The sequence below is a fragment of the Streptococcus sp. 2018WUSS126 genome, from assembly GCF_044427425.1.
GTDB lineage: Bacteria > Bacillota > Bacilli > Lactobacillales > Streptococcaceae > Streptococcus > Streptococcus hashimotonensis.
On record NZ_JAOTGB010000019.1, the window covers coordinates 1 to 47762 of the forward strand.

At 37.1% G+C, this 47762-nt stretch carries 41 protein-coding genes and 5 pseudogenes; 42 read left to right on the forward strand and 4 right to left on the reverse strand.

The window, feature by feature from the left end; all coding sequences use genetic code 11:
* Window positions 1-128 precede the first annotated feature (128 nt).
* Window positions 129-725 (forward strand): annotated as a pseudogene (locus ODU34_RS07895) (HEPN domain-containing protein); the annotation flags it as partial.
* A gap of 62 nt (window positions 726-787) precedes the next feature.
* Window positions 788-883: pseudogene (locus tag ODU34_RS07900) on the forward strand (CHAP domain-containing protein); the annotation flags it as partial.
* A gap of 58 nt (window positions 884-941) precedes the next feature.
* Here ODU34_RS07900 and ODU34_RS07905 read toward each other — a convergent pair.
* Window positions 942-1787 carry a nucleotidyl transferase AbiEii/AbiGii toxin family protein gene (locus ODU34_RS07905; RefSeq protein ID WP_105179533.1) on the reverse strand — a complete coding sequence of 282 codons (846 nt, stop codon included), beginning with the start codon at window positions 1785-1787 and terminating at the stop codon, window positions 942-944.
* Window positions 1784-2374 carry a type IV toxin-antitoxin system AbiEi family antitoxin domain-containing protein gene (locus ODU34_RS07910; protein WP_105179532.1) on the reverse strand — a complete coding sequence of 197 codons (591 nt, stop codon included), beginning with the start codon at window positions 2372-2374 and terminating at the stop codon, window positions 1784-1786. Before ODU34_RS07910 ends, ODU34_RS07905 begins: the two co-directional genes overlap by 4 nt.
* A 280-nt stretch (window positions 2375-2654) precedes the next feature.
* Here ODU34_RS07910 and ODU34_RS07915 point away from each other — a divergent pair.
* From ODU34_RS07915 to ODU34_RS07995, 17 genes and pseudogenes are all read left to right on the forward strand, one after another.
* Window positions 2655-6883 (forward strand): annotated as a pseudogene (locus tag ODU34_RS07915) (SspB-related isopeptide-forming adhesin).
* Window positions 6884-7075, forward strand: coding sequence for a thrombospondin type 3 repeat-containing protein (locus ODU34_RS07920; protein ID WP_136647260.1), 192 nt, complete (start codon window positions 6884-6886; stop codon window positions 7073-7075).
* Window positions 7059-7610 carry a hypothetical protein gene (locus ODU34_RS07925; protein ID WP_136647261.1) on the forward strand — a complete coding sequence of 184 codons (552 nt, stop codon included), beginning with the start codon at window positions 7059-7061 and terminating at the stop codon, window positions 7608-7610. Before ODU34_RS07920 ends, ODU34_RS07925 begins: the two co-directional genes overlap by 17 nt.
* Before the next feature lie 50 nt (window positions 7611-7660).
* Window positions 7661-12550, forward strand: a pseudogene (locus tag ODU34_RS07930) (SNF2-related protein).
* Window positions 12551-12620: 70 nt separating this feature from the next.
* Entirely contained in the window at window positions 12621-12920 is a 300-nt protein-coding gene (locus ODU34_RS07935; protein WP_105105324.1) for a DUF5962 family protein, read from the forward strand.
* A gap of 13 nt (window positions 12921-12933) precedes the next feature.
* Window positions 12934-13230: a DUF5966 family protein gene (locus ODU34_RS07940; RefSeq protein WP_105135482.1), complete on the forward strand. Its 297-nt coding sequence runs from the start codon at window positions 12934-12936 to the stop codon at window positions 13228-13230.
* A 345-nt stretch (window positions 13231-13575) separates the two neighbouring features.
* Window positions 13576-13707 carry a hypothetical protein gene (locus ODU34_RS07945; RefSeq protein ID WP_257115384.1) on the forward strand — a complete coding sequence of 44 codons (132 nt, stop codon included), beginning with the start codon at window positions 13576-13578 and terminating at the stop codon, window positions 13705-13707.
* Entirely contained in the window at window positions 13679-14593 is a 915-nt protein-coding gene (locus ODU34_RS07950; protein ID WP_105178616.1) for an ABC transporter ATP-binding protein, read from the forward strand. The genes ODU34_RS07945 and ODU34_RS07950 overlap by 29 nt, the downstream gene beginning before the upstream one ends.
* Window positions 14571-15290 (forward strand): ABC transporter permease, encoded by a 720-nt coding sequence (locus tag ODU34_RS07955; protein WP_398578442.1) that lies wholly within the window; start codon window positions 14571-14573, stop codon window positions 15288-15290. Before ODU34_RS07950 ends, ODU34_RS07955 begins: the two co-directional genes overlap by 23 nt.
* 9 nt (window positions 15291-15299) lie before the next feature.
* The gene (locus tag ODU34_RS07960; RefSeq protein ID WP_105178617.1) at window positions 15300-15989 is read left to right on the forward strand and encodes an ABC transporter permease; all 690 of its coding nucleotides are present in this window, start codon (window positions 15300-15302) and stop codon (window positions 15987-15989) included.
* Window positions 15990-16517: 528 nt separating this feature from the next.
* Entirely contained in the window at window positions 16518-17501 is a 984-nt protein-coding gene (locus tag ODU34_RS07965; protein ID WP_239514946.1) for a sensor histidine kinase, read from the forward strand.
* Window positions 17479-18078: a response regulator transcription factor gene (locus tag ODU34_RS07970; RefSeq protein ID WP_105105329.1), complete on the forward strand. Its 600-nt coding sequence runs from the start codon at window positions 17479-17481 to the stop codon at window positions 18076-18078. Before ODU34_RS07965 ends, ODU34_RS07970 begins: the two co-directional genes overlap by 23 nt.
* Before the next feature lie 1400 nt (window positions 18079-19478).
* Complete coding sequence (locus tag ODU34_RS07975) at window positions 19479-20117, forward strand: peptidylprolyl isomerase (protein ID WP_105178619.1); 639 nt, start codon at window positions 19479-19481, stop codon at window positions 20115-20117.
* Between the two features lie 39 nt (window positions 20118-20156).
* A complete protein-coding gene (locus ODU34_RS07980; protein ID WP_105178620.1) occupies window positions 20157-21233 on the forward strand; it encodes a toprim domain-containing protein in 1077 nt (358 codons plus the stop codon).
* 53 nt (window positions 21234-21286) lie between these two features.
* Window positions 21287-21514, forward strand: coding sequence for a DUF5965 family protein (locus ODU34_RS07985; protein ID WP_105178621.1), 228 nt, complete (start codon window positions 21287-21289; stop codon window positions 21512-21514).
* Window positions 21511-21900, forward strand: a complete 390-nt coding sequence (locus ODU34_RS07990; protein WP_105178622.1) for a DUF5945 family protein — start codon at window positions 21511-21513, stop codon at window positions 21898-21900. The genes ODU34_RS07985 and ODU34_RS07990 overlap by 4 nt, the downstream gene beginning before the upstream one ends.
* 97 nt (window positions 21901-21997) lie before the next feature.
* The gene (locus ODU34_RS07995; protein WP_238145871.1) at window positions 21998-22294 is read left to right on the forward strand and encodes a hypothetical protein; all 297 of its coding nucleotides are present in this window, start codon (window positions 21998-22000) and stop codon (window positions 22292-22294) included.
* Window positions 22295-22306: 12 nt separating this feature from the next.
* On the opposite strand, the gene ODU34_RS08000 is transcribed toward ODU34_RS07995, so the two are convergent.
* On the reverse strand, window positions 22307-24583 hold the full coding sequence (locus ODU34_RS08000) for a S8 family peptidase (RefSeq protein ID WP_105178623.1): 2277 nt from the start codon (window positions 24581-24583) through the stop codon (window positions 22307-22309).
* Window positions 24584-24585: 2 nt separating this feature from the next.
* Window positions 24586-25710, reverse strand: coding sequence for an AAA family ATPase (locus ODU34_RS08005; protein WP_050196749.1), 1125 nt, complete (start codon window positions 25708-25710; stop codon window positions 24586-24588).
* A gap of 503 nt (window positions 25711-26213) precedes the next feature.
* On the opposite strand from ODU34_RS08005, the gene ODU34_RS08010 reads away from it, so the two are divergent.
* The 23 genes and pseudogenes from ODU34_RS08010 to ODU34_RS08120 form a co-directional block, all read left to right on the forward strand.
* Complete coding sequence (locus ODU34_RS08010) at window positions 26214-26576, forward strand: SAG1252 family conjugative relaxosome accessory protein (protein ID WP_105178624.1); 363 nt, start codon at window positions 26214-26216, stop codon at window positions 26574-26576.
* 6 nt (window positions 26577-26582) lie between these two features.
* Window positions 26583-26948, forward strand: a complete 366-nt coding sequence (mobC, locus tag ODU34_RS08015) for a plasmid mobilization relaxosome protein MobC (protein ID WP_105178625.1) — start codon at window positions 26583-26585, stop codon at window positions 26946-26948.
* Window positions 26935-28842: an SAG1250 family conjugative relaxase gene (locus ODU34_RS08020; RefSeq protein WP_105178626.1), complete on the forward strand. Its 1908-nt coding sequence runs from the start codon at window positions 26935-26937 to the stop codon at window positions 28840-28842. The genes mobC and ODU34_RS08020 overlap by 14 nt, the downstream gene beginning before the upstream one ends.
* A 26-nt stretch (window positions 28843-28868) precedes the next feature.
* Window positions 28869-29636 carry a DeoR/GlpR family DNA-binding transcription regulator gene (locus tag ODU34_RS08025; protein WP_105178627.1) on the forward strand — a complete coding sequence of 256 codons (768 nt, stop codon included), beginning with the start codon at window positions 28869-28871 and terminating at the stop codon, window positions 29634-29636.
* A 204-nt stretch (window positions 29637-29840) separates the two neighbouring features.
* Complete coding sequence (gene lacA, locus ODU34_RS08030) at window positions 29841-30263, forward strand: galactose-6-phosphate isomerase subunit LacA (RefSeq protein WP_024384734.1); 423 nt, start codon at window positions 29841-29843, stop codon at window positions 30261-30263.
* A gap of 26 nt (window positions 30264-30289) precedes the next feature.
* Complete coding sequence (gene lacB / locus ODU34_RS08035) at window positions 30290-30805, forward strand: galactose-6-phosphate isomerase subunit LacB (RefSeq protein WP_018031055.1); 516 nt, start codon at window positions 30290-30292, stop codon at window positions 30803-30805.
* 9 nt (window positions 30806-30814) lie between these two features.
* Window positions 30815-31747, forward strand: a complete 933-nt coding sequence (locus ODU34_RS08040) for a tagatose-6-phosphate kinase (protein WP_105178628.1) — start codon at window positions 30815-30817, stop codon at window positions 31745-31747.
* A 1-nt stretch (window position 31748) separates the two neighbouring features.
* Window positions 31749-32726 carry a tagatose-bisphosphate aldolase gene (lacD, locus tag ODU34_RS08045; RefSeq protein WP_105178629.1) on the forward strand — a complete coding sequence of 326 codons (978 nt, stop codon included), beginning with the start codon at window positions 31749-31751 and terminating at the stop codon, window positions 32724-32726.
* Between the two features lie 188 nt (window positions 32727-32914).
* On the forward strand, window positions 32915-33748 hold the full coding sequence (locus ODU34_RS08050) for a PRD domain-containing protein (RefSeq protein WP_105178630.1): 834 nt from the start codon (window positions 32915-32917) through the stop codon (window positions 33746-33748).
* 31 nt (window positions 33749-33779) lie between these two features.
* Entirely contained in the window at window positions 33780-34097 is a 318-nt protein-coding gene (locus ODU34_RS08055; protein ID WP_003048451.1) for a PTS lactose/cellobiose transporter subunit IIA, read from the forward strand.
* Window positions 34097-35776, forward strand: a complete 1680-nt coding sequence (locus ODU34_RS08060; RefSeq protein ID WP_205015154.1) for a lactose-specific PTS transporter subunit EIIC — start codon at window positions 34097-34099, stop codon at window positions 35774-35776. The genes ODU34_RS08055 and ODU34_RS08060 overlap by 1 nt, the downstream gene beginning before the upstream one ends.
* A 235-nt stretch (window positions 35777-36011) precedes the next feature.
* Window positions 36012-37418 (forward strand): 6-phospho-beta-galactosidase, encoded by a 1407-nt coding sequence (gene lacG / locus ODU34_RS08065; RefSeq protein WP_105212242.1) that lies wholly within the window; start codon window positions 36012-36014, stop codon window positions 37416-37418.
* 64 nt (window positions 37419-37482) lie between these two features.
* A complete protein-coding gene (locus tag ODU34_RS08070; protein ID WP_205015153.1) occupies window positions 37483-38382 on the forward strand; it encodes an aldose 1-epimerase family protein in 900 nt (299 codons plus the stop codon).
* Window positions 38383-38581: 199 nt separating this feature from the next.
* The gene (locus ODU34_RS08075; protein ID WP_205015157.1) at window positions 38582-40315 is read left to right on the forward strand and encodes an IS1182 family transposase; all 1734 of its coding nucleotides are present in this window, start codon (window positions 38582-38584) and stop codon (window positions 40313-40315) included.
* 37 nt (window positions 40316-40352) lie between these two features.
* The gene (locus ODU34_RS08080; protein WP_398578443.1) at window positions 40353-41081 is read left to right on the forward strand and encodes an HAD family hydrolase; all 729 of its coding nucleotides are present in this window, start codon (window positions 40353-40355) and stop codon (window positions 41079-41081) included.
* Window positions 41082-41277: 196 nt separating this feature from the next.
* The gene (trmFO, locus tag ODU34_RS08085; RefSeq protein WP_105178718.1) at window positions 41278-42612 is read left to right on the forward strand and encodes a methylenetetrahydrofolate--tRNA-(uracil(54)-C(5))-methyltransferase (FADH(2)-oxidizing) TrmFO; all 1335 of its coding nucleotides are present in this window, start codon (window positions 41278-41280) and stop codon (window positions 42610-42612) included.
* A 19-nt stretch (window positions 42613-42631) separates the two neighbouring features.
* Complete coding sequence (locus tag ODU34_RS08090) at window positions 42632-43066, forward strand: hypothetical protein (protein ID WP_153059422.1); 435 nt, start codon at window positions 42632-42634, stop codon at window positions 43064-43066.
* A 66-nt stretch (window positions 43067-43132) separates the two neighbouring features.
* The gene (locus ODU34_RS08095) at window positions 43133-43525 is read left to right on the forward strand and encodes a hypothetical protein (RefSeq protein WP_105095048.1); all 393 of its coding nucleotides are present in this window, start codon (window positions 43133-43135) and stop codon (window positions 43523-43525) included.
* 68 nt (window positions 43526-43593) lie between these two features.
* On the forward strand, window positions 43594-44640 hold the full coding sequence (locus ODU34_RS08100; RefSeq protein WP_105178716.1) for a winged helix DNA-binding domain-containing protein: 1047 nt from the start codon (window positions 43594-43596) through the stop codon (window positions 44638-44640).
* A 71-nt stretch (window positions 44641-44711) separates the two neighbouring features.
* The gene (locus tag ODU34_RS08105; RefSeq protein ID WP_024385230.1) at window positions 44712-45539 is read left to right on the forward strand and encodes an alpha/beta hydrolase; all 828 of its coding nucleotides are present in this window, start codon (window positions 44712-44714) and stop codon (window positions 45537-45539) included.
* A 30-nt stretch (window positions 45540-45569) separates the two neighbouring features.
* Window positions 45570-46316 carry an esterase family protein gene (locus tag ODU34_RS08110; protein ID WP_024414865.1) on the forward strand — a complete coding sequence of 249 codons (747 nt, stop codon included), beginning with the start codon at window positions 45570-45572 and terminating at the stop codon, window positions 46314-46316.
* Between the two features lie 17 nt (window positions 46317-46333).
* Window positions 46334-47500: an acetyl-CoA carboxylase biotin carboxylase subunit family protein gene (locus ODU34_RS08115; protein ID WP_105178714.1), complete on the forward strand. Its 1167-nt coding sequence runs from the start codon at window positions 46334-46336 to the stop codon at window positions 47498-47500.
* A 178-nt stretch (window positions 47501-47678) separates the two neighbouring features.
* Window positions 47679-47762: pseudogene (locus ODU34_RS08120) on the forward strand (IS200/IS605 family transposase); the annotation flags it as partial.

The window sequence follows — 47762 nt, forward strand, 5'->3', positions numbered from 1 at the left end:
GGAGTAGAACAATTTCTAGTTTCTCAGAGACAGACTTTGGACTTCTTTTGGACATAATAAAACTCCCTTTATAGTTTCTAGTGAAAATTTTTGTTTTTTCACTGTCCACTATAAGGGGAGTATATCATTATGAGGGAAAGATATTAGATGACATAGCTGAAAACAATCTATATCTCAGGCATCTAGGTAAGAGTTATAGGGATAGTCGGATAATTGATGCTGCTAGTTTTGTATTAAGAACCGCTGCATTTGAATGGGAGTTTAGTAGACTATTTTCAGAAGATGAATGGAAAAGCGAGCAACGAAAAAAACTGGAAGAAGAAGCTAGTAAAGAATTAGAGCGTTTGATTGAAAACTCAACAGGTAAGCTGAAAAAAATTTACAAAGATTTGAAAAAATCAGTTGTATCATATTTATCTCTTTCTCAAAAGATTGGTCAAATATTTGAAGAATACGGTGCATCTTTATTGGATTTATTTGGACAATCCATATATAAATTAAACAATATTTCTTATAATCACTCTGAAATTGCAGAGCGAATAGGCAAACAAAGAAATAATTTTGCTCACGGAAATTTAGACAAGGAATTTATAAATGAGTCTTTGCTAGATGTGGTGTTCCTTGAACAAATTGTTTTAGCTATGCAACTTCAATATTTTGGAATAGATGAAGTAGAAATTAAAAAAATCATAAATGAAGTATTTCGTCATAATTTAATCGTATAGAGTTGTTAAAAAAGTATATTCCGAAAGTCTAAAAATACTAATTTTGTAGACTTGGGTCCACAATCTCCGAAACCAACTACAATGGCAATGCCAACTACACCTTCCGTAAATTATCTGGAGTGGATAGTAACTTGAGTTTTGCTTATACGACGAAATAAAAAGGATATGCTAACAAAATGTATAAATGTTAGCATATCCTTTTATTTTGGGTCACTATTAATCAAAATTTATAGAAATGAGAACTGTTATGAGACGAATCATCTCATCAAGAACATCTGCAAGGGAAATCCCCTTTGTATAGCTATATTTTTTCGAGTAATTTTGCCATTGTTTATTCTGAATAGGCTCAGATTTGAACCTCTCGAGTAGTTCAATAATCTTTTCAAAATCGAGCTCTGTTTCGCGATATGAAAATGTTCTCTGACAGGCATTTTTCAACTGAATGAAGTCAATGTCTTCTTTCTTCAGTTTTGAAAGAATATAAACATCGTAAAAATCTTTGCTTCTGCTGTTCAAGAAGTTACGTGAATAGATGGTTTGAAGTTTCTCAGCTAGGATTGTTTCAATTGTATAAGCAATGATTGGAAAATTATCTTCATCAAAAATAGCTTTATAGCCGTATGTAATCGGCTGAGGAGTTACAACATCGCCTGTCGCAATATCCAAATGGATAACTTGTTTAATATTCTCAAGTTGGCACAAAATGGTTGCTCGATAGCCACCATAGTCATCACTTTCTTTAATAGCTGTGATGGATTGAATCACAAAAGAAATCCCTTCTTCTGAATCTGCTAAAATTTCCTTGAGTTGCTGCTTCACAGTATCTTCTGAGAGTGTTATTTGATGGAACAAAAAATCAATATCAACCGTGCTACGAGATTCAACTCCAATAACATTTGACAGTAGGAATCCTCCTTTGAAGATATAGTGATTTGAATAGGTACTCTGACTTAATTTTTTCAAAATCACTTCTAGAAAGTAATAGGTCATCACGGAATTAAAGGTTAATCCAGTATTCTTTGATATTTTATGACAGAGTGCTGTTAGCTTAGCTTTATTCATACTAGGACCTCCAGAGTTTGTTTGACCTTGTCCAAGGTGTTCATTTTTGTCGCATATTCATAGAGTTTTGTAAGATTTTTTTTAGGATAGTTTCCATAATGTTGAAGTGTTTTGACAAAAAGCTCAGTATCTATTTTTTCTCGATGAATCACAAAATCACAGATAATACGTTCGAAATCATAGACTCTTACCTCGTTTCCCATAGGGGTATTTACAAGAGTAATTCCTAGTTCGCTATATTCCTTAGAAACGGAATGAATGTTCAGATTAGCTGGAGGACTATTAAAACGGTAGCCTCTAGAAATGGTTACGTCAAAATATTGAGGAATTTCATCTGTAAATTGTTGCAGGTAAAGCGCTGAGATATAAGAGAAAACAGCCTTGGGATATCGGTACTGAAAGAAGAAGTATTCGTCGTAGTCTCCATTCTGGGTTAGGAAAATTCCTTTTTCGACGCGGTATAGAATTCCTTCTTTTTCTAGTCTTGTCAAATATATTGTTGGAATATTTAGAGCTTTACAATCTTTATAGGTGATAATGCCATTGTGGTTTTCTATAAATTCAAGTAGAATCTCTTTCTTTGACATACTTACTCCTTTCTATGTTGCTTTTACACTACGATTTTACAACATTTGTAGTGTAAAAGCAACATTTTCTTTTACCTTCACTGATTGTGATACCAAAATCAAGCCTTCTTTTTTATGATGGTATTGAACTTGGGCTACGAGCTGTACAAAAAAGAGAGTTTCTCCTAGAACGGAAAGTTCTTCGTCAAAACTCCTATTTTTGTCGTGCTCGCTTAACGCCCTCGTATCTAATAAAGAGTGACAGTTTGTTGCTATAGAAAAAAGAAAAGAAGGACTATTTATGACCAAAACATGTAATCATCACTTTCTTGTCAATCAGGAAAAAGGCGAGAAACACGTCTTTCGCAAGAGTAAAAAATATCGAACGTTATGTTCGGTTGCCCTTGGAACAATGGTGACGACTGTTGTTGCTTTGGGAGGGACGGTTGCACATGCTGATGAAGTTACAACATCAGTTGACACCACCATTCAACGAACGGAAAATCCAGCCACGAATTTACCAGAAGCACAGCCAACCCCTGTTTCTGAACAAACTGAAAGTATAGCGTCAACTGGTCAATCTCTTGGAGCGATTGCTGTCACCGTACCACATGATACGGTAACACAAGCGGTTGAAGAGGCAAAGGCTGAAGGTGTTTCTACGATTGAAGATAGACCAATGGACTTAGGAAATACAACTTCTGCGACTGAAACCAACCAACAAATTTCAAAAGCTGAAGCAGATGCCCAAAACCAAGTTGAGGCTATCAATGAAGTTACTGAAACCTACAAAGCTGATAAAGCGACATACGAATCAAATAAAGCTCGCATTGAACAAGAAAATAAGGAGCTGACACAGGCCTACGAAGGGGCCAACCAAACTGGTAAAGAGACAAATGCTTTGGTTGATACCAAAGTCAATGACCTAAAATCCCAGTATGCAGATGCTGATGTGACAGTAAAAGAACAAGTAGTTTCATCAGGAAATGGGACATCTGAACTTGACTATACAAACTATGGCAAGGCTGTTGAAACCATTCAATCTACTAACGAACAAGCTGTAGTGGATTATCTAACAAAGAAAACTAAGGCAGATGAAATTGTTGCGAAAAATTAGGCCATTCAAAAAGAAAATGAAGCTGGACTTGCTAAGACAAAGGCAGATAACGAAGCCATTGAAAGGCGTAATCAGGCAGGTCAAGCTGCTGTAGATGCTGAAAACCGTGCAGGTCAAGCTGCGGTGGTTCAGGCTAATCAGGAGAAACAACAATTAGTTTCAGATCGAGCAGCTGAGATTGAAGCTATTACTAAACGCAATCAAGAAAAAGAAGCCACAACCAGAAAAGAAAATGAAGCAATTGATGCCTACAATGCCAAAGAAATGGAACGCTATCAACGTGACTTGGCCGAGATTTCGAAAGGTGAAGAAGGTTATATTTCTGAAGCCCTTGCTCAAACCCTCAATCTCAATAATGGTGAACCCCAAGCACAACATGGGGCCATTACCCGAAATCCTGATCAGATTATTTCAACTGGTGATGCCATGCTGGGTGGCTACTCAAGAATTTTGGAATCAACAGGATTCTTTGTCTATGATAGCTTCAAAACAGGTGAGACCCTTAGTTTTAACTATCAAAATCTTCAAAATGCACAATTTGATGGCAAAAAGATTAGCCGTGTGTCTTACGATATTACCAACCTTGTATCACCAGCTGGAACCGATGCCGTGAAATTGGTTGTGCCAAATGATCCAACTGAAGGTTTTATCGCCTACCGAAATGACGGAAACGGTGATTGGCGAACAGACAAGATGGAGTTTTGTGTAGTTGCTAAGTATTTTTTGGAAGACGGTTCACAAGTTACCTTCTCCAAAGAAAAACCAGGTGTCTTCACGCACTCTTCCCTCAATCATAATGACATTGGTCTAGAGTATGTCAAAGATTCCTCTGGAAAATTCGTGCCAATCAATGGTTCAACCGTCCAAGTGACTAATGAAGGTCTAGCCCGTTCTTTGGGGTCCAACCGTGCAAGCGATTTGAATTTACCTGAAGAATGGGATACCACATCAAGTCGTTATGCTTATAAAGGAGCTATTGTCTCAACGGTCACATCGGGCAATACCTATACAGTCACCTTTGGTCAGGGCGATATGCCACAGAATGTTGGATTGTCTTACTGGTTTGCCTTAAACACCCTACCAGTGGCACGTACAGTGCCCCCATACAGTCCCAAACCTCATGTAACGGTGGAACTTGAGCCTGTTCCTGAACCTATTACGGTAACACCAGATGTCTTTACTCCTAAAACATTTACACCTGAAAAGCCTGTGACCTTCACGCCAAAGCCTTTGGAAGAAGTGGTGCAGCCTAGTCTAACTTTGACCAAGGTAACCTTACCTGTTAAACCTATTCCAAAAGAACTTCCAACGCCACCACAAGTTCCGACTGTCCATTATCATGCGTACCGTTTGACGACAACTCCAGAGATTATGAAAGAAGTGGTCAATAGTGACCAAGCTAATCTTCATGAGAAAACTGTCGCTAAAGATTCAACGGTGATTTATCCCTTAACAGTTGATGCCTTATCGTCCAATCATGCCCAAACGACTAGTCTCATTTTTGAGGACTACTTACCTGCTGGTTACCTATTTGATAAGGAAACAACACAAAAAGAAAATGGAAACTATGTCCTTAGCTTTGATGAGACTAAGAATTTTGTGACCTTAACCGCAAAGGAAAACTTGTTGCAGGAGGTAAATAAAGATTTAACCAAGGTTTATCAACTGACCGCTCCAAAACTCTATGGTTCTGTTCAAAATGAGGGGAGACAACCACACTCATTACACCAGATAAAAACAATGAAAATGCGGATGGTGTCCTCATTAATGACACGGTCGTAGCCCTTGGCACAACCAACCACTACCGATTGACTTGGGATTTGGACCAGTATAAGGGAGATCGTTCTGCTAAAGAGACAATTGCACGAGGCTTCTTCTTTGTGGACGATTACCCAGAGGAAGTGCTTGATGTGGTGGAAAATGGCACGGCTATAACAACGCTTGATGGTCAGGAAGTATCAGGTATTACGGTTAAAACCTATGCTTCGTTAAATGAAGCCCCTAAAGACCTTCAAGATAAATTAGCTCGTGCTAAGATTACACCGACAGGTGCCTTTCAAGTCTTTATGCCCGATGACAACCAAGACTTTTATGACCAGTATGTCAAAACAGGTACATCTTTAGCTTTACTGACCAAAATGACGGTTAAAGATAGTCTCTATGGTCAGACAAAGACATATACAAACAAGGCCTACCAAGTGGATTTCGGTAATGGTTATGAAACCAAGGAAGTGACCAACACCCTTGTTTCTCCAGAACCTAAGAAACAAAACCTCAATAAAGACAAAGTGGACATCAATGGGAAGCCTATGCTAGTGGGAACTCAAAATTACTATACTCTCTCATGGGACTTGGACCAATACCGAGGGATTAAAGCAGACAAGTCTCAGATTGTACAAGGATTTTATTTTGTGGATGATTATCCAGAAGAAGCTTTATTGCCGGATGAAGCAGCTATTCAGTTTATCACAACTGATGGCAAAACAGTTTCAGGTATTATGGTGAAGTCCTATGCTCAATTATCAGAAGCTCCTAACTCCTTACAAGCAGCCCTTTCTAAACAAAAAATTCAGCCTAAAGGAGCTTTCCAAGTTTTCATGCCAGAAGACCCACAAGCCTTTTATGAATCGTATGTGACTAAGGGGGAGAATATTACCATCGTCACTCCGATGACTGTTTTGGAAACCATCTATCAAATTGATTTTGGCTTGGCTTATGTCACGGAAACGGTGGTCAATAATGTTCCCAAACTAGACCCACAAAAGGATGTGGTGATTGATTTGTCTCATAAAAATAACAGCCTTGATGGGAAAGAAGTGGCCTTGAATCAAATCTTTAACTATCGCTTGGTTGGAGCGATGATTCCAAGCAATCGTGCGACAGAGTTATTTGAATATGGTTTTGAAGATAACTATGTTGAAAAGCATGATGAGTATAATGGTGTTTATCGCAGCTATCTGATGACGGATGTTACCCTCAAAGACGGTTCTGTCTTAAAAGAAGGAACGGAAGTCACGAAACATACTTTGCAACAGGTGGATACAGAAAATGGCCTAGTGTCAATTTCATTTGATAAATCCTTCTTAGAGACTATCTCTAATGATTCAGCTTTTCAGGCAGATGTTTACCTGCAGATGAAACGGATTGCGACTGGTCAGGTGGAGAATACTTACCTACATACAGTGAATGGCTATGTCATCAGCTCAAATACAGTTGTAACACATACACCTGAACCTGAAGAACCAAGTTCAAATCAACCCACACCACCTCAACCACCGATTGAGGTACATGAACCACCTGTTCCAGCAAGCGTTTTGCCAAATACAGGGGAACAGGAATCCCTTTTGGGCTTGATTGGAGCTGGTATTCTACTTGGTACGGCTTATGGACTGAAGAAAAAGGAGGAGAAGTAGATGAATCCAAAAACCATTTATGAAAAGGATTCGGACCATGATGGTTTGACAGATGCTCAGGAACTGGCTTTAGGAACTAATCCATATGCGATTGACACAGATGGTGATGGTCAAGCTGATTTAGAGGAGCTACAATCTGGACATTCACCACAAGTTCCACAAAAGGAGTTGTACGATGACTTGGAACTTTGACACCATGAAAGAGGCTTTATCTGAAATGGAGAAGACCGATTACCAAGAGTTTATCAAAGCCTTTCTCTCTTTGGAATTAAGTATTTCTGATAGAACAATCCTCAATCAGGTTTATCAAGATTATATGGATGAGGATGACCTATCCTTGATTAGTGATGAGCTACGAGTTAAAGTTGATAGTTATCAGGATGAAGTGCAGGCAGATATGACTGACATTCTGGAAAAGTTGTACCGAACAGGTGAAGGCTCTAGTTTTATTATGGATTTAATATCCTCAAATAGTCTCTCAGACACCTTGGAACAGTATGAGGTTTTGGATAGTGACGATTATTCACCACTTAGCCTTGACACCTTACAGGACATGATTCAACAGGACTTGGCTATTTCCAGTCAGGATTATTTTGGAGATCTGGTTCACCTTGCCTTACAGAAAGATTTATTAGACCAGAAAAGTCATTTCTTACAACACTATGTGGCAACTGTAATGGAAAGTATTCCACAAGAAAGTGACCAACGAGCCTTGGTCCTAGATTAACACAAAGGGCTGAGAAACACTCTCAGCCCTTTTAAAGTTTGGAGGGAAAAATGAATCAAGAAGTCTTACTACAAATGATGAGAGCCATCATTCCTCGTGATAGAGCCCTGCTTGAAGCGTTTTTATATTACCAAGCAGAGCATTTTGATGAGGAGTGGGAAAGTCTTATTCGTCAGTTTTTAACCAATAGGAAAGAAATTAAGAAATCTGTTCAGGTACTTCACTTTGAGACAGATGTTTCAGCTTTTGTCCAGGCTAGTCCTTATGATACTGCTCATGATCTATTGACCTATACACAAGTTTTCGGCCAAAGTGGTCTTCAAAAACTAGATAAACTATCGCCGTCTGAAAAAAACTTGGTGATAGAAGTGGCCTTATTCAATCTGGCCACTCGTTTTCAATTATTGGATTCCAATGGACACTACCAAACAATATCGCCGGATTCACTCTTACAAAAGAGTAGGGGAGCTAATTTGGTCAATGTTTACCGTGTGGCTAATAATTTAGCAGATCGGATTAGTCGAGATATTGAGCAGTTTCTCTTGACCTACGAACCTGAGCTTGAAACAAGAGCTTATGAAACTGTTCTAGAAAATGAAGAAACTGGTAATGAGCACGAAGCAAGTAGTAATCAAGCAATATCTTTTCGAGAAGAGGGCTCTCTGGTTATTGCTAGTTTGGATGTAGATTTGTCTCAACTAGATGTTCAAACAGGAAAAACCAGTCATCTGCCAGCTTATGAAGAGTTGTCATTACGACGTAAATTTGAGATACTAACCTATTTTGACCATATTCGAAATGAACGTTCAAAAGTTGCAAGTTTTAGACGAGGTGATTTTGATACTGAGATGGAAATGACACCAGTCTTTGAGGGAGAAGAGTTACTAACCTATCTAGAGGCTAATGGCAGTCCCTATGAGCTGAAACGAACGCTGACTACAGTCGAAGAAAAGGAATTAGAAAAAATTGGACAAGCCATTAGGACAGAAAATCAAGAAAAATTGACTCAGGTAGGGATTGATTTATCGCAGTTTGACCCTGACCAAATCGGTATTTTATTGGATGCGGCAGGTCGTTTTCATTTGAAAAATTCGGACCTTGCTTTATTAGGTGGTTATCTAAAAGCTACGGTAACTCAACTAGCCCTTGCGACCGAACTACTCCAAATGGGATTGAGTCATGATAAAGTAGAATTTTTCTTTGGCAGTCAACTTTCTTTAGAAGAGTTGCGACAGGTTGCTTATGCCTTTTTACATGAAGAATTAAGCAGAGAAGATGCAGAAACATTTGAAAAAGCTAAAAGTAGTCAATCGGACTTGAACCTACGTGATTGGAAGAGTAAGCTAGAGAAAGCTGAGACGAAAGTAGTGGTTGATGAAGAATTTGCGGGAAATCCACTTGTTCAGACGGTCTTGGACACTTATCCTCTGGGGTCATTGGTTTCCTATAAGGGACAGGACTTTGAGGCCGTATCGGTCAGCGATGCTCGATTGAACGGTTTGATTCGGATTGAGTTAGTCAATGACTTTTCGGATATCATTGAACAAAATCCAGTTCTTTATGTGAGAACTTGGGAAGAAGTCAGTCAGGCACTTCATCAGCCAAAGGTAGAACCACAAATAGAGTTAGAAGGGGCGGACCAAGAACTAAATCTTTTTTCATTTTTGGAAGAGGAGCCAGGTCAGAGTATTGGATTATTGGATCCAGATGGTTCAGAAAAAGGTCATAACGATACTGATCTTGAAGATACAGATAATCAAATTCCTGAAGAGGAGGTAGTCGAAATAATTCCAGATAGTCCAGTAACAGACTTCCATTTTCCAGAAGATTTGACGGACTTCTATCCTAAGACTGCTAGAGATAAGGTTGAGACAAACATTGCGGCTATTCGGTTGGTAAAAAATCTAGAAGTAGAGCACCGTATTGCTTCACCAAGTGAACAAGAACTCCTTGCCAAGTATGTAGGCTGGGGTGGACTTGCCAATGATTTCTTTGATGACTATAATCCAAAATTTGCCCAAGAAACCTTTATGGGGAAAGCCTATGAACTGTCAGACCAAGAAGTAGCAACAGTCCTTGAAGTCAGTCCCATTGACGGGGTTATCACTTACCAATCTAAGTTTGCCTACACCTATTCCAACGCAACGGATAGGAGTTTAGGTGTCCCTGCTTCACGCTATGATAGTGGTCGAAAAATCTTTGAAAATCTCCTGAATTCCAATCAACCAACAATCACAAAACAAGTTGTCGAAGGAGATAAGAAAAAGAATGTGACGGATGTAGAGAAAACAACGGTCCTACGTGTCAAGGAAACACACCTGCAAGAACTCTTTCAAGGTTTTGTAGCAAAATATCCAGAAGTCCAACAGATGATTGAAGATACCTATAATAGGCTTTACAATCGTACAGTATCAAAGTCTTATGACGGTAGCCATTTAACCATTGATGGACTTGCCCAGAATATTTCCTTACGTCCTCACCAAAAGAATGCCATTCAACGGATTGTGGAGGAGAAACGTGCTCTACTAGCTCATGAAGTCGGGTCTGGAAAAACCTTGACCATGCTTGGAGCTGGTTTCAAATTGAAAGAACTCGGAATGGTACATAAACCACTTTATGTGGTGCCGTCTAGTCTGACTGCCCAGTTTGGTCAAGAAATCATGAAATTTTTCCCTACCAAGAAAGTCTATGTGACTACTAAGAAAGACTTTGCTAAAGCCAAACGCAAGTAGTTTGTGTCTAGGATTATTACAGGGGATTATGATGCCATTGTCATTGGGGATTCACAATTTGAAAAAATTCCAATGAGTCGTGAGAAACAGGTCACTTATATCAATGACAAACTCGAACAACTCAGAGAAATCAAGCTAGGAAGTGATTCTGATTATACGGTCAAAGAAGCAGAGCGTTCAATCAAGGGACTAGAGCACCAGTTGGAAGAACTCCAAAAATTGGAGCGAGATACTTTTATTGAATTTGAAAACCTTGGCATTGATTTTCTCTTTGTGGATGAGGCTCATCATTTCAAGAATATCCGTCCAATCACTGGACTTGGGAATGTCGCGGGAATCACCAATACCACTTCAAAAAAGAACGTAGACATGGAGATGAAGGTGAGACAGGTTCAGGCAGAGCATGGCGATAGAAATGTCGTTTTTGCGACAGGAACACCAGTTTCTAACTCCATCAGTGAACTTTTCACCATGATGAATTACATTCAGCCCGATGTTTTGGAACGATATCAGGTATCCAATTTTGACTCATGGGTTGGGGCTTTTGGGAATATCGAAAACTCTATGGAACTAGCCCCGACAGGTGATAAATACCAACCTAAGAAACGGTTCAAGAAATTTGTCAATTTGCCTGAACTCATGCGAATCTACAAGGAAACTGCCGATATTCAGACATCAGACATGCTTGATTTACCTGTTCCTGAAGCTAAGATTATTGCGGTGGAAAGCGAGTTAACGCAAGCTCAGAAATACTATTTAGAAGAACTGGTAGAGCGTTCAGACGCTATCAAGTCAGGTAGTGTTGACCCAAGTAGAGATAATATGTTAAAGATAACCGGGGAAGCTAGAAAACTAGCTATTGATATGCGGTTGATTGACCCTGTTTATACCTTATCAGATAATCAGAAAATCCTTCAAGTGGTTGATAATGTCGAGCGAATCTACCTTGAAGGAGCAGGAGAAAAGGCTACTCAGATGATTTTCTCTGATATTGGAACACCTAAAAGTAAGGAAGAAGGTTTTGATGTTTATAATGAACTTAAGGACTTGCTGGTTGATCGAGGTATTCCAAAAGAAGAAATTGCCTTTGTGCATGATGCCAATACTGATGAAAAGAAAAACTCATTGTCTAGAAAGGTCAACAGCGGAGAAGTACGGATTCTTATGGCTTCTACAGAAAAAGGTGGAATGGGTCTAAACGTGCAATCACGCATGAAAGCTGTCCACCACTTAGATGTTCCCTGGAGGCCTTCTGATATTGTACAGCGAAATGGACGACTGATTCGACAAGGGAATATGCACCAAGAGGTGGATATTTATCACTACATTACCAAAGGGAGTTTTGATAATTACCTCTGGCAGACACAGGAGAATAAGCTCAAATATATCACTCAGATTATGACCTCAAAAGACCCTGTGCGGTCGGCAGAAGACATTGATGAACAAACCATGACCGCTTCTGACTTCAAAGCTCTAGCGACAGGTAACCCCTATCTCAAACTGAAAATGGAATTGGAAAATGAACTGACGGTGTTAGAAAATCAAAAACGAGCTTTTAATCGCTCAAAAGATGAATACCGCCACACAATTTCCTATTGCGAGAAGCACCTCCCTATTATGGAAAAACGGTTGAGTCAATATGATAAAGATATTGCCCAATCTTTGGCAACGAAGTCGCAAGATTTTGTCATGAGATTTGATAATCAGAAAATGGATAATCGTGCAGAAGCAGGGGACTATCTGCGAAAACTCATTACCTATAACCGCTCAGAGACCAAGGAAGTCAGAACACTTGCAAGCTTTAGAGGATTTGACTTAAAAATGACTACACGAGGTCCTAGTGAGCCCTTACCAGAGACCGTCTCTTTAACGATTGTAGGTGATAACCAATATACAGTCGCTCTTGATTTGAAATCAGACGTGGGAACCATTCAACGGATTAGTAATGCCATTGACCATATAATAGATGACCAAGAAAAGACAGAAGGGCTGGTAAAGGATTTAAAAGATAAGCTTCAAGTAGCCAAAGTAGAAGTTGAAAAAGTCTTTCCCAAGGAAGAAGATTATCAGCTTGTAAAGGCTAAGTATGATGTTTTGGCTCCCTTGGTTGAAAAAGAAGCAGAAATTGAGGAAATAGATGCGGCTTTGGCCAAGTTTAGTGAAGATACAACACCCCAAATGAAGCAACAAATAGCACTCGAGATATAAGAAAAAAGGCTGACAAATATTTTTGAACGCGGTAAAATGAAAGCAAGAAATCACAAAAGGAGAATAGATCATGGCCCAAACACTAGAAGAAATGCGTTATCAACTAGAAGAATGGTTGGCACAAGGCTTTACGAGTTCAGAAGATAGGGCAAACTATCAAGCTTTAAAGGAACAGTATGAAGATGAAACGCTTGATTATAGCTTCTCAAAGCGTGAAATCACTGGACAGCTGGAACTCATCATCACGAGTCGTGAGAATGATTTTCCAAGCTTAGATGAGGTGACGAAGGCGGAATACTTTGACTTGGTTGCCCAACTTGATGATTTAGACAAGGAACAGGCTAGCTATTACCGTAAGCAGTTATCCTAGAAAGAGGTGTAAGATGTTGGAACAAATTCTACAAAGCCTTTTGATTATCGCAGCAATAGGACTGATGTTACTTGTCTTTTATCAGATTGTGAAAGTTTCAAGTACTTTATTCCTTATCGGACTCATCAGTGGAATAATCTTTATTGAAATCTATGGAATTTACCTCTTCTTTACTGAGAGCTACCTTTATACAGAAGATTTAGCAACTAATGGTATTTGGAGTTTTACTGGTTTTTATATTATCTTTAATAACTTTCTCTTGTTTATAATTACTATAAAAATCTTAAAAATAGAGCAACCTAAATCTTAGGATTATCAGGAATATGTAAATTGGTATTCCTAGTGATTGGTTTAAGATATTATTTGGCTTTTTTCAATACACATAGAAGAAAGCCAATGTGAACTGATATTTCAAGCTATAGTACAGTTCAGAATAGATGAACTTGAGAAGCAAAAAGCAAAATTTAATAAGAGGAATAAAGAGAACCAATTATTTAGTTTGCAGGTTTATTTTCTCGTTTCGTTATTTTTAGGATTTGTACCATAGAGTTTTGCCTTTTTTACTCATGTTTTACATCACTAATCGATTTATAATAATCTTATTATTTTAGATGAGCCAACAAGTAATATGGATTCTGAAAACGCAAAAGCTATCATGGCAGCTATTAATGCTCTTGAATCAACCAAAATTATTATTACACATGATAATGAATTAATTCAACCTGGATCAAAACAATTAGAATTAGGAGTGGGAGAAAATGGATATACATTTAAATCATATAAGTAAGAAATATGGTAATCGAATCATTTTAAACGATGTCACTATTAGGATTCCTTCAGGGAAAATTTATGGGTTTATTGGTGCTAATGGAGCTGGTAAAACTACAACGATGAAAATCCTTACTGGATTATTACCTGCTACAAAAGGTAACATATACTTTGACGGTGTAAGTCTTAACGACTTAAAAAATCAGGAGTCAATAATAGGAGCTTTTATTAGTACACCAAGTTACTATAAAAACTTAACAGCTTATGAAAACTTAGCTATTATACAAGAAGTTCTCAAAAAACCGCAAGAAGAAATTGAGCGAGTTTTGAATCTGGTGGGCCTAAGTGAAGTTCGCAATAAAGTTGTGTCTTCATTCTCATTTGGTATGAAACAACGTCTTGGTTTAGCATTTGCTTTTTTAAATAATCCAGATATATTGGTATTAGATGAACCTACGAATGGATTAGATCCGAAAGGAATTGTTGAAATCAGAGAACTCTTATACAGACTAGCTAAAGAAGAAGGAAAAACGATTTTTATATCAAGTCACCATATTAGTGAAATAGAAACGATTGCAGATCTGGTCGGTATAATACATGACGGTGAGCTTATTTTTGAGGGAACACTCTCTGAACTTTATAATAAAAGGGACAGCTCTTATCTTTTTGAAGTCGCAAATCCAGATGTTTTTGAACATATTTTGAAAGTTCGAGATATCTCATTTATTCGAAAAGAATCACATTTTGAAATAAATTCTTACAAAAAAGATATACCAAATTTAATAAAATTCATTGTACAAGAAGGAATCGATATTTTGGAGGTTTCACCAAATAAAAACCTAGAAAGAATCTTCTTAGACTTAACGAAAGGAGATAAAGTGTATGGTCACATTGATAAAAAATGAAATAAAGAGGTTTGTAGGAACCCCAACACCCTTGTTATTGCTTGGCATTACTTTTTGTTTGCAAATGCTAGGAACGTTTTTTATCATTAAATCATTAGATGTGCAAGTTGGGGACATAGCACAAACACCTTTTCAGAAGTCTATGCTAATTTTTTTAGGTTTTTCTGGATTGGTGAGTTTAGTGGTAAATGGTATTACTAACTTTTTTGTTACTTCAAGTGAGCACAATAACCATACTTGGGAATTGTTGCTTTTGGGGATAGGGAAGAAAAATAAAATTATCTTTTCAAAGTATTTTACAGTCATTCTATCTTTTATTTTTTATCAATTACTGTCAACTATTTTCTTTGTTATAGTTACACAGACATATTTATCGTTAACGATTGATTGGTCTACGGTATTCTTAGTGTTATCATCAGCAATATTTTTCAGCTTACTCACGATCACACTTCAGTTTTGTACTCACCTGCTAGAAAAAAATAGTTTATCTGCTCTAAGCAGTGTTATTATTCTTATTCTGTTGCAAACACTTTTTGCCTCTAATACTATATTTATTTATGTGTTCCCGATAAATGGTATTTCTTATCTGATAACTTCTAGTATTCTCAATCCAATTATAATTTTAGTAATCACTTTAGAGAATATTATATGGAGTGGTGCTGTTCTTTTAGTAGTTTCTAAAAAGTTTCATCTTTAGGAGGGAATTATGTGGAAATTAGAATTATTAAAGTATAAGAGAACCTATTTAGCTCCCGTATTCATAGGGATAGGTATGTTTTTAGTCATTTTTCAAAGCTACGCAGGATATACGATTAAAGAAATTCCAGCGAAGGTTTTATTTGTGACAGGTCTAGATTTATATAGTAATTTTTTACTACCAGTGATGATTCCTGTATTTCTTATCATTTCATTGCAACGTGAAGTTGAGAATACTGCTTTTCAAAACTTAACAATAAAAGGAATATCTAGTCAACAGATAAAGTGGTCTATAGTGAAATTTTATTGGATAGTAATGCCAATTTTATTTCTTTGTCACTTTTTGATTCCACTGATTTTTATTTCCTTGAGAGGAGAAAGTGCCCTTAATGTGATTATTGATAATAGCTTATTTTTACTGTTATCAATTTTAAGTATCATTACACTCATCAATATTAGTCTAATGATACATCAGTCAAGCGGGAATTATGTATTACCTATTTTAACAGCTATTGTAGGAGTCGTTGTTGGACGTTTCCCTCTGGGAGAAATCACATGGATTGTTAACCCCTACTCCTATTTAAGTTATTTAGCAAATTTTAAATCATTTACTGTAACCCACTATTTAGTGTTTTTTCTAGTCTTTTCTTTGTCTTTTATTGGTATAATATTATGTAAGAAAAAAAATAGATTTGAGTAAGACATGAGAAGAAATTTGTTAAGTACAGCGTATTATGCTTTGTTTATTACAGGACTAATCTATTTGTCCGCTAAATGCTTTCTAAATAACATCGAAAATATCTTGTTTTTGCTTGCTTTAAATGTATTATTGTTATTGGATTTTATTTTGCATAGAGCAATATCTACTAGGTCTAAGATTAGCAAATTTATTATTTGGTTAATCAGATTTTGTCAGTGTCACTCAATTTTATTTGTCATTGGAGATTCCGCATTTCCTCCATGGATACAGTATATGATTGGCATTATAATCTATTCTTCGTTAATATCTATATCGCTCAGCTTGTTTTTTCAAAAGTTACAGACTTCTTTTTATCTATTTGTGATGATAGTAGGGCTTCTATCGAGTGTAAGCTTACTTTTTCCAAGATTGACTAGTATTGCCTTTTCACTTTATTTGGTAGTTACGTTCGCGATGGCTCTCTTAATTGTTCTTCTAAGGAACAAGCAAACGTTTTATAGAAATGATTCCAATAGATTTTATTGGCTAATGTTATTAATCTTTTACCTCATGATTTGTTTCAGTTCTATTGGTTTCATTTTTTTTTATTCATCAGCTTTATTTTCTGGGTTCTGGTTATTTTATTTTTTAGCTCTAATTACAGGATTAATACTCATCTTGTTTTATCATAATGGTGCAGTATTTAAACAAAAAGAACAATTATTAACACTTATTTTTCTGATTTTATTATATATTGTTCTGTTTATTCTAATTTTAAAGAGAACGAGTCTAGTTGTTCTTGAAACGATAACAATTATTTTATATTTTCAGTACTTTTTCCAGTTAGTTGGAGAAAGTTATAGACTAATAACTGGAAGTACGCAATCTGAACATGTAGGGATTAATTCAATTTTGAAAGAAGAAGCTTTAAAACAAGAGTTTGCGAATTTCCTGCATGATAATATTCTTCAAGATATCAATGCTTTAATTCAACTATCTCGTTTAGACAATCCAAGCGTTTCAGTTAAAATTATTGAAGAAAGACTAGAGTATCTCAATACTTTTGTTCGTGAGCGAATGAATCAGTATAGTCCTCAATTGCTAAAAGGCTTATCTTTGTATGATAACTATCGTATGATGCTAAAAGCATTTGAAAAACGTTACCCTAAAACGGATATTTCTCTGCACTTTTATTCAGCAAAAAACATAGTTATCTATCCTCCTTATGATTTTTTAATATATAGATGGTTAAGCGAGCTCGTTAATAACGCTTATAAGTATTCCAATGCACAAACGGTTACTGTAAAATTGGCTAGAGATGGGCGGGAACTCTCTTTATCAGTTATGGATAATGGCTATTATCAAAAGTTAAAACCATTTAAACATGGACACGGATTATTAGTCTTGGAAGAACAAGTAAAGTCAGTAGGGGGGACTATTACTTTTGAGCAATCGGACTCTAACGGATTAAGAGTCGATATCAAATTGATGATGGAAGGAGAGAAGGCAATTGAAAATTTTATTAATAGATGATCATAGCCTGTTTGCAGAGAGTTTAGCCTTAACTATACATCAGTATCAACCAGATATTCACATTGATATAATGAATGATGAAGATGAATTTAAAAGCATTTTTTCAAAAGTAATTGAGTACCAAGTGATACTATTAGACATTAACTTAGACAAAAAATTTAGTACGGATGGCTTTGGAATAGCTCAAGATATTTTAGAGGAATATCCTGATTCCAAGATAGCATTATTGACGGGATTTGATTTACCTGTATATGAATATCAAGCTCAGAAGTTAGGAGTAAAGGCATTTGTTCCTAAAAATATAAGTTCCAAAAGATTAATTCAGATTCTTAAAGATATTTCCTATGGGAAAAATTATTTTCCAAATCAGAATTATTTTATAGATGAATTGACAGAACGCGAAAAAGAAATACTTATACATTTAGGAAATGGCGAAAAACGAAAAGACATTGCTAAATCCCTTTACATTTCTGATAGAACGCTAACGAATCATATTCAAAATATATTGGAAAAACTCGAAGTTGATTCAACGTTAAAAGCTGTTATAAAAGCTCAGAAGTTAGGATATATTAAGTAATTACCCTTTTTACTCATGATTTTGTATTGTAACTTAGATATACTGGTGTAAAGGAGGTTCAAATTCATGAAAAAAGTAATACCGTATGCGTTATTAACTCTATCAATGTTTTTTCTATTCAATGCCATCCGAATATATCTTGAGAGTAGGTCTCTGTATGTTGTCGATGTTTTGTTATTCATAGTCTTTCTAGTATGTAGTTTCAAATTTAGAAAGCAATAATGTAGAATAAATACAAAGATATACTATCTTCTACATTTGATAAGTTATAAATTATTCAGATGGTCATAATTTGGTTGTTAAAAAGCCCCATTGCAGCTGTAGTAGGAGACTTATAATCTATAGGAGAGAGGAACAGATTGATTCTATCTTTTTGATGTTAAGTTAGTTTGGAAATTTGTTTCTGAAGTTTGTAACTTGTCGAAAACTGAGTGACTGACGTTTGATATCCTTGATGAGCTTATCGATTGCTTTAAATTAGTGTTAGAATAGGGAAATTCCGTCAGATAGCAGTTCTAACTGCCGTTGTACGACAGAGGTTGAGAAAGGAAGTCTTTAGGTAGTGGAAGTGTCGGTGAGTTTTTCGGTGTAGTATTGAGTGATCTTTATGCAGATGGGTTGTGAGATTTAGTGTTTTTTGATGAGAGACACTTCAGTGACTGTCATCTGTTTACAGGATTTACTCTGAAGAAGACATCTTTGGTTTTTAACATAGTTGGCATCCCTTTGATATTCAGAATAGATACTGTAGATTTATGTTGGTAATAACATCTGACTAAGGCAGTTTGGAGCTGGGTAATCAAGCTCACGCTGAATAGTGATATGCGTGTTGACTTGAAAAAATGGTCTCGATTTGATGTTCTTATTTTCTAATTCGAAGAGTACTGTGGTATTCTAAAATTGTTCCATAAGCACTTCCTAATGATGATTAGGGAGGTCTTATGGAACTTTTTTATATACTCAAAAAACTATAGCCTCTGTATAGATTGTTCCTACTACAGAAATTATAGGATATGTCTTTTATTGTAGTATATCTTAAAAATATTTAGTTTAAATTATTCTACAAAGTAGTTAATCCGGAAAATAAAGTTATTTGGCTCAGTTTTAAAGTAATTGGAGTGAAAATTTTTAATGTTCTTAAAGAGTCATTATAGCTATATTTTCTTGAAAAGATGTTTGAGCACCAATTTTTGAAAACTAGTTCAGTAGAATTTGGAATAGATCTGGCTACTTCAAAACTTAACGAACTATAATTCAACATCTTTATCTATTGAATAGGTTCTGGTTTGCTATTTTTGATTTTTACAGAGTATAATTTGTAGTTATTCATATTTTTTGTGTGATAAATTTTCCAAGTTAATCTTGATAAGATGTGGCTATCACTAACAAAGGAGTAAGCCATGTTAAATAAAGTGAAAGCTCGATTTCTAATTGGAGTTGGAGGTTTAATCGCAGTCAGTTTTATGGTCATGATTGGCTACACGATTGGCTCACAATCCGTTTCAAAACAAACAGAGAACCAAATACGAGCAGAAGCTAATAAACTTGTGATAAAGGAAAAACAAGAAGAAAAAGCAACGGTCTTATCAGATGAGCTTGTCAAAGAATTTCTCACTCAATATTTCACCAAGGTTCAGCTGGGTGAAAATAACGCTCGTATCAAGCCCCACATGACGGATTCGGCATTTTCAGAAGAGGAAGCAAATCAGAATAAAGCGATCAATCAAGTTTATAAAGATTATATGCTGGACTACCGATTTGAATCAGCCAGTATCTACGTCAATACAGAAAGCAATGTTGCACTTGCGGAAGTTACCTATCAAGTGACCTATGTTTCTGATTTGAGTGAGCAACAACAGCGAACCACTCAGACAGAGACCAAGACAGTTATCTTATCCTACTCCAAAGTTTCCGACAAGCTCCTGGTTAATCAGTTGACCATTTGGAATGGGAAACTGGAGGACATGAAAGAAGTCACAGATGGTGCTAATTCCAGCATACCAACGATCCAAGGAACTACAACAAGTGAGAACAACTAGCAGGAGACAGTCTTCTGCTTTTTTTGATAGGGAGACAAGATGACACGAATTAAAGCAGTAAAACAAAAGGCCGTTTTAGATGTGGCTGAAAGTCTAGGTTATTCCTTTAGACGTTTATCAGGACACATTTATGAACACCCATACCATGATTCTTTTCGGATTTTTGCGGATACCAATACTTTCAAATGGTTTTCAAGAGATATACAAGGAGATGTGATTGACTTTGTTCAATTAGTGGCAGGTGTTTCTTTCAAAGAGGCTGTGTCTTATCTTGAAACGGGAGATTTTGAACAAGCTAAGTTGATAGAAGAAACGTATCAACCGTTTCAATATTATTTGCATGAAGAACCCTTTCAGCAAGCACGTACTTACTTGAATGAAGTTCGTGGCCTAAGTAATCAGACTATCAATACCTTTGGTAGACAAGGATTGCTTGCTCAAGCTACTTATCAAGTGGAGTCGGTTTTAGTGTTTAAAAGCTATGACCATAATGGGATCTTACAGGCCGCAAGCCTTCAAGGTCTCGTCAAAAATGAAGAAAGACACAAACGTGGTTATTTGAAGAAAATCATGAAAGGCTCTCATGGCCATGTTGGTATTAGTTTTGATATTGGTAAACCCAAGCGACTCATTTTTTGTGAATCAGTTATCGATATGATGAGTTATTATCAGCTTCACCAAAAGCAATTATCCGATGTTCGCCTGGTGTCAATGGAAGGCTTAAAACTTTCTGTGATTGTTTATCAGACCTTGCGTCTAGCGGCAGAAGAACAAGGGAAATTGGCATTTCTAGATACAGTAAAACCAAGCAGACTTAGCCATTATCTTCAGGCAATACAAGAGACGACAACCTTTTTTCAAACTCATTCAAACGGGTTAACTTTGGCTATTGATAACGATGAAGCAGGAAGAGAATTTTGTCAGAAACTGTCAGATAAAGGACTTCCGATTTTTCAAGATTTACCACCATTGCAAGGACTTGAAACAAAGTCAGATTGGAATGATATTGTGAAACAACAGAAGGAAATATCCTTAAGTGATTTTATCCAAACAGCCCAAGAACAAGTCAATAAAAATCATCCTCCACCTAAATGGAAACATGCATTGGAATTGTGATAACAAAATCAAGTCCGCTATCATAATCTAGAATGTGACAAGGAGGACACCCTATGAGTATGATTGAACGTCTAGCTGAAAAAGTAGCTAGGCAAGAAGAAAAGGTCTCACGTGAGACGGAGAAATTGGAAAACTATCGTGACCAACTACAAACAGCTATGTACAGTACATTTATCAAACGGCAACAATCTAGTCAGTTGTCATTTCATGAAGCACTAGAGCAAGCCTTTGGTAAAGAAAACACACTACACCCCAATTACAGAAATGAGGATACAGAATGAGTAAAACATGGAATTTTGATCAACCACTAGATGATGTGAAACCAACATCGTCCCATGAAGAACGAGCTAAAATCGCAGCACTTTTCCATAAACAGGATAAAAAACCAATTGAAGAAATAGATTATGTGGCTGCTTTTGAACAGCAACAAAAGGAGTCAGAATCTAAAGATGTACAGACACCAGGATTAATAGTTAAACAAAATAAGCCGAAGAAAGTAAATATCACAAGTGACTATAAACAACACTTAGCAGATACCATTGCACAAAACAACAAGGATATTTCTGCCTGTCAGAAGCAAATTGAAGAACTTCATCAATTGATTGATGAAAAGAAAATCCAAAATAAAAAGTTACAGGCTATTTCAGTAGCCATTGATGATTTATAAGTCAGGTAGTCCTATGCGGGCTACTTTTTTACAATTTTAGGAGAAGATAATGAAATTTTTTCAAAAGAAAACACAGAATCAAGACCAATTTAAATGACTGATTCATCGACTATCAGAGATGTCAGATACTGAAATAACCAAAGTAGAGAAACTCCTAGATGTGGTTTTTGATACAAGTTTCAACCCTGATAGGAGCGTTGAAATATCTCAAACCGTTATAACCGATGAGGAACAAAGTCTTGATATGTCGATTCAGGAAGCGAGAAATAAACTGAATACTGAGCAGTTAGAGAAGCGAATAGAGCAGTTTAAACAGGAAAAAAACCAAGAAATGGGTAAAAAAAGATTAGGCATTGTCGAATGTCTAATCTTTTTGTCTGATATTTATTGTTAAATACATTTCCTTCTATTGTTTTTGACGAATTTGATATTTTGTCTCGATATTGTTAGTGATATAACCTTTCTCTCTTAAAGCGTTAGTTATTTCTGTATAAATATCATTACCGTTTGGATCTTTAATAGTAATAATTAAAACGAATTCTTGAGATGGTACGTACAATCCATCTCGTGGAGTTAAATCTACTCGTAGTTTCCATCCATCCTCTAAGTTAATTCCTTTACTTAGTTTTCTGTAGTAAGATTTTATAGGACTCCATTTAAATCCATGCTTAACTTGTGCTGCTTCAAATTTTTCATCCCATTTTGATTCAAGTGGAACCTGACCTTTATATTTAATTTTTCCTTCAGCTGTGTATGAATATGTCCCAAAACTGACATCAATATTAGTTCTACAATATTCACGACCATATTTAGGGTCTAAAGGTGGTAAATAGGCTAGGGTCATTCCTATTTCACCAATATATTTGTTATTTTTGATAAGAGATTTTGGATATGGGAAATCATACATTTCTAAATGTGTTCCCTGAGATACTTTTTGTTTGAAAATAAGAGTTACGCAATCTTTACTGCATTGCAAAATATCTTGTGTATCAGCTGAAGAAATACCAAATCCGTAATATTTAATATTGTCTGGATGTTCGTCTAATAACTCACGAGAGTTCATCCTAGCTGAATGTATTAACATTGCTTTAGCGAGGAGTAAATCAGGCTCCACCATTTCTTCATATATAGAAGCGTACTTTTGCAATGATCGAGGAGTTGAATAACTTGTTCCATTTCCTTCAATTATTTTCCCACTTGGATCCAAACCTTTGACTCCTAATCCATCAATTTTATATGAAGTAGAAAAATTACCACCATAATCAACGATATCAGGCTTAATAATATAGTTAGCACCAGGTCCTCTTCGACTAAAAGGAGAAGGTTCATTAAATTTTACAATTGAATCTATAGAATCAAATAATGCAACAGAACCTACAGTTATAGCTCGAATAGAATCAGCTGGTGATATAAGTCGGTCATGCTCTCCAATATCTTTTTGAGGTGGCCAATTCCGAAGAGGAAGACTATTTATGTTTCCGCTAGAAACAAAGATTTGCACATGGTATGTGTCCTGAATGTAATCTAAAAACACACCTAAATCAGACATTGAATCATCACAAGGCTTTTTTTCAATTCCTAGGGACAGATTCCATATTTTAGTAGTAGACGAATATTTCTCCATTACTTCTTCAATAATTACCATTAAATCATCTTCTGTAATAGAATCAGTTAATCCAAATTTTATATCACTATTTGGAATTGCAACGATATCTACAAATTTAAATCGATAAGCAGTAGAAGCAGGAATGCCATTTAAAACATTTCCATATTGTATAGTAGATGCTATAAATGTGGCATGTTGTGGATTTTGATAAATTTTATCTACATATTCTTCTCGTGCAACAATATGAGGTGATAAAAATGGATTTTTGTCACTTATTCCACCATCAATAATTCCTATAGTAACATCGCTATCCCTGTATTCGGAATCTAGTAAGATTTGTAATTCAGTAGATGAAAAATTATTCTGAGGAAGGGAGTACTCTTGAAAAAAATCAACAGTTTTTACTCCATTAATAGAAGATAATTTGATAATGTCGTTATAAGAAGTGACTTCTATTTTTAAAAATTTAATTTTATCACCATATGAAATAATTTCATATTTATCTTCAAAATTGAGTAAATGTAATTTTTGTATCACATATTCCCAAATTTGTTCATTATCAAAGTCATCATCAAAATCAAAGATCTTAAGTTTAATAAGCTTATTTATAGAGTTAAAGTCTTCCGATGTAATAGACTGAAGTGTCGGTGAAATTTTTTCTTCCGGTTTGATAGGTTGAATATCAACTATTGCAGTCATGTTGGCTTGAAATTTTTGTGATGGCGGATTTTCAACCATCTCTATTGTTTTGTGAATGTTTTTTCTATCTACTTTAATATATATTTCGTCTAAATCCTCGCTGCCAATAATTCTACAATTTCTACATAAATCAGAGGGTTTATGTGATTTTGCAATAGCTTCAGGTTTTACTGTTATTTTTCCCACAGCAGGGATAGCTTCGTTTTCATCAAAAACATCTGAATAAAAAGATAACAACTCTTCGAACTTATCGGTTATTCCTTTTTTTAACTCCGGAGTTACTTTTCCAAAAAATTTCAAATCTCCGCCCCCAATATTTGGGACAATATCAGTTGTTTTGGGAAGAACTAATTTTATTGGTAGATTGTTCCCGCTCATAATTAAACCTCTTTCACCATTTTTTGAATAGTTGTTTTTGAACTACCTAAAATATCTGCAATTGTTTGTAAACTAAATATTTTTGAATCTTTCTCTCGTAAATACTTTGCTTTAATTTTTAATTGTTCTCGAGAATCTTCACAGTTTTGAGGGATGATATTTTGGGCAATAAACATTTCTTCATAAATGCTAGATAAATTAAAAGAAGAATTGTGTATAACTGAGTTCCTTATTGCTTTGGTCATAATATCTTCTATATCAGAACCGCTTTGTCCATCAAATAAAGTTGAAATTTCCAAAATTTCTTTTTGGTTAAATTTATATATATCATTGGAAAATAGTGTAATCAATTCTGCAATCGCAGTTTTATCAGGCAGTTCTATTTCTAATTTATAGTCAAATCTTCTCCATATTGCTAAATCAAGTAGCTGCTGATGATTAGTAGCTGCTAAAATTAAGCTGTCGTTGCTCATCGTATCGATATTTTGTAAAAGGCTATTAACTACTCTTTTCAACTCACCAAGCTCGTTATTATCGTCTCTAGCCTTGGCAATAGCATCAAATTCATCTAAAAATAATACACAAGGCATTTTTTGCGCAAATTCAAATAGACTACGAATGTTTTTAGCAGTAGTACCTAGATATGAAGAAATTAGACTATCTAATCTAGCGACAATGAGTGGCAAATTTAATTTTTTAGCAATTAAGTAGGCACTCTTGGTTTTTCCACATCCAGGTGGTCCATATAGCAGTAGTGAATTAGATACATTTATTCCAATAGAATTAAGTTTATCGGCGTTTTGATAACTTAAAATAAAGGAATTTAATTTTTCTTCATTTCGTTTTGAAAGAATTACTTCAGTATCATTTTGATGTGGGTAAATAATGTCAGCCAGATTCATTCTTGATTCAGTATCAACAGGAATATCAATAGAATTAGTGCTATTCATTGGAGTCAGAGTAGACTCGGCTTGAGCGGATAATAACCGCTGAAATTTAATTGCTGAGCGAGAATCACCATCCTTTTCTAGTTTTGATACCAATTGTTTTGTATAGTTAAAAACTTTGGTTTGATCATGCTTTAAAGCACCTTCTATGATCTTACCTATCTCAATAGAGTATTTCATTATTACACCTCCTACTATATTTTAACGGAACGAATCGAAAATGTAAAGAACGAATGTCTGAATAAACGGAACTTTTATCAAAAATCACGGGAGTATAGAGTGTATTTTAGGCACATTTGAGTTTTTACAGAGGCGTATTCTTGAATAAGTTATGGTTTACAATGTAGGTTTGAATAATGAAGGGTACGAGATTATAGATAAATAATTGCAGATATTGTCACAATATTTGTGATATTTTTTCCAAATCATCTCTATTATCCTAATACCATTCCTAAGAAAATCAATCCTTGATTTTTCACTGGGGGTTTGGGGGCGAAGCCACCAAGTTATCTTATCGTTAGCTGTCAAAACTGGAAGGTTTTAGTCAGCTGGCGATATGATTTTTGGGATATTGTGGACACAATATCTGAGCTCGCAAAGACCTGAAAGGAAGATATTTTGCAGTGCCGTGTCTAATACGAGGGCGGGGATATACCGATAATAAAGAATTAGGAGGATACAGGATGAGAAATCTAGTTAGAGAGATACGTAAGGAAGTCAATTTCTCAATAGAAGAGTATCAACAGATACAAAATTTGATGGAACAGGAGGGATATGAACAATTCTCCCCTTTTGCTAGAGGTAAATTATTGAAAATAAACCACCAATCATCCCAGTATCTTGAAGAATGGATAAAATATTTACAGCACCAAAAAGTAGAACAGATTTACCGAGATGTACATGAAATACTTGTCCTGGCAAAGTTGTCTCAATCTGTTACAACGGAACATCTTGAAATTATTTTGACTTGTGTTAAAGACTTGATGAAGGAAATTGAGATAACTATCCCATTAAGCCATTCATTCAAAGACAAGTACATGGGGTAAGCTATTATGGAAAATCGTTATCGGACCAATTTGAAAAAGGTATATTTGAGTGATCAAGAATTAATTATCCTCAACAAAAATCTTGCTCATAGCCAGTGTCAAAGCTTTTCTCATTATGCAAGAAAAACCTTACTCGATCCTAGTATGAATTTTATCACAATCGATACAAGAGGATTTCAAGACCTGATTTTTGAAATTCGTAGGATTGGAAATAATATAAACCAGATTGCACGTACAGTAAATCAAAGCCACCTATTAAGTTTTCAACAAGTAAAAGAATTGCAGCTCGGTATAGCTGAGTTAGAAAAACAGTTGCAACAAGATTTTGACATAAAGTGTCAACGATTGAGAGAATTTTATGGTCATCACTAAGCATTATGCTGTTCATGGGAAAAAATACCGCCGTCAATTGATCAAGTATATTCTTGAACCTAAGAAAACAAGGAATTTATCGTTGATTTCAGATTTTGGGATGAGTAATTATCTTGATTTTCCAGACTATATGGAACTGGTAAAGATGTATCAAAATAATTTCCTTTCAAATGACCAACTCTACGATTCACGGTTTGATAGACAAGAGAAAAAGCAACAGAAAATACATGCTCATCACGTCATTCAGCCTTTCTCACCTGATGATAAATTGAGCCCAGAAGAAATCAACCGCATAGGCTATGAAACGATAAATGAGTTGACAGGTGGTCAATATAAATTCATTGTTGCCACTCATGTTGATCAGGATCATTATCATAATCACATTATTATCAACTCAATCGACTGCCAATCTCAAAAAAAGTTAAAGTGGGACTACGCTCTTGAAAGAAATTTACAAATGATTTCGGATAGAATCTCTAAAGTAGCTGGTGCTAAAATTATTCCACCTAAACGATATTCTCATAGAGATTATGAGGTCTATCGCCGTTCTAATCACAAATACGAATTGAAGCAGCGGTTATTTTTTCTCATGGAACATTCTATTGATTTCAATGATTTTATGCAAAAAACTGAGCAACTAAATGTCAAAATGGATTTCTCAAGGAAACATAGTCGATTTTTTATGACAGATAGAGATATGAAGCAAGTTATCCGAGGAGATAGGCTGAATAAGAGGGAACCCTATTCAAAACAATTTTTTCAACATTACTTTTCCAAGAAAAAGATTGAAGAGATTTTAGAATTTTTGTTGCCAAGATCGAAGTCATATGATGATTTAGTTGAGAAAGCTGGGTTACTGGGATTAGAATTGAAGAGCAAAATCAAAACGATAGATTTTGTTCTTTCTGATGGACAAAGCTGCATCTCCATACCAAATAAGTCATTAAGTAAGAAAAATCTTTATGACACTACGTATTTTGAGAGCTACTTCAAAGAACATGATGTGGTTGAAGTACTTCATAATAGTGATGTAAAAACGGAATTTGAAAAATTTGAGACACAACAGCAATCAGACATATTGACCATAGAAGAAATAACCGAAGCGTATGAAACGTACAAGACTAAGAGAGATGCAGTACATGAGTTTGAAGTTGAGATTACTGAGGAGCAAGTTGAAAAGTTGGTTTCAGATGGGCTTTTCATTAAAGTTTGGATGGGGATTGGACAAGAAGGACTATTCTTCATTCCAAATCATCAACTAAATATCGTAGAACAAGAAAATAAGAAACAGTATCAGTTGTTTATTCGAGAAACCTCTTCTTATTTCATTTATCATAAAGAGGACTCAGAAAAAAATCATTTTATGAAAGGAAGAGACTTGATTCGCCAACTGACATATGATAATAGGTCTCTCCCATATAAGAAACGAATAAGTCTGGTCGGACTTCAACAAAAAATTGAAGAAATCAATTTGTTAATGACACTAAACACTCAAAATAAATCCTTTCTTGAGTTTAAAGATGAATTGGTTGGAGAAATCGCACAGCTAGATATAGATTTGACAAATCTACAAGAAAAAACTGCCACCTTAAACAAAATGGCAGAAGTAGTTGTTAACCTACAAAGTGAGAATCCAGATGCTAAGCGATTAGCTAAGTATGAATGTTCCAAGATGAATTTATCGAAGGATGTAACGATTGGACAGATTGAATATGAGATTGAAATGATACAGAATCAGCTAGACAATAAAATCGAAAAATACGAAAATGCGGTGAGGAAGTTAGAGGAGTACGTAAAAGTTTTAAATAGGGATAAATACAAGACAGATGATTTTTCCATTCATATCGAACAAATGTTCAAAATTCCAATATCTTCTTGTTTATTTTTGATATAATGTAAAAAAACAACAAAGGATTAAACATGAATAAACGAGAACGACTAGAAGAAATTACACGATTGGTAAACAAAAAAGGTACAGTTAGAATCTCTGAGATTGTTGAATTGCTAAATGTTACTGATATGACTGTTCGACGTGATTTCATTGAATTGGAAGAGCAAGGAGTTTTAACCAAAATCCATGGCGGTGCTAGAAGTAATAAGGCTTTTCAATACCGGGAATTTTCCCATTCTGAGAAACACATTCAAAATAAGGAAGCCAAGCAAGAGATAGCAGAAAGGGCTGCACAGCTGATAGAAGATGGAGACACGGTATTTTTAGGTCCAGGAACAACAGTTGCTTTTCTGGCTGAAGCCATTAAAAACCCTCGCCTCACTGTCATCACCAACTGTATGCCTGTTTTTACCATCTTATCTCAAAAGAAGACAGAGGATTTTCAAGTCTTTCTCCTTGGAGGGGAATATCGCCAAGTGACAGAATCGTTTGTAGGAGAAATTACCAATACAAGTTTAGAAAAAATGCGATTCAGCAAGATTTTCTTTTCAGGTAACGGACTTAAGGGAACTGATGTCATGACCTCTACCCTAGCCGAAGCCTATACGCAAAACATTGCCATTAAACATTCTTTAGAAAAATATCTACTGCTAGATGCCTCGAAAATTGGAAAAGATGATTTTACTTCCTTTTGTGATTTGAATGATGTAACTGCACTAGTGACAGATATGAATGCAAAGGATGAAAATTACCAATTATTAAGTAACCACATTGAAATTATTTCTACAAAATCATAAAATAATCAAAACCAACAGTAAAATGTTGGTTTTTTGTTTATATATGAAAAAAATAAACAAAAATAAAACAAAATATGTTGACTTTATGTTTGTTTAGTTGTATAATTTAAACACAAAAAGCGAAAACGCTTTTCTAAGTTTTGCAAAACAAAGATTTTCTGCCACATATGGCTACAACTTTCTATTTTTGTTAGGAGATAGGTTATGACAATCATTATCGGTGCTGATCCAGCGGGCTCAAAACTAAAAGACGTTATTAAAGATTATTTACAAGAAAAATCATATGACTTTAAAGATGTCAGTGATGGAAGTGATTTTGTTGATACAACTTTGGCAGTAGTTGCAGCAGTCAATCAAGAGGAAGGAAATCTTGGTATTGTGATTGATGCTTATGGTGTTGGTCCATTTATGACCGCAACTAAAGTCAAAGGCATGATCGCTGCAGAAGTTTCAGACGAACGTTCTGCCTATATGACAAGAGGACACAACAATTCGCGTATTATTACAATCGGTAGTGAGATTGTAGGAGAAGGAATTGCTAAAAATATCGTTAAAGGATTTGTTGAGGGTGAGTATGATGGCGGCCGTCACCAAATTCGTGTCGATATGCTAAATAAAATGTGCTAATTGTTGTAAATAAAGGAGAATAAGAGATGAAAATTGCAATCGGTTGTGACCACATTGTAACCTATGAAAAAATCGCTGTGGTAGATTATTTGAAAAATCAAGGATATGAAGTTTTGGACTTTGGTACTTATGACAATGTTCGCACTCATTACCCAATCTTTGGTAAAAAAGTTGGTGAAGCTGTTGCAAGCGGACAAGCAGATTTGGGAATTTGTATTTGTGGAACAGGTGTTGGAATCAACAATGCTGTAAACAAGGTTCCTGGTGTTCGATCAGCCTTGGTTCGTGATATGACATCAGCACTTTACGCGAAGGAAGAGTTAAATGCCAACGTCATTGGTTTTGGAGGAAAGATTACGGGTGAACTGCTCATGTGCGACATCATTGAAGCCTTCATTAAAGCAGAATACAAACCAACTGAAGAAAATAAACGTTTGATTGAAAAGATTGCTGCAGTTGAAACGCTCAATCAAGAGCAAGCTAATCCAGAGTTCTTTACGGAATTTCTTGAAAAGTGGGATCGTGGAGAATACCACGACTAGGAGGCTCACATGATTTTGACGATCACTTTAAATCCGTCGGTTGATATTGCCTATCAATTGGATACCTTTCATTTGGATACGGTCAATCGAGTAGAAAAAGTTCAAAAAACAGCTGGAGGCAAGGGGCTCAATGTCACACGAGTTTTGAAACAAATCGGTGAAGATGTTGTGGCAACTGGCTTTATCGGTGGTGAACTTGGAAATTATGTAAAGAAACAACTCACTCGAAATGATATTAAAAATTCCTTTGTGGAAATTGGGAACGAAACACGTAATTGCATTGCGATCCTTCACGATGGCCAACAGACAGAGATTTTAGAACAAGGACCAACTATTCAAGAACATGAAGCCTTGAATTTTATCGAACACCTTGAAATTATTCTGAACAATGTAGATGTTGTTGTTATTTCAGGAAGTTTGCCTAAGGGACTTGCTAGCAATTATTATGTAGAGATTGTAGAACTTTGTAAAAAATGCGGTGTAGCTGTTGTTCTGGATTGTTCTGGTGAGCCCCTGAAAAACGTTTTAGAAAGCCAGCAGAAGCCAACCGTTATCAAACCGAACACAGAAGAGTTATCACAGTTAATTGGAAAAGATGTCACGGATGATATTCAAGAATTGAAAGAAGTTCTGTCTGATCAATTATTCCAAGGAATTGAATGGATAGTCGTATCCTTGGGGGCAAAGGGGGCTTTTGCCAAGCACAATGACAAGTTCTATCGTGTTAAAATTCCAAAAATAAAAGTCGTCAATCCAGTAGGTTCGGGTGATTCAACCGTTGCAGGTATTGCAGCTAGTTTGGCACATGCATTACCTGATGAAGAACTACTAAAAAATGCAAATGTTTTGGGCATGTTAAATGCTCAGGAAGAACAGACAGGTTATGTCAACTTAGAACATTCAGAAGTATTGTATTCTCAAATTGAAGTCGAGGAGGTTTAAGATGGTATTAACAGCAGAAAAAAGAAAGTATATGGAAAAAGTAAGCAATGAAGCAGGAGTCATTTCAGCTCTTGCCTTCGACCAACGTGGAGCCTTGAAAAAAATGATGGCAAAACATCAGGCAGAAGAACCTACTGTGGAGCAGATGGAAGAGCTAAAAACTCTAGTTTCTGAAGAATTAACACAGTTTTCTTCCTCTATTCTTTTAGATCCGGAATTTGGCTTACCAGCTTCACGCGCCCGTGATGAACAATGTGGCTTACTTTTGGCTTATGAAAAAACAGGCTATGACACACGCTCTACCAGTCGTTTGCCAGATTGCCTAGTAGAATGGTCTGTAAAACGACTAAAAGAAGAGGGAGCAGATGCCATTAAGTTTCTGCTTTACTATGATGTTGATGGTGATCCATATGTCAATCTTCAAAAACAGGTCTATATTGAACGTTTAGGTTCAGAATGTCAGGCAGAAGGTTTGCCATTCTTCTTGGAGATTTTGAGCTATGATGAAACGATTGAAGACAATGCTAGTGTTGAGTTTGCTAAAGTTAAACCTAGAAAAGTAAATGAAGCCATGAAAGTATTTTCTGACGAACGCTTTGGAGTAGATGTTCTCAAGGTAGAAGTACCTGTGAACATGAATTTTGTAGAAGGCTTTGGAACAGGGGAAGTCGTTTATACAAAAGAAGAAGCAGCCGAATATTTCCGTCAACAAGAAGCATCAACTCATTTGCCATACATTTATCTAAGTGCAGGTGTTTCTGCAAAACTCTTCCAAGATACTCTAGTATTTGCACATGAAGCAGGTGCTAAATTTAACGGAGTTCTTTGTGGTCGTGCAACATGGGCAGGTGTTGTGCCAGTCTATATTGAACAAGGAGAAAAAGCTGCACGTGAATGGTTACGAACTGTTGGTCGTGAAAATATTGAAGGACTTGATGCGGTCTTGTCTCAAACTGCTACTTCTTGGCTAGAAAAATAATATAAAGAATAACCATTTTCCAAAAAGAAAGGGTTTACATTTTCTGAGAATATGCTATAATAGTCTTATCAGCAAGAATAGAGTGGATTGTAACTAATTCGATTAGGCAAGACTACAAATGGATTTGAGAGTAGGATATTCTCGGTTTGTTTGTAGTCTTTTTTTGCTTAAAAATATAGGAGGGATTTATGTTTAGGATTATACAGTCACTAAATAATAACGCTGCTCTGGTGAAAAATGAACATGGGGAACAGGCAGTCGTGATGGGATTAGGTATAACCTTTCAAAAGAAAAAGGGAGATCTAATTGTTCAGGATAAGATAGAGAATATCTTTTCGCTAAAAAATGATGAAGCCAAAGAAAATTTTCTAACCTTATTAAAAGATATTCCCTTAGATTTTATTTCTGCAACCTACACGGTTATCAATCATCTTGTAGCAACCTATCATTACCCTGTACAAGAATATCTCTATGTGACACTGACAGATCATATCTATTGTGCCTATCAGGCGGTTTTAAAGAATACTTATCAAGAAAGTAAGTTACCCAATATTTTAGCCGAATATCCATTGGAATATAAAATGGCGCGTGAAGCCTTAGCTATGTTTCGTGAAAAGTTGCTAAAAGAGCTTCCGAATGATGAGATTGGTAGAATTGCACTTCACTTAATTAATGCAAAGGGTGAAACCATTCATCCCACAAGTGAAGAACAGGACATCAGCAAAAAAATTATAACAGATGTTGAACAAATTCTAACGGAGAATGGGATTAAACGCTCAAAAGAAAATAGCAATTTTTATGATCGCTTTATGATCCATCTGTCCTATTTTCTGAATTACTTAGATCGATCCCATCAGTCAAATGAATCGATTGCTAGTTTGGAACAGCATATCAAGCTCCAGAATCCAAGAGCTTACCTGATTGGAAGCCAGATTTTTGAGATGATCACATCATTGGTTGATGAACCTGTAAATGACAGTGAAAGGTTCTATATTGTACTACATATTCAACGGTTATTGTAAATCAATTCAATTTTAAAAGGAGGTTCATATTATGAACAGAGAAGAAATTACGTTATTAGGTTTTGAGATTGTTGCGTTCGCTGGAGATGCACGTTCTCGATTGATGGAGGCCCTGGCTGCTGCTCAAAAAGGTGATTATGCAAAAGCAGAAGAACTAGTTGAAGCTGCCAATGCTTGTATTGTTGAAGCCCACCATGCTCAGACAAGTTTGTTACAAAAAGAAGCGGCTGGTGAGGATTTAGCCTTTAGTGTGACGCTCATGCATGGTCAAGACCATCTCATGACAACATTATTATTGAAAGATATGATGAGTCATATGATTGAACTGTACAAACGAGGTGATAAGTAATGAATAAATTGATTGAATTCATTGAGAAAGGGAAGCCTTTCTTTGAAAAGATTTCGAGAAACCCTTATTTAAGGGCTATCCGTGATGGTTTTATCGCAGCTATGCCAGTTATTTTGTTCTCAACTATCTTCCTATTGGTAGCTTTCGTGCCGAATATCTTTGGATTTACTTGGTCTGATGAAGCGGTTGCAGCCATCATGAAACCTTACGGTTACACAATGGGGATTGTAGCTGTCCTAGTTGCAGGAACGACTGCAAAATCTTTGACAGATGCTTTTAACCGTCAATTGCCAAAAACCAATCAAATCAACTTCATTTCAACCATGATTGCCTCAATTTCAGGTTTCCTATTACTGGCTTCTGATGGTATTGAAGGTGGGTTTGCCAATGGTTACATGGGAACTAAGGGACTTTTGACAGCCTTTCTAGCAGCCTTCATTACAGTTAATATCTATAAGGTCTGTGTGAAAAACAATGTCACTATTCGTATGCCAGACGAAGTTCCACCGAACGTATCTCAGGCATTTAAAGATGTGATCCCATATGCATTGTCTATCTTTGTCTTGTATGGAATTGATCTTGTAACACGTCAATTCCTTGGAACAAACGTTGCTGAGGCTATTTTAAAATTATTTGAGCCACTATTTACAGCAGCAGATGGTTATGTTGGTATTACAATTATCTTTGGTGCCTATGCTTTGTTCTGGTTTGTAGGAATCCATGGTCCATCTATTGTTGAGCCAGCAATTGCAGCCATTACCTATGCCAATATTGAAACCAACTTCCAGCTTTTACAGGCGGGTCAACACGCGGATAAAATCCTGACTTCAGGTACTCAAATGTTTATCGTTACCATGGGCGGTACAGGCGCTACCTTGGTTGTGCCATTCATGTTTATGTGGTTGACTAAGTCTAAACGAAACAAAGCAATTGGACGTGCTTCAGTTGTTCCAACTTTCTTTGGTGTAAACGAACCAATCTTGTTTGGTGCACCACTCGTGCTCAACCCAGTATTCTTTGTTCCATTTATTTTAGCTCCAATTGCTAACGTATGGATTTTCAAATTCTTTGTTGATACGCTAAAAATGAACAGTTTCAGCGTCAACTTACCATGGACAACTCCAGGACCATTGGGCATTGTAATGGGAACAAACTTTGCTCCACTTGCCTTTGCACTAGCTGTCTTGTTGGTTGTTGTCGATGTACTTATCTATTATCCATTCTTGAAAGTTTACGATGAGCAAATTCTTGCTGAGGAACAATCAGGGAAAGTTGAAAATAGCTTGAAAGAGAAAGTGGCAGCTAACTTCAATACTGCCAAAGCAGATGCTATTCTTGAAAAAGCTGCAGTTGATACCGAAATTTCTGAACAAACAAACGTTCTGGTACTTTGTGCAGGAGGCGGTACAAGTGGATTGCTTGCTAATGCTTTAACTAAAGCTGCCAAAGAATACGGTGTTCCAGTAACAGCGACAGCAGGAAGCTATGGTGCTCACCGTGAGATTTTACCAGAATATCAATTAGTTATCCTTGCACCTCAAGTAGCATCGAACTACGAGGACATTAAACAAGAAACCGATGCATTGGGCATTAAACTCGCCAAAACTGAAGGGGCTCAATACATTAAACTCACACGTGATGGTCAAGGTGCTCTTGACTTTGTCAAACAACAGTTCTAGAACCTGTATTCACAGTTCAGCACTTCCATCTAAGGCTAGTTTTTCAGCTACTCATCGTTAGTTTTTTTCAAAATACAGTCAGTATTCCCTCAAAAAACAGCCTTGATTAGCGAAAAACTATCTCTTATATACAAGCACTTCACTTGTGAATACAAGTTCTTAATCAAAAGGGGAGGGAGTAATAAATCTCCAACTCCTCCCCCTTTATTTATTTTTGATAGAAGAAGGTAGGCATATGGTTAAAACATTACCAAAAGATTTTATATTTGGTGGAGCAACTGCTGCATATCAAGCAGAGGGGGCCACAAAGACAGATGGAAAAGGTCGTGTTGCATGGGATAAGTATCTAGAAGATAATTACTGGTACACTGCGGAACCAGCTTCTGATTTTTATAATCGTTATCCAGTTGATTTAGAACTAAGTGAACAATTTGGGGTAAATGGCATTCGTATTTCAATTGCTTGGTCTCGTATCTTTCCAACAGGTTTTGGAGAAGTGAATCCAAAGGGAGTAGAGTTTTACCATAAATTATTTGCGGAATGCCATAAGCGTCACGTAGAACCATTTGTAACGCTTCACCATTTTGATACACCAGAAACGCTTCATTCTAATGGTGACTTTCTGAATCGAGATAACATTGAACACTTTGTCAATTACGCAGCGTTTTGCTTCAAAGAATTCCCTGAAGTTAATTACTGGACTACCTTTAATGAAATCGGCCCAATTGGTGACGGTCAGTATCTTGTTGGGAAGTTCCCGCCAGGTATTCAGTATGACTTAGCTAAAGTATTCCAATCTCATCACAATATGATGGTTTCACATGCCAAGGCAGTTAAGCTCTACAAGGATGCTGGTTATAGTGGAGAAATTGGTGTTGTACATGCATTGCCAACGAAATATCCTTATGATCCAACCAATCCAGACGATGTCCGTGCAGCGGAACTTGAAGATATTATTCACAATAAATTTATCCTGGATGCAACATACTTGGGTTACTATTCAGAAAAGACCCTTGAAGGTGTTCGCCATATTCTGAAAGTAAATGGTGGGGAATTAGACCTTCGAGATGAAGACTTCGCGGCCTTAGATGCTGCAAAAGATTTGAATGACTTCTTGGGCATCAATTACTATATGAGTGATTGGATGAGAGCTCATGATGGAGAAACGGAAATTATCCATAATGGTAAGGGTGAAAAGGGAAGTTCTAAGTATCAAATCAAAGGAGTTGGTCGTAGAGAGTCCCCAGTTGATATTCCAAAAACGGACTGGGATTGGATTATCTATCCGCAAGGTCTTTATGACCAAATTATGCGTGTGAAAAATGACTATCCAAACTATAAGAAAATCTACATCACTGAAAATGGTCTAGGTTATAAAGATGAATTTGTAGATGGTACAGTCTATGACGATGGTCGAATTGATTATGTGAAAAAGCATTTAGAAGTGATTTCAGATGCTATCTCAGATGGTGCCAATGTTAAAGGGTATTTCATCTGGTCCTTGATGGATGTATTTTCTTGGTCAAATGGATACGAGAAACGATATGGATTGTTCTATGTTGACTTTGAGACCCAAGAACGCTATCCAAAGAAAAGTGCTTATTGGTATAAAAAAGTAGCAGAAACACAGGTTATTGAATAAAAATAATACAAGGATGCCTAGCTCAAGTTAGCATCCTTGTTTTCATATAAGGGAGGCAGTTTTTATGTTCGAATTAAAGAATGAGAACTTAACAGTACAATTTTCTGAATTAGGTGGGCAAATTACTTCGATAAAAGACAATGATGGTATCGAATATCTTTGGCAAGGAGATCCGACCTATTGGAGCGGTCAAGCACCAGTTCTATTTCCGATTTGCGGAAGTTTACGAAATGATTGGGCTATCTATGAACCTGCAGAAAGACCGACATTTACAGGCACAATTCCAAGGCATGGACTTGTACGAAAAATGATGTTCAAAAATGTAAGAAGAACTGAAAATTCTTTGGAATTTTCTATTTCATCAAATGAGGAAACCGTAAAAAATTACCCATTTGAATTTGAACTTTCCATTAACTACTCACTACTTGGCAATACAATCCGAACTGAATATCGGGTTAAAAATCTTGAAGGACATAGAAAACTACCTTACTTTATTGGGGGGCATCCAGGTTTTAATTGTCCTTTGTTGGATGGTGAGAGTTATGAAGACTATTATTTAGAATTTGAAAAAGTAGAATCTTGTACAGTACCTAGAAGTTTTCCAGAAACTGGCTTACTTGATCTGCGAGATCGTCGTCCATTCTTGGAAAATCAAAAGATCTTGGACTTGTCCTATCAACTGTTTGAGCACGATGCCATAACATTGGATCAATTAGTATCACGAAAGGTAACTTTGAAATCTAAAAATCATCAGAAGACTCTTTCGATTGCATTTGATGATTTTCCAAATTTAGTGATTTGGTCAACTACAAATCAGAGTCCCTTTATTGCATTAGAACCATGGAGCGGACTCTCTACATCACTGGAAGAATCTGACATATTTAATGCCAAACGAAATATTAGTTACATGGCTCCAAAAGAAGTTGATAAAAAACATTTTGATATTATTATCGACATAGATTAAACTTAAAATTCTTATAATGAAGCTACTCTCAATCCGTCTAATTTGTAAAGAAATAAACGGTTTGGGAGTTTTATTTCGAGGCTGGGCAAAAACTAGCTTCTCACATATAAAAAACGAGCAATTCCAATTAGGAGTTGCTCGTTTTCCATTTCATGCTTTATAATTATAATAACCACAAAACAACTAGAAAGGCATGAAAATGTATAAACAGTATAACACAAATCAGCTTAGTTTGGAATTAAATCTTTCTTGGGACTTACCTGCTACTCATGAGGCACGTCTGATTAGTCAGTTTGTGGATACTATTCCTTCATCCGTTCTATTGGAAGAAACTTCTCACACAGGTCGTCCAGCCTTTCATCCCGCTATGTTACTTAAAATGACCCTGTTCGCCTACGCTCGCCAAGTATTCTCTGGTCGAAAAATCGTTCAAATGAATGAAGAAGTTATTCCTATGAAATGGCTGAGTCAGGATACCTATGTCTGTTATCGGACCATAAACAGTTTTCGGGCTAGCACACACGCCAATCAGCTCATCAAAACTGCCTTCATCTACTTCACTCTCCTCCTCAGAGAGAATGGATTGATTGAAGATGAGGCTCTCTTCATTGACGGGACTAAGGTAGAAGCTGATGCCAACAAATATTCTTTCACATGGAAAAAGGCCGTTGAACGCTATGAAGATGCTTTGAATGGAAATATTTCAGCCCTTTATGACAAGCTAGTTCAAGAAGGGGTGAATACTGCCTTGTCCAAGGAAGAATGCCTCACTAGCGAGGGACTAAACCAACTCCTACAAGAAACCGAACAAGTATTGGACGAGGTGGAAAATGCTATCTCACAAGAGCCTAAAGTCATCAAAGGTGGCTCAGCCAACAGACAGAAACGAAGAAGAATTAAGAAACTAAAGAGAAAGTTGAAAGAGGATTTTCTTGTTCGGAAACAGAAGTACGAACGAGATAAACAGATTCTACAAGAGCGAAATTCCTATTCAAAAACAGATCCTGACGCTACATTCATGAGAATGAAAGAGGATCATATGAAGAACGGTCAGCTCAAACCTGGTTACAACCTCCAACTTGGCACAAACAGCCAGTTTGCCTTGGCTTACGGATTGTATCCGAATCCAACTGACACTCGTACACTCAAGCCTTTTCTTCAATCCATCCAAACCCTAGAACTCTTTCAACACATTGTCGCGGATGCAGGTTATGGTAGTGAAGAAAATTATAGCTTTATCCTTGATGACCTGGAGAAAACGCCTCTGATTCCCTACGGAACATATCAAAAAGAGCAGAAGAAAAGCTACAAGAAGAGTGATGCCAATCTTGAAAATTGGACCTATCTAGAAGATTCTGATCAGTGGATAAAGCCAGATGGTGTTGTGTATTCATTCAAGAATTATTCACGAAGAACGGATAAGTATGGATTTGAGAAAGATATTAAGATTTACGAAGCTGATCCAGTACAAGCTAGTGAGGAATTAGACCAATTAGCACGGACAGAGAAAGGAAAACTCAAACAAATTCGCTACAATCTAACCTGGAACTATTTCAAGAACCTTGTCAAAGACGAATTGACAAGTAAAGAGGGAGCCCGCATTTATGCCAAACGCAAGGTGGATGTCGAACCTGTATTTGGTAGGATGAAGGGTGTTTTTGGCGTGCGCAGAGTTCATGTCAGAGGTCAAAAAGTGGTTGAAACTGAGATAGGATTCCTCCTAATGAGCATGAATCTCACGAAATTGGCTAAGAAAATAGTCCAAGATAATAGAGATAAAAAGAAAAACACAGACAGTTCAGCTGGATTTCATCAAAATCAGCTTGAATCTATCTGTGTATTTTATTTACTGGCTAGTTTTTGCCCAGCCTCTTTTTGTTCTATTGTTGCAAACGTTTTCGTTGTGGGGTATAATATAAAAAATGCTGTCTAAAGATTAGGAGAAAGACATGAAAAGTTACAAAAACTAAATCTTCGATTTTTATGGTACATTGGTTGATATTCGTACAGATGAGAATAAACTAGAGGTCTGGAATCAGCTAACACAGATTTACAATGCTTTTGGTTGTTCCTATCGACCACGCCAGTTGAAAAATGCCTATCATCGTTTTGTAGAAGAGGCAGAGAGATCTCTCACGGAAACAGTGAGTTATCAGTATGTCGAAATTGATTTAGAAACAATCTTCATTCGTCTATTAACGGATGCACCAAATGAAAACCAAAGTACCAATAAACCGACTGATTTAGAGACTTTTGGACAAGTAGTAGCCACGATTTTCCGCGTGCTTTCACGTGAAAAGTTAGAGGCTTATGAAAATACCCTAACTAGTCTACAGACATTAAAGGATAGAGAAGCGCGATTATTTATTCTCTCCAATGCTCAACGAATTTTTACTCAGGCAGAAATTGAACAGACAGGTTGTGCTGATTTGATGGAAAAAATTTATATCTCTTCTGACTTTAAGATGAAGAAGCCTGAACCAGCGTTTCTTCAACTGGTTTTAGAGGAAAATAATCTTGATGTTGAGGAAACGGTTATGATTGGTAATGATTTGACATCCGATATAGCTATTGCTCATGAATTGGGAATGGATTCCATTTTGCTGAATACTTTCCCGTATAGTCAGGAAGAAATCGACTCTTATAGGAGACTTGGTTGGAACTTTGAGGTTGTTGGAGATATAGCGGAGCTATTGTAAATAAGCGATAGAACAGTAAAGAATATACATAAAATATATTATGTAAAAAAGGTAAAACTACTTTCATTTCAATGAAGGTAGTTTTGTCTTTTCTAGCCATTTTCTGGTATACTAGATAGGTATAAAATTTAGAAAGGTTCTGTTTTGGGGTATTCCCAAACAGTAGTCAGATCTTCTGGCTAGAGGTATTAGTTTCATGTCTCAAACCCACATTAATGTTATCGGAGCTGGCTTGGCTGGCTCAGAAGCTGCTTATCAGATTGCTAAACGCGGCATTCCTGTCAAACTCTACGAGATGCGGGGAGTCAAGCCGACCCCTCAGCACAAGACGGACAAGTTTGCTGAGTTGGTTTGTTCCAATTCATTCCGTGGTGATAGTTTGACCAACGCTGTCGGTCTGCTCAAGGAAGAAATGCGTCGTTTGGATTCCATTATCATGCGAGCTGGCGAGGCCCACCGTGTGCCTGCTGGCGGGGCTATGGCCATGGACCGTGAGAATTTTTCTCAAGCAGTCACAGATGAGATTCACAACCACCCGCTAATTGAGGTCATTCGTGGCGAGATTACTGAGATTCCCGAAGATGCGATTACAGTTATCGCGACAGGACCATTGACATCTGACGCCTTGGCGGAGAAGATTCACGCCCTCAACGGTGGCGACGGTTTTTACTTCTACGATGCGGCAGCGCCGATTGTGGACAGCTCGACCATTAACATGGACTTGGTTTATCTTAAGTCCCGTTACGACAAGGGAGAGGCTGCCTATCTCAATGCTCCGATGAACAAGGAGCAGTTCACCGCTTTCTATGAGGCCTTGATTTCAGCCGAGGAAGCACCGCTTAACTCCTTTGAAAAAGAAAAATATTTTGAAGGCTGTATGCCTATTGAGGTCATGGCCAAACGTGGTATCAAAACCATGCTCTATGGACCAATGAAGCCAGTTGGTCTGGAATACCCAGAAGACTACAAGGGACCTCGTGACGGCGAATACAAGACACCTTACGCAGTTGTTCAGCTTCGTCAGGATAATGCAGCGGGTAGCCTCTACAACATTGTCGGCTTCCAAACCCATCTCAAGTGGGGTGAGCAGAAGCGGGTCTTCCAGATGATTCCAGGACTTGAAAATGCTGAATTTGTCCGCTACGGCGTTATGCACCGTAATTCCTACATGGATTCGCCAAACTTATTGGAACAGACCTTTGCGACCAGGAAAAATCCAAATCTTTTCTTTGCAGGTCAAATGACAGGAGTAGAAGGCTATGTCGAGTCTGCCGCCTCTGGCTTAGTGGCCGGTATCAATGCTGTTCGCCGTTTCCGTGGCGAAGACCCAGTCATCTTCCCACAGACCACAGCCATCGGTGCTCTGCCATTCTACATCACCCACACTGAAAGCAAGCACTTCCAGCCTATGAATGTCAACTTTGGTATCATCAAGGAGCTGGACGGTCCGCGTATCCGCGATAAGAAGGAGCGTTATGAGGCAATAGCAGAGCGTTCCCTCAAGGACTTGGAAGAGTTTTTGGGTTATTGATGTATAGAAAGTTGCCGTAATGGAAGAAACGATTTTCATGTTAGAAGGGCATAATGGAGACTATTTTTCCTTAGAGGGATGCCCCTTATCAATGGGCTCCTCTTCTGACGGGGGAATCTCCATTGAAGCCAATCTTTATGTATCTGCGGGAGTTTTTCAAATCAATGGAGCTAAAGTTTATCTTTCAACTACCTTGCTAGAAAAGCTTTTTAAGGATTTGTACTTGATGCATGCCAGCTTATCAGGACAGGCTTGTTATAAACCTCAATTTGATGATGAATTGCAATTTGACATTAGTATACTAAATAGTGGGAAATTGCAACTAAAAGGAGTTTATCAAGAATACTCTTATGACTTTTCGCTGATGAAATTTGAAATGGAAAGTGACCAGACTTTTCTGGCACAACCATTACTGGATTTGAAAAAGTTTCTTGGTCATAAATTTTTAAAATAGCTAGATTATTGTTATTTGATAACGTGTGTTTTCACAAGGACTTGAAGCATTTTATAGGATATTACCATGATAAAAGAAACGATTTTCAAGTTAGAAGGACATAATGGAGATTATTTTTGCCTTCAAGGTCAGCCTGTCAGTCAGGATGAGAATGGAGCTGGTGGGAAAGATATCGCTGCGAAACTGAGTTTATCAATGGGCTATTATCAAGTGGAGAACTGGCGTAATGAACTAACCTTGGTGTATCAAACATTAAAAGGTCAAGCATCCTATCATTCTTATTATAAAAATATTGCTTTTACCATAGAGGCAGAAATGGGAGGCCGGCTTCGTTTTTCTGGCATTTATCAAGAATACTGTGATGACTTTGCCTCCCTAGCCTTTGAAATGAATACTGACCAGAGCTATTTACCACAAGTTCTAGCAGATATAGATGCCTTTTTGGAACAGTTGGGATAGTCTATCCCCAGACACCTTCGGGTGTCTTTTGTGTTATACTGGGATTAGAAAAGCGAAGGAGAAACACGATGAATCACGTTACTTGGAAGGGAATTATTCTGCAGAAACAAGGTCTGTTAAACCCCCAGTCTGTCCAGCAAATCTGCCAAAATCTCAATGGTTTGCAGGCACAGTTTCAGCTCTATGTTCATGTCGGATTTCGTAACCGTATGACAGCGGAGGATTTTCATGAGGGTAGCTGGCAGGAGGAGTTGACACGCCAGTGGTCCATTCGGCGAACGGTTCATGCCTATCTCAAGTCGGAAATTCCCCTCTATATCCACGAGGGGCGGCTGGCCAGCACCGACTACCTAAAGACAGAAGGACGGGACGGGTTTAGCCCTCAAACCAAGCAGAAGTATCACCAGCTGATTTTAGAAGCCCTTGAACAAGGTCCTATGACCCGTGAGGATCTCAAGGCCCTTTGCCGTGCGGAAAAGATGACGCAGGAAGAAGAGAAGCAGGTCTTTAATGCCTGGGGCGGCCTCTTTCGCTACATGGTAGAGCGTGGAGAAGTCTATCAAGAATACGGTGCCAAGCGTTTTCACCGACTGACAGACTTTCAACCACTTTCGCGGGAAAAAGCAGAGCTGGAAATCGCTCGACGGTATTTTGCAGGTTTTGGACCTGTCAGTCTAGCTGATGCTCGTTACTATTTTAAGGAAAATAAATCGACAGTCCTAAAATGGATGAAGCAATTAGATTTAAAAACCGTTGAGGTAGCAGGAGAAGAACGCTTTTATCTTGGAGAATTAGAAGAAGCAGAACTGCCTGACTGCCTCTTCGTTGCAGGATTTGACCAACTCTTACTAGGTTATGAAAAGAAAGCCAATCCCTTCTTTGATCACAAGCATATCCGCCAGATTTATACACTGACAGGCATTGTCAAACCCGTTGTTTTCTACAAGGGACGCTTGGTTGCGACCTGGCGACGAGATAAGGACAGGATTGAACTGGCAATCTTTGAAAATCTGACCAGTCGTGAACAGAAAGAACTGGAATGTTACCGTCAAGTCTACGAGGAACGCTTAAAAACGGAGCAAAAATTGTTCGGAAAATCCGAAAATTGCAAATAAATAACTAAATTTTCTGAATATTCCAGAAAAACTATGATATAATACTTAAAATACGTAAGGAAGAGATAGATATGAATAAGTCTTACTTTTATTTGGACATGAGAACTCATGAATTAGATGTACCATTTACAGGAAGAAAACGTCGAGTCCGTGTTTTATTGCCGAAAGGATATGCTGAAAATACAGAAGAGACCTATCCCGTTGTCTATTTCCACGATGGGCAGAATGTACTCTACAGTAAGGAAGCTTTTTCAGGTCATTCATGGAAAGTCATCCCAACTATTAAGCGTAATCCAGACATTGCAAAAATGATCGTAGTGGCTATTGATAATGATGGTGCTGATCGCATGCATGAATACGCTGCTTGGAAGTTTAGTGAGATGGGGATTCCTGGGGTGCAGTTCGGTGGTAAGGGAACCTTGTATGCTGAATTTGTGATGGATGTCGTCAAACCATTTATTGATCAAGAATACCGGACAAAATCTGATAAAGTTCACACTGCAATGATTGGCTCATCGTTGGGAGGCAATATCACCCAGTTTATGGGATTGGCTTATCAGAACCAGATTGGCTGTCTGGGTGTCTTTTCATCTGCCAACTGGCTTCATCAAGATGCTTTCGACCGTTATATTGAACGTCAACAATTAGATTCAGATCAACGTGTCTACATCTATGTTGGGACAGAAGAAGCAGATGATACAGATAAAACGCTGATGGCTGGCAATATCAAACAAGCCTATATTAATTCGTCTTTAAGCTATTATCGACAGTTGATTGCTGGCGGTGTTAAATTGGACAACATAACCTTAGAAGTTGTTTCGGGAGCTGTTCACAATGAGGAGGCTTGGGCGCTCTATTTGCCAGCTTGCCTACGATTCCTAAGCGAACATTGGTCATAAAACAAAAATATTTAAATAGGAGGCTTTACTATGCACGTTGAATTTTTAAGTCATTGGTCTGGAAATCTTGGCCGAGAAATGAATCTAAATCGTTATGGTCACGCAGGGATTCCTGTTGTTGTCTTTGCCTCATCAGGCGGTTCTTACAATGAGTATGCAGATTTTGGGATGATTGAAGCTTGCCGTGGCTCTATAGAGGCAGGTCATGTTCAATTTTTCACCCTAACCAGTTATGATAAGGAAAGCTGGTTGGCGGACTGGAAGTCAATTCATGACAAGGCAGAAGCTCACCGTGCTTATGAACGCTATGTGATTGAAGAAGCTATTCCATTTATCAAACATAAAACAGGCTGGTTTGATGGCATGATGACGACTGGTTGCTCGATGGGTGCCTACCACGCGCTGAATTTCTTCCTCCAGCATCCAGATGTTTTCACAAAAGTTATCGCTCTATCAGGTGTCTATGATGCTCGTTTCTTCAACAACAATCAAGACTATGGCAATGACGATGCTGTTTATCAAAACTCACCATCTGACTATATCTGGAACCAAAACGACGGCTGGTTTATTGATAAATACCGCCAGGCTGATATTATCGTCTGCACGGGTTTGGGCGATTGGGAACAAGACGGTCTGGACTCATTCTACAACCTCAAACGTGCCTTTGAAGAGAAGAATATCCCAGCTTGGTTTGATACTTGGGGAACAGATGTGGCCCACGACTGGGTTTGGTGGAGAAAGCAAATGCCATTCTTCCTTCATTCTATCGGACTTTAAGCTAGAAAGGACTACCTATGAATTATCTCGTTATTTCACCTTTTTATCCAGAAAATTTTCAACCATTCACCATTGAATTGGCTAAAAAAGAAGGCGTTACGGTTCTAGGTATCGGACAAGAACCGTACGATCAATTGCCTGAAGAACTTCGTAATGCCTTAACAGAATACTTCCGTGTTGAGAATCTTGAAAACTTGGATGAAGTCAAGCGTGCAGCAGCCTTTCTTATTTACAAGCATGGTCCAATCGACCGAGTGGAATCACACAACGAGCACTGGTTGGAAAATGACGCCGCACTCCGTGAACAATTTAATATTTTTGGAGCTAAGCCAAGTCATCTTAAAAAGACAAAATTCAAGTCTGAGATGAAGAAATATTTCTCCAAAGCAGGAGTTCCTGTTGTGCCAGGTATGGTTGTCAAAGCAGAAAAAGATATTGAAAAGGCCGTGAAAACAATTGGCTTTCCGATGATTGCTAAGCCAGATAATGGTGTTGGAGCATCAGGTACCTTTAAACTCACAAAGAAAGCTGACTTGGAAACCTTTAAAGAAGCCTGGGATGGACAAACAGCCTATTTCTTTGAGAAATTTGTCAACTCAAGCATTATCACAACCTATGATGGATTGGTGGATAGCAAGGGAAATGTTGTTTTCGAAACAGGTTTAACCTATGTTCATACTCCTCTGGAGCTAATGTTGTCTAGAAAGGACAATGCTTACTTCATCGAGAAAGAACTGGATCCAAAACTAGTAAAATATGGTCGAGCGATTATCAAAGCTTTTGGTATGAAAGAGCGTTTCTTCCATATTGAATTTTTTAAGGATGGTAAAGATTATATTGCTATTGAATACAATAACCGTATGGCTGGTGGCTTCACTGTAGAAGCTTACAACTATGCGCATTCGATTGACCTTTTCCGTGATTATGCCAATGTAGTGACAGGTGGAACAGTTGAGGAACGTAGATTTGAACCACAATACTGCTTGGTAGCAACTCGCCGAGATACGACTGACTATGTTCACTCAGCAGATGGCATTCATCAACAATTTGCCGGTAAGATTAAAACCGTCAAACGCATGCCAGACGCCTTTGCAGAGCTACAAGGGAATGATGCCTATCTCCTTGTGACGGAAAGCAAGGAAGAATTAGACAACATGATTGCCTTTATTGGGGAGACAAACTAGAATAGATTGAAAGACGCCAGAAATGGTGTCTTTTTTTCTTATGGCTTCGAGCCAGTTTTTCTCGTAGAGAAAAACAAGAAAACCACCAGCTATGCTGGTGGCTGACAAGGCTTTGAGCTTCCATTTCTTTTTCCTGATATAATCTAATTGTTCAGGTTAGATAAAGGAGGAAAAAGAAATGGCTAAAACCAGTTACAGTTTATCACATACCAAATGGATGTACAAATATCACATAGTTTTCACACCTAAGTACCGTAGAAAA

Bases quoted from the DNA above. Each gene is read 5' to 3' on its own strand.
- ODU34_RS07950 (WP_105178616.1), top strand. From the start codon at position 13,679: ATGGATATACATTTAAATCATATAAGTAAGAAATATGGTAATCGAATC.
- ODU34_RS07960 (WP_105178617.1), top strand. From the start codon at position 15,300: ATGTGGAAATTAGAATTATTAAAGTATAAGAGAACCTATTTAGCTCCC.
- ODU34_RS08020 (WP_105178626.1), top strand. From the start codon at position 26,935: ATGGTCATCACTAAGCATTATGCTGTTCATGGGAAAAAATACCGCCGT.
- ODU34_RS07905 (WP_105179533.1), bottom strand. From the start codon at position 1,787: ATGAATAAAGCTAAGCTAACAGCACTCTGTCATAAAATATCAAAGAAT.
- lacD (WP_105178629.1), top strand. From the start codon at position 31,749: ATGGTATTAACAGCAGAAAAAAGAAAGTATATGGAAAAAGTAAGCAAT.
- ODU34_RS07940 (WP_105135482.1), top strand. From the start codon at position 12,934: ATGTTGGAACAAATTCTACAAAGCCTTTTGATTATCGCAGCAATAGGA.
- ODU34_RS07925 (WP_136647261.1), top strand. From the start codon at position 7,059: ATGACTTGGAACTTTGACACCATGAAAGAGGCTTTATCTGAAATGGAG.
- ODU34_RS07965 (WP_239514946.1), top strand. From the start codon at position 16,518: ATGTTATTAATCTTTTACCTCATGATTTGTTTCAGTTCTATTGGTTTC.
- ODU34_RS08115 (WP_105178714.1), top strand. From the start codon at position 46,334: ATGAATTATCTCGTTATTTCACCTTTTTATCCAGAAAATTTTCAACCA.
- ODU34_RS08105 (WP_024385230.1), top strand. From the start codon at position 44,712: ATGAATAAGTCTTACTTTTATTTGGACATGAGAACTCATGAATTAGAT.
- lacB (WP_018031055.1), top strand. From the start codon at position 30,290: ATGAAAATTGCAATCGGTTGTGACCACATTGTAACCTATGAAAAAATC.
- ODU34_RS07975 (WP_105178619.1), top strand. From the start codon at position 19,479: ATGTTAAATAAAGTGAAAGCTCGATTTCTAATTGGAGTTGGAGGTTTA.
- lacG (WP_105212242.1), top strand. From the start codon at position 36,012: ATGGTTAAAACATTACCAAAAGATTTTATATTTGGTGGAGCAACTGCT.
- ODU34_RS08095 (WP_105095048.1), top strand. From the start codon at position 43,133: ATGATAAAAGAAACGATTTTCAAGTTAGAAGGACATAATGGAGATTAT.
- ODU34_RS07945 (WP_257115384.1), top strand. From the start codon at position 13,576: ATGGCAGCTATTAATGCTCTTGAATCAACCAAAATTATTATTACACAT.
- ODU34_RS08005 (WP_050196749.1), bottom strand. From the start codon at position 25,710: ATGAAATACTCTATTGAGATAGGTAAGATCATAGAAGGTGCTTTAAAG.
- ODU34_RS07920 (WP_136647260.1), top strand. From the start codon at position 6,884: ATGAATCCAAAAACCATTTATGAAAAGGATTCGGACCATGATGGTTTG.
- trmFO (WP_105178718.1), top strand. From the start codon at position 41,278: ATGTCTCAAACCCACATTAATGTTATCGGAGCTGGCTTGGCTGGCTCA.
- ODU34_RS08075 (WP_205015157.1), top strand. From the start codon at position 38,582: ATGTATAAACAGTATAACACAAATCAGCTTAGTTTGGAATTAAATCTT.
- ODU34_RS08090 (WP_153059422.1), top strand. From the start codon at position 42,632: ATGGAAGAAACGATTTTCATGTTAGAAGGGCATAATGGAGACTATTTT.
- ODU34_RS08040 (WP_105178628.1), top strand. From the start codon at position 30,815: ATGATTTTGACGATCACTTTAAATCCGTCGGTTGATATTGCCTATCAA.
- mobC (WP_105178625.1), top strand. From the start codon at position 26,583: ATGGAAAATCGTTATCGGACCAATTTGAAAAAGGTATATTTGAGTGAT.
- ODU34_RS08010 (WP_105178624.1), top strand. From the start codon at position 26,214: ATGAGAAATCTAGTTAGAGAGATACGTAAGGAAGTCAATTTCTCAATA.
- ODU34_RS08000 (WP_105178623.1), bottom strand. From the start codon at position 24,583: ATGAGCGGGAACAATCTACCAATAAAATTAGTTCTTCCCAAAACAACT.
- ODU34_RS07910 (WP_105179532.1), bottom strand. From the start codon at position 2,374: ATGTCAAAGAAAGAGATTCTACTTGAATTTATAGAAAACCACAATGGC.
- ODU34_RS07935 (WP_105105324.1), top strand. From the start codon at position 12,621: ATGGCCCAAACACTAGAAGAAATGCGTTATCAACTAGAAGAATGGTTG.
- ODU34_RS08100 (WP_105178716.1), top strand. From the start codon at position 43,594: ATGAATCACGTTACTTGGAAGGGAATTATTCTGCAGAAACAAGGTCTG.
- ODU34_RS08055 (WP_003048451.1), top strand. From the start codon at position 33,780: ATGAACAGAGAAGAAATTACGTTATTAGGTTTTGAGATTGTTGCGTTC.
- ODU34_RS08060 (WP_205015154.1), top strand. From the start codon at position 34,097: ATGAATAAATTGATTGAATTCATTGAGAAAGGGAAGCCTTTCTTTGAA.
- ODU34_RS07985 (WP_105178621.1), top strand. From the start codon at position 21,287: ATGAGTATGATTGAACGTCTAGCTGAAAAAGTAGCTAGGCAAGAAGAA.
- ODU34_RS07955 (WP_398578442.1), top strand. From the start codon at position 14,571: ATGGTCACATTGATAAAAAATGAAATAAAGAGGTTTGTAGGAACCCCA.
- lacA (WP_024384734.1), top strand. From the start codon at position 29,841: ATGACAATCATTATCGGTGCTGATCCAGCGGGCTCAAAACTAAAAGAC.
- ODU34_RS08110 (WP_024414865.1), top strand. From the start codon at position 45,570: ATGCACGTTGAATTTTTAAGTCATTGGTCTGGAAATCTTGGCCGAGAA.
- ODU34_RS08025 (WP_105178627.1), top strand. From the start codon at position 28,869: ATGAATAAACGAGAACGACTAGAAGAAATTACACGATTGGTAAACAAA.
- ODU34_RS08050 (WP_105178630.1), top strand. From the start codon at position 32,915: ATGTTTAGGATTATACAGTCACTAAATAATAACGCTGCTCTGGTGAAA.
- ODU34_RS07990 (WP_105178622.1), top strand. From the start codon at position 21,511: ATGAGTAAAACATGGAATTTTGATCAACCACTAGATGATGTGAAACCA.
- ODU34_RS08070 (WP_205015153.1), top strand. From the start codon at position 37,483: ATGTTCGAATTAAAGAATGAGAACTTAACAGTACAATTTTCTGAATTA.
- ODU34_RS07980 (WP_105178620.1), top strand. From the start codon at position 20,157: ATGACACGAATTAAAGCAGTAAAACAAAAGGCCGTTTTAGATGTGGCT.